Raw genomic sequence first — 56294 nt, 5'->3', positions numbered from 1 at the left:
ACGCGCATCCCCTGTCGGCCCAGATCGTGGTCTTCGGCAGCACCAGGAGCTTGCGCGAGTAGGTCACCTCGCAACCCTTGACCGGGAAGGTGTAGGTGAACCGGGACAGCTCGGGCGGCGGGATCCGTACCGGCGCCTCCACCCTGGGCGAGGTGTCCGCCGCCGCCATGGCGATGGCGGCGTCCGCCGCCGGGGATGCCGGAGGCAGCGTGCTCACCCCGGCCACTCCGGTGGGCGCGCCGCAGGCGGCGGCCAGACAGGCGGCGCCCGCGAGGGCGACCAGTGCCGCGGTTCTCCCCGATCGCATGGTCTCCACCAGGTCGATATTACCGAACCCTTCCTTTGTACGGGGACTGTCGCATTCATCACGACTGGTTCGGGAAAGTCCTTTCCTTCTCGTTATCGGAATGTTCGCTCGTTCCGCGCCGTCTCGGACACCCAGCCGAGGTGTCGGGGACACCCCATAGACTCGCAGCGTGGCAGGGCGGATCAGGGACGAGGACATCGCGCTCGTACGGGAGCGGTCGCCGATCGCCGACGTGGTCGGCGAGCACATCCAGTTACGCAACGCGGGCGGGGGCAACCTGAAGGGGCTGTGCCCCTTCCACGACGAGAAGTCGCCCTCGTTCAACGTCACCCCGGCCCGGGGGTACTACTACTGCTTCGGCTGTGCCGAGGGCGGCGACGTCATCACGTTCGTCCGCAAGATCGAGAGCCTGACGTTCACCGAGGCGGTCGAGCGGCTGGCCCAGCGCGCCGGGATCCAGCTCAGGTACGAGCAGGGCGGCTATGTGCCCGGCCGCGAGCAGGGGGAGCGGCTGCGCCTGATCGAGGCGCACCGGGCCGCCGCCGAGTTCTACGCCGCCAGGCTCGCCGCACCCGACGCGGCTCCCGGGCGGCGTTTCCTGTCGGAGCGGGGCTTCGAGCGGGTCGACGCCGAGCATTTCGGGGTCGGCTACGCGCCGGCCGAGTGGGAGGCGCTCACCCGGCATCTGGTGGCTCGTGGGTTCACCCCGCAGGAGCTGATCAAGGGTGGGCTCGCGCGGGAGGGCCGCCGGGGTCCGGTCGACCGGTTCCGCGGTCGTCTCGTCTGGCCGATCCGTGACATCACCGGCGACGTGATCGGATTCGGTGCGCGCAAGCTGCTCGACTCCGACGACGGCCCCAAATATCTCAACACGCCAGAAAGCCCGATCTATCACAAGAGCTCGGTGCTGTACGGCGTCGACCTGGCCAAGCGGGAGATCGCCCGGCGTTCCCAGGCGGTCATCGTCGAGGGCTACACCGACGTGATGGCCTGCCATCTGGCCGGGGTGCCCACGGCGGTCGCCACCTGCGGCACCTCGTTCGGCGAGGAGCACATCAAGGTCCTGCGGCGGCTGCTGCTGGACCAGGCCGAGTTCCGCGGTGAGGTGATCTTCACGTTCGACGGCGACTCGGCCGGGCAGAAGGCCGCCCTGCGGGCGTTCCAGGACGAGCAGAAGTTCGTCACGCAGACGTTCGTCGCCGTCCAGCCCGACGGCCTCGACCCATGCGATCTGCGGGTCGAGCAGGGCGACGCCGCGGTGCGCGATCTCATCGCCCGCCGGGAGCCGCTGTTCGCCTTCGCGATCCGCAGCGTGCTCGCGCAGTACGACCTGAACACCAACGAGGGGCGACTGGGCGCGTTGGACGCGGCCGCTCCGATCGTGGCGTCCATCAAGGACCCGGGCCTGCGGAAGACCTACGTGGTCGACCTCGACCGCTGGCTCGGGTTCATGGACGAGCGCTTCGTCATCCAGCGCATTCAGCAGGTGGCCGGCCGTACGGCGGAACGCACCGCCGGACGGTACGCCGGACGATCCTCGGGCGGCACGGCCGGGCAGACGGCCGCGCAGGCGCGGGGGGGTCCGGAGGCCGGGATGCGGGAACCGGACGTTCGGCTGGAGGTCGAGGCGCTCAAGCTCGCCGTGCAGCGGCCGGCCCTCCTCGGTCCCGAGTTCGACGCGCTCGGGCCGGACACCTTCACGCTGCCCGAGCACGTCGCGCTGCACGGGCTCATCATCGCCGCCGGGGGGACCGTCGCCGGCGGGCCGGGCGGCCGGGAGTGGGTCGATCATCTCCTCGCCCACGCCGCGTCCGGCTCCGGAGCCGAGGCCGACCTGGCCGCGCTGGTCACCCGGTTCGCGGTCGAGGCGCTGCGGGCCGACGTGAGCGTCGAGGAGCGGTACGGCGCCGCCGTGCTGGCGAAGCTCCAGGAGATCGCGGTCGGCCGGGCGGTCACCCAGGTGAAGTCGCGGCTGCAGCGGCTCAACCCCGTCGAGGAGCAGCAGGAGTACAACCGCCTCTTCGGGGAACTCGTCGCCCTCGAACAGCAGCGACGGGTGTTGCGAGACCGTGCCGCTGGGGCGTGAGCGGCCAAGCCGGAATTAGTGACCATTTCCAGATCTCTTCGCCGTCAAACGTATTTTTGATCTCGATTCGATATTGTTGACGGCCTTACCTTGAGTGACAAAAATAGGCCTGCCATTTTCCTGTGCCTATACCGCACACTGTGTTGCGTGGGTGCATCGGTGTTGCCAAGCAGGCCGCCATCGGTAGAGCAGGTGGCGGACCTCGTCGCGAAGGGAAGGGAACGCGGAAGCGTCACGGTTGACGACGTGGCCGCCGCGCTCGACCGATCCGAGCTGCCTGCCGACGCGTTGGAACGCGTCGTGCGCATGCTCGCTGAGAACGGGGTTGAGGTCCTCGAACCACAGGGGGACGAGGAGCCCAGCAGGCCCGATGAGGAGGACGTCGGGAAGCGGGCGCCGACCAGCGACCTGGTGCGGATCTACCTCCGGGAGATCGGCCGGGTTCCGCTGCTCACGGCCGAGGACGAGGTGGAGCTCGCCAAGGCCATCGAGGCCGGGCTGTTCGCCGAGGACAGGCTGTGCGCGACCCCGGCCGCCCGGTTCCTCCGCCCGGAGCTGGAGGACCTGGTGTGGGAGGGCATCCGCGCCAAGCGGCGGCTCATCGAGGCCAACCTCCGGCTTGTGGTTTCGATCGCCAAACGTTACGTGGGGCGCGGAATGCTGTTCCTGGATCTGATCCAGGAAGGCAACCTCGGTCTCATCAGAGCGGTCGAGAAATTCGACTACACCAAGGGTTACAAGTTCTCGACATATGCCACCTGGTGGATTCGCCAGGCGATCACCCGGGCCATCGCGGATCAGGCGCGGACGATCCGGATTCCGGTCCACATGGTCGAGACGATCAATAAATTGGTCCGGGTGCAGCGTCAGCTCCACCAGGATCTCGGCCGCGAGCCGGCGCCGGAGGAGATCGCCGCTGAGATGGACATGCCCATCGACCGCGTGGTGGAGATCCAGCGCATCGCGCAGGAGCCCGTGTCGCTGCAGTCGCCGATCGGCGAGGAGGACTCCGACCTGGGCGACTTCATCGAGGACGCCGACGCGGTCGTGCCGATGGAGGCGGCGGCCTTCATCATGCTCCAGGACCAACTCGACGACATCCTGGCCACGCTGTCCGAGCGGGAGCAGCGGATCATCCAGCTGCGGTTCGGTCTGGCCGACGGCCATCCCCGGACACTGGAGGAGGTCGGCAGGGAGTTCGGCGTGACGCGCGAGCGCATCCGGCAGATCGAGTCGAAGACCCTGGCCAAGCTGCGTCACCCCACCCGGGCGCAGATGCTCCGCGACTACCTGGACTGACGAGCTCGAACAGACGATCCGGACCGGCCACCGGGAACGACGCCGGAGTGCGGCACGGGCCAGGCCCCCGTTAGCCTGGTCCGGTGCCCTCCATGTTCGGTTTCCGCCGTCTTCCGCGCGAGGTTCGTACGGCCCTGGCCCTCGAATCGGGCGAACGGGTCGTCAGCCATGCCCGGGCGGCCGGCGACGGCCACGTCGTGGCCACCACCCACGCACTGCACCTGCCGGGAGGCCTGCGCCTGCCCTGGCATCTCATGGACCGGGCGGTCTGGGACGAAGAAGGTCTGACGGTCACGATGACCGATGGGGCGGTGCACACGGTGCGGCTGCCCGAGCCGGGCCTGCTGCCCGAGACGATCCGCGAACGGGTGACCGCGACGATCGTGGCGAGCCGCCGCGTTCCCCTCGAGCCGGGCGGGGGAGTGCGTCTCGTCGCCCGCCGGGTCCCCGGGTACGACACGCCGCGCTGGGAGTTCATCTTCGACCCCGGCCTGGACCCGGAGGATCCCGGACTGCGCGCGCTGGCCGAACAGGCCCTGGAGGAAATGCGGCGCAGCCTCGGGGTCTGATCGCCGGTGGGGGCGCCGGGGGATGCCGGGTGGTCTGACGGGTGAGGTCGTCAGCGGGGTCAGGTGGTCCGGTCGGCTCCGGTCGTGCGTCCGGCCGCGGTGTCGGGCCAGCCCGTCGCCACGCCCACCCGCTCGGTCTCCCATGGCTCCTGCCTCCGCAGGAACGGCACCCGGTCCATCAACTTCGATGCCTGGGCCCCCACCAATCCGGCCGCCTCCTGCACGGTCGGGCTGTCCGCCACCCGCTGCGCCAGGCGCTTGATCTGTTCGTAGCGCTCCCGGCCGGCCCGGGTGCCCAGTACGTAACCGATGGCCAGCCCGGCGGCGAACATCACCTTGTACCGCATCCTCCACCTCCGCGCTCGTGTGCCGCCCTTCTACCCCGAGGACTCGCGACTATCCAACAGCAATCAATGTGACAGGCACCCCCCCGAGTGCGCTAATCTAGTTCTGCGCCGCACGGGAAGGCCGAAAGGCCCGAACGGACAGGTCTTCAGACCAGTCGACGCAGCGCACAGCAGTCCCGTGTAGCTCAACCGGCAGAGCAGCCGGCTGTTAACCGGCAGGTTATAGGTTCGAGTCCTATCGCGGGAGCGAGCGACCCCCGCCCACTGGGCGGGGGTCTTCGCGTTTCCGGCCGAAGTTCACGGTCACCACGCCGACCGGGCCAAGGGATCGGAGCGGGAGGGAACGACCGGAGGCTCCCGGTCAGGCGAGGCGGCGGGCGCCGGCGGCCGGAGTCGCGGTGAAGAACGTCGGCGGTGCCCAGTCGCGCTCCTCGTAGGCCTGCCGTACCCGATCCCGGACCTGGTCGACGCGGCCCTCGGCGACGAGCGCGACGGCGGACCCGCCGAAGCCGCCGCCGGTCATCCTGGCCCCCCTGGCGCCACCCCTGATCGCCGACTCCACGGCCACGTCGAGCTCCGGGCAGGACACCTCGAACTGGTCGCGCAGCGACAGATGCGAGGCGTTCAGCAGTGCGCCGATCTCCGGTACGGCTCCCGCACGCAGCAGCCCGACCACCGCCTCGACCCGGTGGTTCTCGGTCACGACGTGCTGGGTCCGGGCGCGTTCCGCCCCGGTCAGCTCGGCGAGCGCGGCGGCGAGGTCGGTGACGTCCCGCAGCGCGGCCACACCGAGGCGCTTGGCGGCGTTCTCGCACTCCTGGCGGCGCCGGGCGTACCGGCCGTCGGCCAGCTCGTGGTGCACCCCGGTGTTGATGATCAGCAGCCGGAGGCCGTGCGCCGCCAGGTCGAGCGGGATCGGCCGGCTCGCCAGCGACCGGCAGTCGAGGAACAGCGCGTGGCCCTCCCGGCCGAGTGCCGACGCCGCCTGATCCATGATCCCGCAGGGCATGCCGACGAAGACGTTCTCAGCCCGCTGCCCGATCCCGGCCAGTTCCATGCGGCCCGTGTCCGACTCCGCCACGCCCAGGCCGTACAGGTCGTCCAGGGCGAGTGCGGTGGCGACCTCGAGTGCGGCGCTGGACGACAGCCCGGCCCCGCGCGGGACATCTCCGTCGATCATGATGTCGGCGCCGCCGATCGGGAGGCCGTCGCCGCGCATGATCCGGAACACCCCGGCCGGGTAGCGGGCCCAGCCGCTGGCCCGATCGAGGCCACCATCGAGATCGCGGAGGACCAGCGGATCCCCGGGGGCCTGCCGGGACGAGAGCCGTACGACACCGTCCTCACGCGGGCGGGCCGCCAGCGTGACGCCCCAGGGCACCGCGAACGGCAGGACGAAGCCGTCGTTGTAGTCGGTGTGCTCGCCGATCAGGTTGACCCTGCCGGGCGCGTGCCAGATTCCGGTGGGTTCATCGCCATAGGCATCCCGAAAGGCATCAGCAACGCGCATAATCGCACACTCCCCACCAACTTCGACCGTCCCGCGTAGGTTAGCGGTTATCGGTCGTCGTCGCCCGCTCGTTCGGGACGCAGTGGGTCATCTTGAGTCCCCTGACGTCGCGCGGGCCGTTCTTGCCGAGGTTGGCGAGCCGCAGCCGGTCCTCCTCCGTCAGGTTCTGGCCGGGGAGCGGGTCGAGGCGCCCGACGTCGCCCGGCGTGATGCCCACGCCCTCGCCGACGCGCAGCCCGAGGTCGTCCTCGATCAGGAGCAGATGCCAGACCATGCGCTCGGCGACCGGACGGACGCACTCGGACAGCGCGGTGGTCAGGTTCTCCACCAGGTCGTCGCGCTCCCACTCCTCCATGAGCCGGTAACGCTGGCCCGGCTGCTTGTAGTCGTTGGTGCGTGGGATGCGGCTGCGAGTGAGCCGCCCGGAGATCACCGGGCCGTACTCGCCGGGCATGGAACTCGCCGCCTCCCGCAGTCCGCCCGTGATCGAGGGCTCGTAGTTGACGTGCGGGTTCTCCCCGGCCCGGTCCACGTGATAGGCCATCGGCGCGTCCCGTTGGTTCGTGCGGACCTTCGCGTTCCTGGCCTGGTTGACCGGGAGCTGCAGATAGTTCGGCCCGACGCGATAGCGCTGGGTGTCGCTGTAGGAGAAGGTCCGCCCGACCAGCATCTTGTCCTCGGAGAAGTCCAGGCCGTCGACGAGCACCCCGGTGCCGAAAGAGATCTGCTCGTTCTCCGCGAAGTTGTCGCTCACGGTCCGGTTGAGCACCAGCCGCCCGACGGGCAGGGCGGGGAAGTCGTTCTCCGGCCAGACCTTGGTGTCGTCCAGCGGGTCGAAGTCCAGCTCGGGGTGCTCGTCGTCGCTCATCACCTGCACGAGCAGTTCCCACTCCGGGAAGTCGCCCCGCGTGATCGCCTCGTACAGGTCCCGGGTGGCGTGCCCCAGGTCGTGCGCCTGCACCCGGGCGGCGTCCTCGGCGGTCATGCTCCGCACGCCCTGCCTGGGCATCCAGTGGTACTTCACCAGGCGGGTCTCGCCGCGCTCGTTGACCCACCGGTACGTGTTGACGCCGAAGCCCTGCATGTGCCGGTAGTCGGCCGGGATGCCGCGCGGGCCGAACAGGTTGACGATCATGTGCAGGCTCTCGGGCATCTGCGAGACGAAGTCGAAGATCCGGCCGGCCTCCTGACGGAAGGTGACGGGATCGGGCTTGAACGCATGGATCAGGTCGGGAAACTTGATGGCATCACGGATGAAGAACACCGCGAGGTTGTTTCCCACGAGATCCCAGTTGCCGTCCTCCGTGTAGAACTTCACCGCGAATCCGCGGGGGTCGCGGGCGCTCTCGGAGGAGTCGCGTCCGCCGATCACCGTGGAGAACCGGACGGCGACGTCGGTCCGCCCGCCGGTCTCCCGCAGGAGCGCGGCGCGGGTGAAGGCGGAGATCGGCTCGTCCCCCCACGTGCCGTACGTCTCGAAGAACCCGAACGAGGTCGTGCCGCGCGCGTGCACGACCCGTTCGGGGACACGCTCCCGGTCGAAGTGGCTCATCTTCTCCAGGAACTGGTAGTTCTCCAATGTCGCGGGACCACGGGGTCCGACCGTGCGCTGGTTCTGATTGTCGTAGACCGGGTGCCCCTGGCGGTTCGTCAGCACCGGACGCTCGTCCCCAGATCGTGCCCCCTCGCTTGACGTCATCAGGACCGGTTCCTCTCATGCTTATGGGTGATTAGTCCGTTTCATCCCTCCTATCCGTTTTCTGATCGGCTATTCAGCTCAGGCGTCCGGCTTCCGAAGCGCTTCGCTGATCATTTGCGCGGCTCGCCGCGGTAGGTGCCGAACGACCAGTGGTTGCCCTCGGGGTCGCGGACCACGAACTCGCGGGAGCCGTAGCCCTTGTCCTCCGGCTCGCTGACGACCAGCGCCCCCGCGGCGGTCGCCCTGGCGAAGAGGCCGGCGGGGTCGTCGGTGACGACGTACGCGCCGAAGGTGCCGGGCCGCAGCGCCCACTTGTCGTCCGCGGCATCGCGGACGGAGCCGAGCATGATGCCGCCGCCGGGCGGCCAGGAGAGCTGGGCGTGCTCCACCCGGTCGCCGTCGCCGTAGACCGCGGTCTCCTCGAAACCGAACGCGTCGACGAGGAAGCGGATCAGCGCCCGGGCGTCGCGGGCCCGCAGGGTCGGCCAGACCTGGGGAGGCGGCGTGGTGTCCGGTGTGGCGCCGTGCGTGGTGTCCGGTGTGGTGCCGTGCGTGGTGCCTGTGGTCTCGGTCATGGGTCCGAGTCTGCCGCCGGTTCCCCCGCCGCGGCTTGGACGTTTCGGAACTTCCCCGTTCGTAGCGCTCCAGCCCGTGACCGGTCAGTGCGGCTGCCCGAACTCCTCGGCCAGCCACTGGCTCGGCGGACACCCTGCGAAAGCGCCGAACTCGCGCGCCAGGTGGGCCTGATCGTAGTAGCCGCAGGCCGCCGCGATCTCGGCCAGGGTGTGCTGGTCGTCGCTCTCCGCCGAGCGCCGCATCATCCACCGCGCGCGGTCGAAGCGCACCACCCGGGCCGCCTCCTTCGGGCCGAGGCCGATCTCCGTGCGGAACCGCTGGCTCAGATGCCTGGTGCTCCAGCCCACCTGCTCGGCCAGATCGGCCACGCTCGTGTCGCCGTCGGCGGCGAGCAGCAGACGCCAGGCGTGTGCGACCTCCGGTGCGGGAGAGCCGGGCCGTACGGTGGCGGCGAGGACTCCGCCGAGGACGCGGTCGAGCACCGTGAACCGCTCGGCCCACCCGCCGGTCTCCAGGAGCCGCTCACGGAGCTCCGCCGCCAGCCGGCCGAGCACGTCGGCGCCGTCCAGATCCAGGCCGGAAAGCTCGCCGGCGGGCAGGCCGAGCAGCGCCCGCGCGCCCAGCGGCGTCAAGGCGATCTGAACGCCGGACTGCCGCCCGTCGTGTGTGATCAACGCCGGTGTCGTGTGCAGCCCGCCGACCAGCGTGTCGTACGTCCCGGACGGGGTTCGTGGGTCCGGGTGCGCGGTGATCACGAGCGGGTCGTGCAGCGTAATGATCATGGTCAGGTACGGCGAGGGCAGGCCGCGATGCCGCCGAGGCGGCACGCCCGCCTCGCGGTAGCCGCTGTACCAGGCGATCAGTGGTCGCAGTGCGGATGCCGGTCGCCGCCGGACGAACTCCACGACGGCTTCCTCGCGACCTGTCCGGTTTCGGCCCATCCGACCTTGACCCGCCTCCTGCTCCGGCATGCGCTCAGTGTCGCCGAGCCGCCCTGCCCTCGCGAGTCTTGACAAAACTTGTCCCTCAGATGGAGTGGCCGACCGAACACCGGAGAGTCCCAATGAGGGCAGGGAGTAATGCGCCTTGAGCTATGACGAAACTCACTCCGGCGAGGAGATAATGATCATGGATGTCGTGACAGAGCAGGGCACCAGGCTGCCGCTCATCGGCGACCCCGCTCCGGACTTCGAGGCCGAGAGCACGCAGGGGCCGGTCCGGCTCGGCGACTACGCCGGGCGCTGGCTGGTGCTCTTCAGCCATCCCGCGGACTTCACCCCCGTGTGCACCACCGAGTTCGCCGCCTTCGCCGATCTCACCGAGGAGTTCGCCGACCGGAACGTGTCCCTGCTGGGCAACTCGATCGACTCGGTGCACAGCCATCTCGCGTGGATCCGCAACATCAAGGACAAACTCGGCATCGACATCGCCTTCCCGATCATCGCGGACATCGACACCCGCGTCTCCCGGGCGTACGGCATGCTCCACCCGAACACCTCGAAGACGGCGGCCGTCCGCGCGGTGTTCGTGATCGACCCGGAGTCGGTGGTCCGTGCCATCCTCTACTACCCGATGAACGCGGGCCGGATGGTCCCGGAGATCCTCAGGCTCGTCGACGCACTGCAGACCGCGGACCGGGACGGCGTCGCCTGCCCGGCCAACTGGCGGCCGGGCGACGACGTGCTCCTCGCGGCGCCGCGGACCCAGTCCGAGGTGGATGCCCGCATCGCCGACGACAGCGTCGACCTCACCGACTGGTATCTCGCCAGAGTTCCCGGCCGCCGCCGATGAGCCCGCCGGGCGGCTCCGGTCACCCAGCCGCGGGAGCCGGATGACGCGTGGTTGTGAGGGCCTGAGCGGGGATCTCGGTGAGGGCCTGGCCGAGAGCCTGGTCGAGGTCGGCGATCAGGTCCTCGGGGTCCTCCAGTCCGATGGAGAGCCTGACCAGGCCGGGGGACGGCCGGGCCTCCTGGACGACGGGCCGGTGCGTCAGCGCGGCGGGGTGCTGGATCAGTGAGTCGACCCCGCCCAGGGACACCGCGTGGGTGAACAGGCGGACCGCCGAGGTGAGGCGCCTGGCCTGATCGAGGCCGCCGCTGAGGTCGACCGAGATCATCGCCCCGGTTCCCTTCATCTGCCGGCCGAGCAGCCCCCGAGAATCGCCCGAGATTCCCGGATAGTGGATCCGGGAGACGCTGGGGTGGGTGCTCAGCCAGGCGGCGACGCGCTGGGCGTTCGCCTGCTGCGTCCGTATTCGGATCGGGAGCGTGGCGAGCCCGCGGTGCAGGAGGTAGGCGCCGAACGGGTGGAGCAGGGCGCCGGTGATGGCGCGGACCCGGCGCAGTGCGGCCGCCCACTCCCGATCGCCGGCGATGACGCCGGCGATGACGTCGCCGTGCCCGCCGAGGTACTTGGTCGCGCTGTGCAGGACCATCGAGGCGCCGAAGTCGGCGGGGTTCTGCAGGATCGGGGTGGCGAACGTGTTGTCCACGAGGACGGGAACGCCTTCGGAGGCCTCGACGACGGCGCGGATGTCGGCCAGTTCGAGGGTCGGATTGGCGGGCGTCTCCAGGATGACCAGCGCCGTGTCCGGGCGGAGCGCCGCGGCGACGCCTTCGGCCGTACAGAACGTCGCCTCGGCGCCGAGGACGCCCGAGGCCAGCAGGTGATCGGTCCCGCCGTAGAGGGGCCGGACCGCCACGATGTGGCGGCGGCCCATCTCCCGGCCCGTCTCCCGGGTCGTCGCGAGGATCGCCGCGGTCATCGCCGCCATCCCCGATGAGAAGGCCACCGCGGCCTCGGTGTGCTCCAGCCGCGCCAGCGCCGACTCGAACCGCGCCACGGTCGGGTTCCACAGGCGCCCGTAGACGGCGCCGCCCTCCGCGTACGGCATGCCTCCGCCGGCCATCGCCTCGTAGGAAAGGCCGCCGGCCTCGATGTCCGGCAGCGGGTTGGTGGACGACAGATCGATCGGAAGCGCGTGGACGCCGAGTTCCACGAGATCCTCACGGCCCGCGTGAACCGCGATGGAGTCGAGCCGCAGATGAGGTGAAATCATGCTCGAACAATGGGTGGATCCACCGTGGTTTTCAATGCTTCTTGTGAAAACCGGGGCAGATGGCCAAAATTAGTGAAGATCAAGCGACGAGGAGGCGTATGTCCGATCGGCGGCCGAAGAAACCGCAGCCCGCTCCGGTGGCGCTCGACGGCACCGATCTGGCCATCCTCGCCGCACTGGTAGAGGACGGGCGGATGACCAACGCCGCGCTCGCCACCCGGGCGGGAGTCGCCGAGTCCACGTGTGCGTACCGGGTGCGCGCGCTGATGCGCTCGGGCGTCGTCGAAAGCGTCAGGGCCCGGCTCGATCTCGGTGCGCTCGGTCGCCCCATCCAGGCGATCATCAAGGTCCGCCTGGGCAGCCACAACCGTGATCACGTACGCAGCCTGTACGACAAGCTGGTCATGGTGCCGGGTGTGCTGTCCGTCCTCCACGTGGGCGGCGACGACGACTTCCTCCTGCACGTGGCCGTGCCGACCCCCGAGAGCCTCCGCGATCTCATCCTGGAGCACGTGACCATCTACCCGGTGGTGCGCCGGACCGAGACCCAACTGGTCTTCGAGGTCCGCGAAGGCCGCGGCGTACTCCCCTGATGAATGCCGGCGAGGCGCACGGCCCGCCGCCCGCTGAGCCCCGGCATGGACATGGCGCATAATCGATGTATGGGGGCAGTCTCGCCTGACGGGGCTGGCGAGCGCGATCGCGACATCGACCAGGCGACTCTCGCGATGGTGTTCAGCCAGTCTCCCGTCAGTCTGTACATCCACGACCTCGACCTGCGACTGGTGAAGTACAACACCGCCGGGCGCGAGTTGCGCGGCGTGCCGCCCGCCGAGTTGCTGGGGCAGCCCATGAGTGAGCTGGCGCCCGGGTTCGACTTCCCCACGATCGAACAGATCATGAAGCGCGTGCGGGACACGGGCGAGCCGGTTTTCGAACAGGAGATGAGAGGCTTTCCGCGCAGCGATCCCGGCACCGAGCATGTCGTGTCGATGTCCGCGTTCCGGCTGCACGACGCCGCCGGACGGCCGCTGGGCGTGGCCGTCTCACTCGTCGACGTGACGGACCGGGCCCGGGCCCGCGCCCGGCTCGAGCTGATCCACCGGGCCAACGAGCGGGTCGGCACCACCCTGGACATCGCGCACACCGCCGAGGAACTGGCCGAGGTCGTGGTGCCGGAGCTGGCCGACGTCGTGACGATCGACGTGCTGGACTCCGCGCTGAGAGGTGAGGCGCCGTCGCTCCGGATGGTGGACGAGAGGCTTCCCCTGCGGCGGATGGCCTTCCGGGCGGCACGTGAGACGGAGCGAAGTCTCACCCCGATCGGTGAGGTCGGCCGCTTTCCGGCCGGCACGCCCCACGCGCAGAGTCTGATCGACCTGCGGCCGCGACTCATCCGCCGCCTCGATGACGACACAGGCTGGCCGGCCGACGATCCCGCTCGAGCCGAGTTGATCCACGGTGGCGGAGTCCATTCGGCGATGATGGTGCCGCTGGCCGCCAGGGGAGCCGCCCTGGGCCTGGTGTCCTTCTACCGGTGGCGAAGAGAAGGCCCCTTCGATGACGACGATCTGGCCCTCGCCGCGGGGCTCGCCGACAGAGGTGCGGTGTGCATGGAGAACGCCCGGCGCTACCTGCGGGAACACACCATCGCCAGCGTCCTGCAGCGCAGCCTGCTCCCGTCGCACCCGGTCACCCTCAGCGGGATGGAGGTGGTCCACGGTTACCGCTCCGCGGGAGCGGGCGGCGACTGGTTCGACGTGATCCCGCTGTCCGGGGCGCGCGTCGGCCTGGTGGTGGGGGACGTCGCCGGGCGCGGCATCCACGCGGCCGCGACCATGGGCCGCCTGCGCACCGCGATCCGCACCCTGGCGGCCCTGGACCTGGCGCCGGACGAGACGCTCGCCCGCCTGGACGACCTGGTCCTCAGCCTGGAGAACGAGGACGCCGGGTCCATGGACCCAACCGAAAAACCCCCGACGAGCGCGACCTGTATTTACGCGGTGTACGACCCGATCTCCCGGCACTGTTGGTTCGCCCGGGCGGGTCACCCGCCACCCGTGCTCGTTCATCCCGCCGGCGGCGCGGAGATCCTCGACATTCCGGCCGGGCCGCCCCTGGGGGTGGGGGGTCCGCCGTTCGAATCCGCCGAGCTGGATCTTCTCGACGGCAGCGTGCTGGCCCTGTACACCAAGGGCCTCCTCACGGGAAGGCCCGGCGGTGCGGACGCCGCCCTCACGCAGCTCCAGCGGGTGCTCACCCCCGCGGACCGTCCCCTGGACGAAAGATGCGGCGACGTTCTGCACACCCTGCTGCCCGCCCGCCCCAGCGACGACGCCGTCCTGCTCCTGGCCCGCACCCGCACCCTGGCAGCCGACCGCGTCGCCACCTGGACCCTGCCCTGCGATCCCGCGATCGTCGCCACCGCGCGCACCATGACCGCTCGTCAGCTGGCCGCCTGGAACCTCGACGACCTGACGTTCAACACCGAGTTGGTCGTCAGCGAACTGGTGACCAACGCCATCCGCTACGCCACGGGGCCGATCGGCCTGCGGCTGATCCGCGACACCGCGCTCAGCTGCGAGGTCTCCGACTGCAGCAGCACGGCCCCCCACCTGCGCCACGCCCGCACGATGGACGAGCGCGGGCGTGGCCTGTTCCTCGTGGCCCAGACCACCCAGCGGTGGGGCACCCGCTATACCCCGGACGGCAAGACCGTCTGGGCGGAGATCTCGGAGGCGGCCGCTTAACGCACCCGCTCAGGCGCGCGTGAACAGCGGCACCAGCACCTCGTCCACGATCTCGACGATCAGGATCTCGGGGATGGGCGGGCCGTGGAACAGGAAGTGCTGGCGCACCAGCGCCTGACCCACGTCGAGGCGGCGCGGGGTCACGGCCTCAGGGCGCACCTCGCCGCGTTCGACCGCACGCCGGATGATCTCCCCGGCCATCTTCCTGCCCGTGCCCTGGGAGTGGGCGCGGAATGTGGCGGCCCGTGACTCGTCGCCCAGCGCCTCGCAGAGCAGGCCCCGCATCGCCTCTCCCGCGGGCCCGGACAGCATCCGCGCCGTGCGTTCGAGCAGCGCGAGCAGGTCCCCGCGCAGCGATCCGGTGTCCGGGGCGGACGCGGGGTCGGGCAGCGTGTGGTAAACGGCGTCCATCACCAGCTCGATCCGCGAGGGCCAGCGCCGGTAGAGCGACGCCTTGCTGGCCTTGGCCCGCTCGGCCACGCGTTCCATGGTCAGGCCGGAGTAGCCGATCTCGGCCAGCTCCTCCAGCGTGGCCTCGTAGATGGCGACGTTGAGCACCTCGCCCCGGCGCCTGGGCAGCTTGCGATGATCGGTGGCCATGAATCGCATCCTAGATAGCGGTGTTGACCGTGCCGGTGTCACCGTTGACCACGACCATCTGGCCGTCGTGCAGGGTCGATGTGCCGGTGCCCGTGCCCATCACGGCCGGAATGCCGTACTCTCTGGCCACGATGGCCGCGTGCGAGCCCGCGCCGCCGGTGTCCACGACCACGGCGGCCGCGCGCTGGAAAAGCGGCGTCCACGAGGGATTCGTATAGGGACAGACGAGCACGTCGCCGGGGTTCAGCCGGCCGAACTCCACGGGTTCGCGCACCACCCGCACCCGGCCCGTCGCGGTGCCGCCGCTCGCGGGCGTGCCGGCGACCAGCGCGTCGCCCGCCGCCCGGGAGGGGAACAGCCGGCCGAGGTCGATGAGGCGTACTCCCGACAGCTCCTCGCGCTTGGCGGACCGAGCCCGTACGGCGTCTCGCAGCGCCTCGGCGTACGGTCCCGCGTCCGGTCCCGGAAGCCGCTCCAGCTCCTCCAGGCGCAGGTGGAAGACGTCCTCGGGCCGGGCGAGCACGCCGGTGCCGGTGAGCCTGCCTCCGATCTCCAGCAGCGACCTGCGCAGGACCGGCAGCGGCATGGTGAACGTGAAGTGGCTGTCCTCGCGGAACGCGATGCCCGCCCGGGCGGCCTCCACCCAGCGCCGCACCCTGGACCGCGCTGGGCGGGAGCGCAGCAGCGGATGGCCGAGCAACCGGTCGAGCGCGTCCACCACGCCGGGCCGCGGCTCGGATGCCTCGGACGACTGGTACGGCTCGGATGACTGGTACGGCTCTGGCGGTTCGGCGGCGAGCACGCGGATCAGCCCGAGCACGGTGTCGGGCGCGTCCACCCAGGTCGGCGGGGTGACGAGGAGGGGACTTGAGGTTTCGCGATGCCCGTACTCCGCGAGGAACTGAGCCAGTTTCGCGGCGAAGGCGGGGTGCGGCGGGTCGGCGTCGAGTGCTCCGGTCCACCGCGCCTCCCCGGCCAGCTCCTCCAGTGCGTGGTTGGCGTCGCCGGTGCGGGTGCGGGCCCCGGCCAGCAGGTCGCCGAAGAGGCCGCGGCGGCCCAGCAGCGTGGTGACGACGAGCAGTCGCAGGATCGCCAGCCCGCTGCCGGGCAGGTAGTCGATGCGCAGGCCGGCCACCGGCCGTACCAGATCGAGCGCCCGCCTGGGCACGCGGATCAGCTCCGTCCAGGGCAGCGTGCCGAGGTCGAGCGCCGCAGTCTTCCGGCATTCGCGTAGGAGGTCGCGGTAGCGCGGGTCGTCTGTCCAGTGGGCCGGGTCGTACCGCCTGGCCTTGACGACGGCGCGGAGCGGCGTGGCGAGCAGGCGGAGGCTCGGGCGAGGGGAGGGCGGCACGAGCCGGTAGACGACGCCGTCCTCCTCTTCGAGGAAGCCGTCGAACGCGTGCCGGATGCCGTACTCATTCGTCACCTCGGCCATCAGACCGGCCGGGCCGCAGGGGATCCAGGTGCTCATGTCGATCGGATAGGGGCGCTCGGGCAGGTACTCCAGGAGCACGCCGCCGAGGCGGCGTCGGAGCGGGCCGAGCCGCCCGAGCGGGGGCGGCGGCAGCGCGGTCATGGGACGGGCCTGCAGGACGTGCACCCGTCCGCCCGCGTACGCCCACTCCATGTCCTGGGGGCGGCCGAAGTGCCGGGCGGCCCGGCGACCCAACTCGACCAGTTCTCGCAGCACCGCGGCGGACATCGGTTCGGCGCGGAGCGGTTCGGCGGGGGAGCCCGCGGCGGTCTCGTGGACGACGCCGCCGCCCGCCACCGCGCGCACGACCACCTCACGGCGGCCCGGCGTGAACCGGACGACCGCACCCGACCCGTCGAGCACGTAGTGGTCGGGGGTGACCAGCCCGGAGACGACCGCCTCACCGAGCCCGCTGCCGGCGTCGACGACGAACTCGTCGCGCGCGCCCGTGACCGGGTTCGCGGTGAACATGACGCCCGCCATGTCCGGATCCACCATGCGCTGGACGACCACGGCGATGCGCACCTCGGCGGGGTCGAGGCCGAGCCGCGCACGGTAGGCGACCGCGCGCTCGCCCCACAGTGAGGCCCAGCAGCGGCGCACCGCGTGGAGCAGCGCCTCCTCGCCGACCACGTTGAGGAAGGTGTCCTGCTGCCCGGCGAACGCGGCGCCCGGCAGGTCCTCGGCGGTCGCGCTCGATCGCACCGCGACCGGGCCGCCGCCGAGCCGCGCGTACGCGTCCACGACGGCATCGCGCAGTTCGCCGGGCCACTCGACCCGCTCGAAGTGGGCGCGCGTCACCTGGCCGGCCGCGACCAGTTCGTACGACAGGGTCGTGATGACGAAGCCGTCGGGCACCGGGAAGCCGTTTCTTACCAGCTCTCCCAGGTTGGCGCCCTTCCCTCCGGCCGAAGGCAGGTCCTCGCGGCCGAAGGCGGACAGGGGTGCGACCAGTTTCACGGTCCCTCCTCGACGTGCGCGGGCACCTGCCTCGTGGAGGCCATTAGAGAACCAGGTGTTCTCTAAGAAGAGTAAGATCCAACCTTGAGAAACGCAACGTTCTCTCTTTCGACACCGGGTCCGGGCCGTCGGCATGGGGCGATCACGACTCGCCCGCCGGTGGTCCCTACGGCCGGTGCGCTCCGCTTCCCGAATGCGCCGCTTCCTCGCAGCCGAGCCGGGCGAGGGAGTCGGCGCGTTCGTTCTCCGGGTGCCCGCTGTGCCCGCGGACCCAGAGCCATTCGACCTGATGCCGCTGAGCCGCCGACTCCAGGCGTTGCCACAGGTCGGCGTTCTTGACCGGTTCCCTGCCCGCCGTCAGCCACCCGTTGCGCTTCCACTTGGCGAGCCAACTGGTGATGCCGTTGCGCACGTACTGACTGTCGGTGTGCAACCGGACCACGCATGGCCTGGTCAGCGTCTCCAACGCCATGATCGCGGCCATGAGCTCCATCCGGTTGTTCGTCGTGGCGGCCTCGCCACCGCGGAGCTCCCGCTCATGTTTGCCGTACCGGAGGATCGCGCCCCAGCCCCCGGGCCCGGGATTGCCACGGCAGGCGCCATCGGTGTACACGTCCACCACCCGATCACTGGCCACCGGCCCACACTATCGCCGCGCCAGGTGAATCAGCTCAGCCGTGCTCTGATCCACGCGAGGAAGGAACGCCTTCGGCGGGGCCGATGGAGCTGACCTTCGGGCCGACCCGCGCGGAGGCGATGAACGTAACGTCACGCGGGCTCGGCCGGTCCCGGGCGCAGCCTGGCCATCTCCTCGGCGATGGCCGGCAGCGTCCAGTGGGCGTTGAGCCCGCTCGGGTTGGGCAGGACGTGGACGGCGACGCCGCCGATCATCTCCTCCTGCAGGCCGATCGCGGCCCGGGGACGGCCGAAGGCGAGGCGATAGGCGGTCACTCCGGCGAAGGCCACTGTACGCGGCCCGATCTCGTTCACGAGATCTCTCATCCGCGCGGCGCCCGCCCGGAACTCCTCGGGCGACAGTTCGTCGGCCCGTGCGGTCGCCCGTGCGACGAGGTTGGTGATGCCGAGGCCGTACGACGGCAGCAGATGCTGCTCGTACGGCGCGAGCCGGCGCGGAACGAGACCGGACAGGTGCAGCGCCGGCCAGAACCGGTTGCCCGGCCGGGCGAAGTGGTGACCGGTGACGGCGGAGGAGAGACCGGGATTGATCCCGCAGAAGAGCACGTCCAGGCCGGGACCGATCACGTCGTCGATCGTCGCGTTCCTGGCCGCCTCCACGTCGGCCTTCGTCGGGCGCATGGCGCGATGCTACGGGCTGCGGGCCAGTGCTCCGGCCTTCACTTCAGGCTGGGGGTGAAGGCCCGCGCGGGAGGGCCGTCAAGGCCCGAGCGTGCTCTAACCCCGCACCCCCCGCCCTCGTCCCACCGGGGCCAAAACGACGACGGCCCGGTTCTCGCGAACGGTGATGCGCTCCGGCTGGTCGACACAGAATTCGGCCGGGGGACACAGGGTCCCCAGATCTTCGGTGGCCGGCGACACCTCGGAGCCCGACACGCTAGAGGACATTACTGCCGACCGTCGAGCAGACCCCGAATGGCGTCCTTGCTGCGGAGACCTTCTCCACGGGCGATGGAAGCACGGGACTCGACGACGGCCTGGACGGCGTCGCTGTTGGAGAGCACTTCAATGGTCTCGCGAAGACGGACGACCAAGTCAGGCTGATCGGCCGGAACGACCGCGGCCAAGCGCTTCTCCTCCAACGGGATCTCGCGTGAGGCTTCGCTCATGTCCCAATCGTAGGCTGCATCCTCGCGGACGGCAGTGACGTGAGAATCCATGCTGCGGAGACGTCCGTGGACGCATCTCGAGAGGTCGCGCCTGCGCTCGCCGTGATGCTTTTCACCAGGCGGCGTTCGGAGAGTCACCCTCGCGCGAGTGCTCACCGGCCTCGATCGGCACCGACGTGGTCGAACCATCGACGAGATCTACTCGGAAGCTTCGCCATCGGTGTACGTAGAGCAGGTACCGGCCGGTTCCATCCAGGGTGAACCGGAGGCTCAGCGACGCGTCAGGCGGCAACGTCACCTGGGCGAGAACCCGCGGTTCCTCCCCACCGGCGACCGGGATGCGCAGTATGGCATGACCGGCCGAGTAGATCAGGGCACTGCCGTCGGGGGTGTAGGCCACCGACCCCAGGGGTGGCAGGCCGCTGCTCGGTTTGACGAGGCGGGTGTCGGCCAGCAGATCGAATCCCCGTCGGCGGAGGTCGAGTACGCCGATGCCCCGACCCTGGACCACCAGTGCGATCTGTTGGCCGTCCGGAGACCAGGCCAGATCGCTCACCATGGATGACGCTTGCGTGCTCCAGTCGCGGCGCTGTCCGGTGGTGAGATCGACGATGGAGATCTTCTCTCCACCCATGGTCGGGGTGGCGTAGGCGAGTCTGGTGGCGTCCGGACTCAGGGCAAGAGCGTATCCAGGGCCCACCGCGTCGCTCTCCAGTCCGGGGACGAGTGCCGGACCGCTCGGCGACCCGTCCTCGGCGAGGTTGACGCGGAAGAACCGGATGGGAGAGTTCGGCCCGGTCCATCCGGAGAGGACAAAGGTGCGGTTGTCGGGTGCCGCGGCCAGAAGGTGCCAGGAGGAGCGCACTCCCGGCGGCAGCGGGATGGCGGCCAGGAACGCTCCGGTGGTGGCGTCGTGTACGGCGGGCCGTACCGGAGTGAAGATCGCCGTCTTGGATCTAGTCGGAAAGCGCGCGAGTGGGACCCTCGCGGTGACGAAGAATCGGGGCGGACCGACCACCGGCAGGGGCGAAGAGGTCGCCATGGGCAATGCCAAGGACGTCGCCACGGGCAGCGGCGAGGGGACGGCTGAGGAGTCCGTCGGCTGCCCGACTGTGGCGGGCAGAGATGGAGACGCTGTCGGTGAGGACGTCGCGACAGCCGTAGAGGTCGCCCGGCTGAGCGAGACCCGCTCGGCGGCGTGATCCCCGCCGTCGCCGCAGGCGCCTACCGATGCGAGCACGAGTAGGCCTGCTGTGGTGACGCGCGTGCGTGACAACATACGTTGATCATCTTGTGGCCCTCGATACGGCGTCAAGGTCCCGGAACCGCATACACAGCGGGGCACGGCTCGTCCGCTCAACCGACCTTCCCTCGGGGACGGTGCCCTCACCGCCGTCCCCGAGGGGGCGAGCACTTATCCGACGTCAGGCTGGAGCTGGCGGGTGATGGAGGGGTCGGTGATGGCGGTGTCGTTCGCCAGCAGGAATGCCTTGCTGAGGATGAGCGCCAACCGGCCGTCCTCCTCGAACGGAAGGAACAGCCCGGCGTGGGGGTCGCGTGCGGAGACGATGCACAGGTAGGCGTCGTTGGGTTCCATCAGGATGTTCGCCGAGCCCAGGTGGATCTTGTAGGTGCGGATATCCCCCCGGACCACCAGGAAACGGTCGGTTATGGTGCACCGGTCGGCGATGGCCGTACGCCCGATCAACCGGGACAGCGCGTCCCTGCGCACCTCGGCGGAGGGCGGCAGCGCCGCGAACGAGCCGGTCTGCCAGTAGTCCCGCAGCCGGTCTGGCCCCTGGTCGGCCCACCGGGGATCGGCCGTGATCGAGGAGACGGCCACGAACAGGTCGATGTCCCGCATGGCCTCGCTGAACACCAGCGCCGGCACCTCCGTCAGCGTGGCCCGGTGCCAACTTCCCTCGGTCAGCCGGTCGAAGTGGACCTGGCCGGTCTCCGCGTAGCCGTCCTCGTAGTCGTACAGATGGTGGTCCAGGGTCGCCCGCCACTGTCCGCCCGCCAGCACCCGCCGGGCGTCCCCGTTGTCGTAGCCGCCGTCCCACGGGCCCATGAAGTTGGACTGCCAGCCCCGGTCTTTGAACAGCGCACGGAGCCTGCGATAGTCCACCACGTGGTCGACGAACCGGTTGGAGTGGTCGCCGGTCTCCTCCTCGGCGGGGGTGAGCAGGTACACCTCGCGGAAGGCCTGCTTGAACGGCTGGCGCAGTTCCTTGTCCTGCACCACCTCCCGCCAGGCGCGCACCTCCTCCACCGACGCGCGGGCCGGATGCCACAGCCGCACCGGCACGTCCGGCAGGGTCAGCCCCAGCTCGGCGCGCCACACGCCGGGCGAGACCTCGAACTCCCAGATCAGCCGATCCGTGACCGGGTGCCCCTCCAACTGCCGGTACGGCGGAGCCGTCTCGCTGGTATATCCGGCCTCCAGCGCCCTGCTCAGGGTGGTCTGCCGCTGCTGGGCCTGCTTGGCCAGCTCGCGCAGCCGCTTGACCTCCTCGGGATGCTCACGCCTGACCGCAGCCGGGACCCCCTTCAGCTTCCTGTCCCCGTGCCACCACGACAGCTCGACCCCGCCGTCCGTCGAGATCACCGCCGTGTGCTCGCCGACGGCCTGCCGTACCCGCCCGTCGGGCAGCCGGAACGCCACCTCCAGCCGGTCGGCCAGGGCGGGCTCGATGCGCTTGAACATGCGATCCAGTTGCTTGGGCACCGCGGCGTGCCGGACGGCCCGGCGGGCGGCGCGCAGCGCGGAGATCACCTCGGGAGTCGGATACTCCTCCGCCGCTCGGGCGATCTCGAACAGCAGTGCCTGGGAGGGCAGGGTCTTGGCCTGGGTGGGCGCCACCGCGATCCCGCGCACCAGCGAGTCCAGCAACTCGGGCAGCCAGGGCTCGTCCCGCAGGAGCGCGAGCCGTACGGCCCGGCCGAGGGTCGCCTTCTCTCCGGCTTCGAACGCCTTCTCTGCTTTGTACGGGATCTCGCCTGCGTGGATCGCCGCCACGCGGGCCTCGGCCGTCTCCAGAGCCGCCCGGGCGAAATCCAGGTAGCCGGGCAGGCCATTGAGCCATTCGGGCACGCCGGAAGGCAGTGGGGCGACGTAGTCCGGCCGGTGCCGCACCGCCTCGGCGAACAGCGCCCGCAGCTCCACGTCCCAGCCGAGCAGCACGTCCATCTCGGCGACCGCGATCGGCCCGTACTGCTCGGCGAGCCGGGCGCGCACTTCGGTGTCCATGCCCGCCAGCCCCGCCGCCACCAACAACACGGAGAATGATTCGTAGAGTCTCTCGCCCCGCAGCAGGAATCCGACCAGCTCACGGGCCGGCGCGACCAGTCGACGCCTGGCCTGCTCGTCGATCGCGTACTGGGCCGATAGCGGGCTGCCGTCGCCGACCCGGATCGGCCCGCCGCCCAGCCCGACCAGACCGACGCTCAGTTGCGAGGCGTCGGGCCAGTACGAGGGGTCGTTCGCGGAGCCGGTGATCAGATCGCGCAAGCGCTGCGCGAGGGGCGAGATGAGGCTGTCGGGCACACTCATCTCAGCCTCCGACCAGCGGGATCAACTTGACGAAGGAGATGACGGGGTCGGCGATCAAGTCGATCTCGGTGTCCAGGTCCTCGATCTGCCGGTCGCCCACCAGCAGCAGGAAGCCGTTGCGGGCGAACGCGGCCTCGGCGGCGTCGGCCTGCCTCTCCCAGTCCAGCCTGCGCGCGGTTCGCATCCGGTAGCCGTTCAGCTCGGCCTCGGCCTCGGCGTCGGTCGGTTGGACCAGTCCGCGGAAGTGGTGGGAATGGGAAGGGGAGGCGTTGTAGCGGGCCACCTCCTCGCGTACGCGCAGCCGTACCAGCTCCCGGGCCGAGATCCGCTCGGGCAGGTCGGGCAGGGAGAACTCCTCCAGCGCCCGGCCGGTCGCGGTCTCATCGCGAAACGTCACTGATGCCATCGAAAATCCCGTCGTCCAACGTCAGGCTATGGCGCAATCTGTAGCAGCGGCGAACGACAAAACGTCGGTGCCGGCAGGCCGCTGTGACAGCCGAGGGGCTGTGTCAGGGGGCGTACGAAACGAAAGTCACGGCGGTCCAAGGTGAGAGATGGCCTGGACCCCGGCGCCGTACGGAGATTGCCTGATGTCGAACGACGGATCTTTCCCTCTTGACGGGTTACGACCAGAACTCGAACGGTTCGTCGATCTCCTCGCCTGCCAGGAAGGCGGTCAACAGCGCCGGCAGACTGCGGGGATAGAACTGCTCCCGAGTGCCCAGGACCTCGGCGATGGGCCACCAGCGGAAGTCGAAGTAGTCCTCCTTCTCGTAGTCGAGCCGTCCGGACTCGTCGATGGGCGGGCCAGGAACGCTCAGCCGCACCTCGACCACGACCTCGTTCTGTAGGCGGCGGATGTTCCTGTGGCGGTAGGTCGCCCTGCGACGCCACGTCGGGCGGCCTATCTGGCCGGGGTGGGCGACGATGCCGGTCTCCTCGCGCAACTCTCTGATGGCGGTGTCGAGATAGGTCTCACCCTCATCGATGCCCCCGCCCGGGAGCTCCCACCAGGTGCCCAGTTCCGGCGCCGTACAGTCGCGGGTGTGGAAGAGCAGGATGTCATTCGCACTGTCACGCACGACGAGCCGGACGGCGCGGCGTTCCACGATCGGCAGGTCCTGGGGAAGCTCCAGCATCATCCAATCCTCATCGAGGTCGACAACTGAGACGTTCCACGCTCGTCACGTTGGATCATCCCGGGTCACCAGGTGGGAGCTTGCTGATCAAGCGTGTGCGGGTGTTGTCTCAGATCGGATCCCAGGGGACTGAGTCGTACAGGGTCAGCACCTGGCGGGTGATTTCGGGGTCGACGGGGATTTCGATGTCGTCGACGCGGCCTACGGGGGAGATCCCACGGGAATTGGTGACGAAGACCGCGGCGAAGGAGGGCAGGTCGGTGCGGCGGATTGTGCGCTGTCGGGCGGACAGGCCGGCCCGGTCGAGGAGTCGCATGGTGATGCCGGGGAGGGCGGGCGCGTCCGGCCAGACGAAGGCGGTGCCGTCGTGACAGAGGATGTTGGCGATGCCCGCCTCGGCGACGTGGTCGAACGTGGTGAGGAGCAGGGCGTCGTCGAAACCGTCGTCGACCGCGAGGTGACCGTAGTGGAGCTGGCCGAACGTCCCGGTGTGCTTGATGTGCGGGACGGGGCGCTGGTAAACGACGGATTTGAGGCCTTGAGGCCTGGTCGCGGCATCGGCGGGTGGCCGGGCGGTGACCATGACGGAGACGGTGGTGTCGCGAAAGACGGTGACCCGGATGGTGGCGTCGACGTCGTCGGCGAGGATGTGCCGGATGTAGCCGCGGACCCGATCGGGGTCGAGAGGTTCGTGGAAAAGTTCCCTGTTGGCGGCGTCCAGGCGGGACAGGTGCAGGTCGAGGCCGCGAACCGATCTGCCGCGGACCTGCATGACGGTGACGTGACCATAGTTGATCAGCGCGGGGGCCAACAGCTTGTCGATCTCGGGAGGACGCCCGTCGATCTCGGTGCGCGGCAACACGATCTTACCGTACTTGATCGGGCTTTGGCTCGCGTCAGTTGCCCGGCCCCGTGACGGGCGGCAAGCGCCGGCGGTATGCGCATCGAGCGCTGCTTCACTGGAGTCCTTCGTTCCTGCTTGCAGCTCTTCTCCGGGCTGAGGGATCGCCGATGGCCTGGATGACCAGAACGGATCATGGTAGGTACTCTCGGCATGGAGTTCTTCTGCTATCACCGTGATCGGCCTGGCTCCGCAGCGCTGCGCGACGAGTTGCGGGAAGAGCACTGGTCCTACATGGACCGGTACGCGGCGGAGATGATCGCCCGTGGCCCGACCTTCGAGCGCGGCAGCGACACGGCCACCGGCAGTGTGCACATCGTCGACCTACCAGACCTCGCTACCGCGCGTGCGTTCGTCTTCGAAGAGCCCAACTATCAGGCCGGTGTGTACCGGGACGTCGTGTTGCGCCGGTGGCGCAACGCACTGGGGCGCACCATGTGGGATTTCCCCGGCGGCCGAGACGGCGGCAACCGATATCTGGTGCTGGGCCTCGGCTCCGGGCAGGCCGCCGACCTTGTCCCGCAGTCCGACCCGGGCGAGCTGATCGCGTACGGGCCGCTGCTGTCCGACGACGGCGCCATCTGGCTGGGTACGGCACTGCTGGTTCGGGCGCCGGACCCGGATGCGGCACGCGCCGTTCTGACCCTGGACCGGTACGCCGCGATGGAGGTCCACGATTGGGAGTTCGGCGGGCGGCGGTAATGAGCACTTGGCCGTCGCCGAGGTGGTGCCAGATGAGGCTGTAACCGAATGAACCGAATGAACCGATGGGACCTCGGGAGAGATCTCGGGGTCCTTCGGTGTACGGGGCGGAATCGTTCCGCGAGACGTCGTGAGCATTCCGCGTATGTTCCGCGACCACTGGCGTACGGCTGCTTTCTGCGACTCTCGGTCGTATGTCCGCATAAGCATGATCGACCGCGAAACCGCAGGTCATGCGGGGTATGGCTGATCAAACGTGGTAGGGCGGGTGGGACTTGAACCCACGACCCACGGATTATGAGTCCGATGCTCTGACCGGCTGAGCTACCGCCCCGCAATGGTGCAGTCTCTCACAACTCGGGGGGTGCGCAGACCCGCGTCCCCGGAGAATTCGAAGGTTTCTGGGCCGCGCCGTACCCTCATCCGGACCTCGGCGGCGGCTCGGAGCGCAACGACCTGGAAGATCTCCAGGACGGCCGTGTCCTGGTCTGTCCCAGGGAGTCCCGGCCGGGGGAGAGGCGGACACGTCAGGCGATCACCAAGGCGGGCACGCCGGTCCGGCCCCAAGGTCGATCCGGCGTGAGAGCGAGGGACGACGCAGGGAGATCGACGCCCAGAACAGGTTCGGCGGCAAGCCCGCGACAGGGCAAATTGGGCTTTATGTCCTAAATGCCCGGGTACGGCATGGCCGGGTGGCTCTGCGTGCGATCGGGGGATTGCTGTGGAGATACGACTGGTGGTGGTCGCCGCTTCCCTGGCCCTCCTGACGACCATCCGGGCGTGTGACACGGTGCTTCCATACTCGGGGACCGGACTGGGCGCGGTCGGCAGAATCGGTGACGGCTTCACGGTCGGTCTGCTGCTCCCTGACGGGCGGGGGGAACGGTACGACACCTATGACCGGCCGGCCATCACGCGGGCGGTCGCCGCGCTCTGCCCGAAATGCGAGGTCGTCTCCGCCAACGCCGGCGGCGACCAGGGCATCCAGAATCGGCAACTGTCCGAGATGCTCGCCGAAGACGTACGCGTGCTCATCCTGGTCGCGGTACGGCCCGAGGCCACCGCGTCGGCGGTCGCGGGGGCGAAGCTCCTCCGTGCCAAGGTCATCGCCTACGACCGGCTGGCGAACGGGCCGGTGGACGCCTACACGGGATTTTCCGGACCCGAGGCCGACAGGAGGCGGGGAGCGGCCGCGCGACTGGACATCACGCGGGAGGCGGGCAGCGCCGCCCGGCTCGCCGTCGACCTCGCCTGCGGCAAGGCCGTGTACGGCACGACCACCGTCGCCAACGGGACCACGGCGTCGATCCCCGCCGTCATGATCCGGCCCGCCGCGCGCTTACCCGGCGCGGTGAGTGAGGCGGGAGCCGACGGGTAGGCGGGAGGGAGCAGCGGAAAATCGATGAACGGAGAGCGGTCATGGCCGACATCCCGAACCCGATCCAACTGCAGAAGCACCTCAAGGGCGTGGACTACCCGGCCGGCAAGTCCGACCTGATCCAGACGGCCCGCGACCACGGCGCCGACGACCTTGTGATCAATGCTCTGGAGAGGCTGCCGGACCGGCAGTACGACGGTCCGAACGCCGTCAGCAAGGCGGTCGCCCAGGAGCGTTAGCACTCCGTTCGATGCCGGGACCCAGGACCGGTCCGGACCCCCGTCCCGCTCGGGCCGGTCCGTCGCTTCGAATACGCTTTGTCCAGTGACTGCTATGGCGATCGGGGTGTACGTCGCGGCGAGCGACGCCAGGAGCAACAAGGGCGCGATCGCCCTCGGCATGGTCGAGCTGCTGACCCGTCAGGTGGAGACCGTGGGGGTGTTCCGGCCCCTCGTCCGGGTGGGCCGGGAGGACGGCCTGGTCAACACCGTGCGTGCGAGGTTCGGCATCGGCCTGCCGTACGAGATGTGCGTGGGCGTCACCTACGAGGACCTGCACGCCGACGAGGAACGGGCGACCGGGGAGATCCTGGCCCGCTACCGCGCGCTGGCCGGCCGCTGTGGCGCCGTCGTCGTGATCGGGACCGACTACACCGACGTCGGCGCGCCCACCGAGTTCGTGTTCAACGCCGAGCTGGCGGCCGATCTGGGCACGCCGGTGGTCAACGTGGTGACCGGGCTGCACCGGATGCCGGACGACATCGTCGCCGCGGTCGAGATGTCCAGGAAGGAGCTCGCCGAGCGGCACGCGACCGAGCTGGCCACCGTCGTCACCCGGGTCACGCCCGACCTGGTGGACGAGGTCGCCGCCCGCGTCAGCGCGTACGTCCTGCCGGAGGAGCCGCGGTTGTCGGCGCCCACGGTGAGCGACCTGGCCGCCGCCTGCGACGGCGAACTATTCATGGGGGACGAGCAGCAGCTCGGCCGGGAGGTCGGCGCCCTCATGGTCGGGGCGATGTCGCTGCCGAACATCCTCGACCGGCTCTCCGACGGCGTCGCCGTCATCGTCCCGGCCGACCGCGCGGCCGCGCTGGTGCCCGGACTGATGGCCGCGCACCGGGCGCCGACGTTCCCCGCCCTGTCCGCGATCATCCTGAACGGCGGGCTGGAGCTGCCCGAGCCGGTGACCCGGCTGTTCGACGGCATGGACATCCGGCTGCCCGTGATCGCCACTGAGGGCGGCACGTTCGAGACGGCCAAGGCGCTGTCGGAGGCCGAGGGCATGTTCACCCCCGACGCCAAGGGCAAGATCGACACCGCGCTTGGGCTGTTCGCCGACCACGTCGACACCGCCGCGCTGCTGCGCAGCCTGCGGATCACCAAGGCCGCCGCGGTGACGCCGCTGATGTTCGAGTACGACCTGCTGGAGCGGGCCAGGGCCCAGCGCCGCCACATCGTGCTGCCCGAGGGCGCCGAGCCGCGCATCCTCCGCGCGGCCGACAGCCTGCTGCGGCGCGGCGTGGCCGAGCTGACCCTGCTCGGCGACGAGCGGGAGATCCGGGCCGCGGCCGCCCAGATGGGCCTGGCCGTCGACGACGCGCACGTGGTCAGCCCGTTCGACGAGGAGCTGCGCGAACAGTTCGCCGAGGAGTACGCCCGGCTGCGGGCGCACAAGGGCATGTCGCTCGCGCAGGCCCGCGACGCCGTCACCGACGTGTCCTACTTCGGCACGCTGATGGTCCATCTCGGGCTGGCCGACGGCATGGTCTCGGGCGCCGCCCACACGACGGCCCACACCATCCGCCCGTCGTTCGAGATCATCAAGACGACGCCCGGTGTGGGGATCGTGTCCAGCGTCTTCTTCATGTGCCTGGCCGACCGGGTCCTCGTGTACGGCGACTGCGCGGTCGTCCCCGATCCCACGGCCGAGCAGCTGGCCGACATCGGGATCTCCTCGGCGGAGACCGCCGCCAGGTTCGGCGTCGAACCCCGCGTCGCCATGCTGTCGTACTCCACGGGCGAGTCCGGGACGGGCCCGGAGGTCGACAAGGTGCGCCGGGCCACCGCGCTGATCCGCGAGCTGCGGCCGGACCTGCCGGTGGCGGGGCCGATCCAGTACGACGCGGCGGCCGAGCCGAGCGTGGCCGAGGCGAAGATGCCGGGCAGCCCGGTCGCCGGGCGGGCGACCGTGTTCGTGGTGCCCGACCTGAACACCGGCAACAACCTCTACAAGGCCGTGCAGCGCAGCGCCGGCGCGGTGGCCATCGGGCCGGTGCTGCAGGGCCTGCGCAAGCCGGTCAACGACCTGTCCCGCGGTGCGACCGTGGACGATATCGTCGACACCGTGGCGATCACCGCCATTCAGGCGCAGGCGCACAATCCGGGTCGGGAGGAGACGCCGTGATCGACCAGGTCCTCGTCCTCAACAGCGGCTCGTCCTCGATCAAATACCGCCTGATCGACATGGCGTCACGCCGGGAGACCGCCCGCGGTCTCGCCGAACGGATCGGCGAGGAGACCAGCGTTCTCACGCACGGCGGCGTCCGGGTGGAGCGGCGGCTCGCCGACCACGAGGAGGGCCTGCGTGCCGTGCTCGCCGCCTTCACCGAGCACGGGCCGTCGCTGGACCGCGTGACAGCGGTGGGCCACCGGGTGGTGCACGGCGGCAGCCGGTTCGTCCAGCCCACCCTCATCGACGACGAGGTCGAGCGGGCGATCGAGGAGCTCGCCCCGCTGGCTCCGCTGCACAACCTGCCCAACCTGGAGGGCATCCGGGTGGCTCGCCGCGCGTTCCCCGCCCTGCCGCACGTCGCGGTCTTCGACACCGCGTTCCACGGCACGCTCCCGCCGCACGCCTACACCTACGCGGTGCCGCGCGAGTGGACCGAGAAGCTCGGCGTGCGCCGGTACGGCTTCCACGGCACCTCCACCGCCTATGTGTCACGGCGGGCCGCCGAGCTGCTCGGCAGGCCGTACGACAAGGTCGACTCGATCGTGCTGCACCTCGGCAACGGCGCGAGCGCGACCGCCGTGCGCGGCGGGCGCAGCGTGGACACCTCCATGGGCATCACCCCGCTGGCGGGCCTCGTCATGGGCACCCGGTCGGGCGACGTCGACCCCGCGCTCCCGGCGTACCTGAACCGGGTGGCCGGCATGAGCCTGGCCGACGTCGACGACGCGCTGAACCGGGACAGCGGGCTGCTCGGCATGTGCGGCGCCAACGACCTGCGTGAGGTGTGGAAGCTCGCCGACTCCGGCGCGCCCGACGCCCGGCTGGCGATGGAGGTGTACGGCCACCGCCTGCGCGGCTACATCGGGGCGTACTACGCCGTGCTCGGCCGGGTGGACGCGCTCGTGTTCACCGCAGGCGTGGGCGAGCACGACGCCAGGACACGGGATCTCGCGGTGTCCGGGCTGTCCCGGCTCGGCATCGAGATCGATCCGGCGCGGAACGCCGCGGCGGAGACCGGCCCCCGGATGATCTCACCCGAGGGGGCCGAGGTCGCCGTGCTCGTGATCCCCACCGACGAGGAGATGGAGATCGCCGATCAGGTGGTCGCCTGCGTCGAGTCACGGTCCCGCTGATCGTCGGTCGGCACGGTTATCCTGGGCGCTGAATGGTGGTGATTTGAATGGTGGTGGCCGAGGACGGCCAGGCGGGGGCCGGGGAGTCCGCGCCACCCGGATGGCGTGACCGCGTGCGGGCGCGGCGAGGAGGTCACCTCGCCCTGCGGGTCGTGATCGGGGTGATCGGCTGCGTCATGATCGTGGGTGGTCTGATCATGGTGCCGTTCCCCGGGCCCGGCTGGCTCGTGGTGTTCGCCGGCCTGGCGGTGCTGGCCACCGAGTTCCCGTGGGCCTCCAGGCTGCTGGAGCTCGCCAAACGCGCGGTCCTGGCCGCCACCGACTGGCTCAGACGGCAGAACTGGTTCGTCCGCGTCGTCGCGAGCCTGCTGACCCTCGCCTGCGCCGCCGCCATCGTGTGGGTGACGCTCAAACTGACCATGGGGATCGATCTCGTCCAGATGGCCCGCGCCTTCGTGCCGTGAAGCCGTGAAGCCGGGGCCGGCGAGGTCAGAGGTAGAGACCGGTGCCGTGTTCGGTCTGCTGGGTGGCCACCGCGTGCAGGTCGCGTTCGCGCAGCACCAGATAGAGCTGGCCCTGCACCTCCACCTCGTACTGGTCCTCGGGGTTGAACAGGACCTTGTCCCCGGTCTTCACGGATCGCGCGTTGACGCCGGCTCCGCAGACTTCGCCCCAGACCAGCCGGTTGGCCATCTTGACGGTCGCCGGGATGACGATGCCCCCGCTGCTGCGGCGTTCCTCGGTATCCCGCTCGACCCTGATCATGACGCGGTCGTGGAGCATCTGGATCTCGAATTTCGGGTCGGCCACGCTGGCAGTCTACGCGCTCAGGAGCGGCCCATTGCCAGGTCGTAACCGGTGCCCGAGCGGCGGTAGACCCGTCCGGTGCCCCACTTGAGCACCTCGAACCGGACGTGGACGGTGTTGGAACGGACGCCGGTGAGGTCGGCCATCATCTTCTCCGACAGGTCGACGATGGCCGGGATGTCGTGCTGTGCGACGGCCCACTCGGCCGGGCCGAAGTCCTCGACGAAGCCGATGACGCTCTTGCCCCGGTAGGTGATCTTCACCTTGGTGCCGAGGGGCCAGTAGGGGCTGGCGATGGTCCGGTACCGCATCGGCTTGCCCGACGCGGTCGCGCCGTCCCAGAAAGACGTCGCTGTGGCCGTACCGGAGGGAAGCTCAGGCTCGGGCGTCGGAGAGGCAGCCGGGGTGGGGGAGGTCTCCGGGGTGGCCGAGGCGGAGGGCGACGGGGATTGCGCCGCTGAGGGCTGCGCGGGCGGCCGCGCGAGGCTCGGAGTGGAGGAGGGGAGGATCTGGTCGGGGGCGGGGCGCCGGACGGGCGTGCCGGCCGCCGCATGGGCGGTGGCGGCGGTGCCGGTGGCCAGCAGGACACCGGTGACGGTCAGGGTGATCGCTTGACGGATTTGCTTGCGCATGTGTTCCTTTCGCCCCGTCAGACCCATGGGGGAGGGCATGCCGCGGCACACCCGGGGGCCTGGGAGAGGAAGGGGAAGGGTTCCCTTTACGCGTCTATGGCGACAGCGTTGCTTTTCGGGGCAGTTGATTCGGAAATAACGGATGTTTCGCATGAGTATAGGGAAAGAAACGGCAAAAGGGACAAGTGACCGCAAACCGCCGGTAGATCTTCCTTGACCCACAACATGGGCGTGATCTTGCAGTTGCTCACACGAATGAGGGTTCGCCCGCGGCGGGGGGCGGCAGAAGGCGTCAGAGGGCGGTGGCGACGGAGGCGATCTCGTGGAGGGGGAACTCCAGGTAGTCGCCGGCCTCCTCGCACCAGGCGTCGAGGACGCCGCTGCGCAGCTCGCCGTGGCTGATGGTCGCGGTGACGCCGTCGGACAGTGTGATGAGGGCACGGACGTCACGGTCCACCACACAGCCCAGGAGCGACTGCTGGGCCGCCGGCAGCCTGGTGGCCATCCGTCCGATGACGGCCCAGGTCTGCCGCCCAGGGCCGGTGGCGCCCGCGTCGGCGAGCAGACGCCTGGCGTGCTCGCGCGGGTCGGGGGACGGCTCGGCCAGCAGTACGTCCGGAACGCCGGAAACGGCAGGTCGCTCCAGCTCGGCGACCCGCCCGCCCGGCAGCAGAACGAGCCGCCCGCCCTCACCGGGCTCGTCGCCCGCCGACACCGGGGCGTACCCGGCCTTGCGCAGCGCGGCGAGCGTCGTCCCGGCCGAGGCGGAGCCGGCCAGCACGGTCGGAGCCAGGAGCCGCAGCCCGAGCCCGGCCAGCCTCCGGTGCGCGACGATCTCGGCCAGCAGGGCGGGATCGGAGCCCTGGATGATGCAGCCGACCGAGGAGACCGTCACCTCGCCGTGCCGGCGGCCGACGTCCCGGATCAGGTACGCCAGCGGCTGCGGGAGGGCGCCGACCTCGGCGAGTGCGGTGAGCAGGTCGTCGGCGGTCTCCCCGGCGTCCAGGGCCCGTCGTACGCTCGCCGGGCTGAACCGCCAGACCGAGGCGGCCCCGCGGGACTCGCGGTCGGCGGCGCGGTCGAGGAGGGCGGCGAGCTCGACCGACGGCGGCCCGGTCACGACGGCGGTCAGGTCGGCGCCGAACAGCGCGGTGCGGCGGGCGGCGGCGAGCGCGGTGACGGAGCGCTCGACCAGGGCCGGGTCGTGCTCGACCTCGGGCACGCCCGCGCGGCCCTCGTCTCCGGCGACGGAGGCCAGCGCGGCCAGCGCCCGGCCGAGGCCGGTGAGCGCCCGTCCGGCGGCGAGGCCGAGGAGCCGGGCCTCGTCGAGGACCGCGGGGGCGCAGTCGGCCAGTAGTTCCCGGTCGAGCATCGGCGCCCGCCAGTGGACGGACTGTACGAGCTCGCGCAGAGTGGCGAAGCTCCGGCCCTCGGGAATCCCCGCGAGCACGCCGAACACCGCCCGCCGGATCCGCGCGATCGTCTCACCGGAGGGGTCGTCGCCCAGAACGGTCGGGTGGCGGTCCTCCACACGGCGCAGCGACGACCGCTCCATGCGCCACCACGCGGCCACCAGGACGCGTAACCGGGCGGGGGCGTCCTCCAGGCGCCAGGCGTCGAACCGGTCGGTCGCGACCAGGCAGCCGGGCGCCGTGCCCGTGGGGGCCGCACCGACGGGGAGCGGGCCGCCGCCGTGCGCGGCATGCTCCTCCAATGCGATCAGCCGGGCGACCGCCGAGACCTCCAGGAGCAGCCGGGTCTCGTCCTCCGAGCAGCCGGTCTCCCTGGCCAGCCGTTTGATCTCTCGCACCCCGACGCCGCCGTTCTTCAGCAGCGGCAGCGGGGTCTTGCCGACGTTCTCCAGCACCGCGGTGGCCCGGTCGAGCAGGTGCGGCGCGGCCAGGCTCATCGCGTGCTCGACCTCGTCGGGAGCGGTCTCGACCGTGGCGAGATCGGGTGGGTACGGCGTGAACGGGCCGTGGTAGTCGGGACCCCGCAGCGCCAGCGACACCTCCCGCGGCATCTCAGCGAGATCCCACCGTCCGCGGAACAGCAGTCCGTGGTCGAGCGCCCACTTCTCCGGAGTTCCCGGCGTGATGAACCGGTCGCCGGACACGGTGCGGATCGGACCGTCCCAGGCGAAGCCGTCCAGCAGCTCCATCGAGCCGTACGGCGCCTGGCGGAGCAGCGCGCCGAGGCGCTCGCTGTCGCTCAGCAGCGCGGTGACCCTGGCCGCCATCTGGCGTTTGCTCCCCTGCACCGGCAGCCGGAGGTTGCGGCAGATGCGGCGCAGTCCGTCCGGGCTGAGCCGCCAGGAGTCGAGGTAGGCCCCGAGTGGCTCGCCGACGCCGCACGGCGTGGTCCACCAGCGGGCCACCGCCGGGGTGAGGTTGATCCGGCCGTCCGGACCGGGCCAGGCGACGGCGTGATCGTAAAGGTGGTCGAGCCACGGGATCACCTCGGAGGTGCGCACGCCGAGGAAACGGGCGAGGTCGTCCTCGCCCGGGCGATCGCCGACCACCAGGCACGCCTGCAGCAGTTCGAGGGGTGGCAGGGGAAGGCCGCGCATGACCTCCATGACGGCGAAGTCGTCGGTCAGGCGGACGGCCAGGGCGTCCAGGCGGCGGGGCCAGGGCGCGGCGATGGCGTCCTGGCGGTTGGCCAGGACGCGGGCGAGTCTGTCTTCGTCGAGAGCCGACAGCCAGCCGACCAGCTGATCGTCCATACCGGACTCCGGGGAAATGCCGCTCGGGCGTTACGGTCCGATCTCAGCACATCCGGGCCCGCCGTGGGTGGAGTTCGCGGCAGATTGCCCGTCGGAGAGTCAGCTGGCGGACAGCACGGCCCAGACGGCCTTGCCCCGCGGGGCCAGGGCGGACCAGCCCCAGCGCACGCTCAGCGACTCGACGATGTGGAGTCCGAGGCCGCCCGGCTCGAACGGCGCCGGGTCGCGCATGACCGGTACGGCCGCGCCGGGATCGGTGATCGCGCAGGTGACCAGGTGGCCGTGCCGGATCAGGGACAGCCGGATGACCTCCCGGTCCCGGCGGTCTCCCGGTCCGAGGAGCGTCAGGCCGTGCCGCAGCGCGTTGGTGGTGAGCTCCGAGACCACCAGCTCCATCGCGTCGAGGAGCTCGGTCAGGTGCCACCCGGACAGGGTCCCCGCGGCGAAGCTGCGGGCCGAGTGCACCGACTCCGCCAGGGGCGGCAGGACGAAGGTGGCGCTGCCGCCGATGCGTGTGCCGGTGCGGCCAGGCATGGGTTCCAGCAGGTCGCGCGCGTTCTCCGGCCACCAGCCGATCGGCGGGCACCAGTCGCGCGCCGACCACTGAATCTGGCCACGAGTGGGGTTCGTGGACTGCACGGGATCATGATGCTGGACACTTCGTGCAACTGCAAGGGCGAATGCACGTGCAAGCGTGGTGTGCAAGCGCTACGGTTACCCCCAAACACCGCTGGGACGAAGGGGGCGATCTTTGACAGACTGTGAACAAGCCCACTAAGCGGAGGAAAAACACGTGTCGATAGATCCGCCCGGATCGGCTTCCACCGTTCGGCGCATCATGCTCGGCGCCAGCCTTCGGCGGCTGCGTGAGGAGCGGGGACTCGCCCGCGATGAGGCGGGATTCCACATCCGCGCCTCAGAGTCCAAGATCAGCCGAATGGAGCTCGGCCGGGTCGGTTTCAAGACGCGTGACGTCGAAGACCTGCTCACGCTGTACGGCGTCGTCGACGACGACGAACGGCGTGGCCTGCTGGAGATGGTCCGCGAGGCGAACACGCCCGGGTGGTGGCACAAGTACGGCGAGGTCCTGCCGAACTGGTTCGTCACCTACGTCGGACTGGAGGAGGCCGCCGGCGTTATCCGCACCTACGAGGTGCAGTTCGTGCCCGGCCTGCTGCAGACGGCGGCGTACGCCCGCTCGGTGATCCAGCTCGGGTATCCGGACGCTCCGGATGCCGTAATCGAACAACGTGTGCATCTACGCATGCAGCGCCAGGAGCGGCTGACGCACAGGGACGGGCCCAGGTTGTGGGCCGTCATCGACGAGGCCGCGCTGAAGCGACCGATCGGAGGGAGGGCGACCATGCGCGAGCAGATCCAGCACCTGCTCGAGGTGGCCACGCTGCCCAACATCACTCTTCAGGTGATGCCCTTCCGCTTCGGGATGCACGCGGCCGAGGGTGGCGCTTTCACGATCCTCCGTTTCCCGGAGCCCGACCTTTCCGACGTGGTCTACGTCGAGCAGCTCTGGGGCGCCCTCTATCTGGACAAGCGTGAGGACGTCGATCCCTACCTGACGGCCATGGAGCAGCTGTGCGTGGAGAGCACCACGCCCGGGGCCACCGCCGAGATCCTCGGCGAACTTCTCAGAGAGATGTGAATGCAGACATATAACGGGATGCCCGCAAACGACCTCACCGGGGTCACGTGGCGGAAGAGCGCCCACAGCAACTCGACCGGTAACTGCGTTGAGCTCGCCGAGCTCCCGGGCGGCGGCGTCGCCGTGCGGAACTCGCGATATCCCGAGGGCCCGGCGCTGATCTACACCAGGGATGAGATCCGCGCGCTCGTGCTCGGCGTCAAGGACGGCGAGTTCGACGGCTTACTCGTCTGATCGCCACCCGCGTGACCGCGATGGAGGCCCCGATGGGGGCCCGATGGAGGACGCGGTGGAACCGGTGCCGGTGGGACTGGTCGGAGCCGGTCCGTGGGCCGGCACGGTCCACGCCCCGATGCTCGCGGCCGGGCCGTACACGAGGCTCGCCGGCGTGTGGGCCCGCAGGCCGCAGGCCGCGGTCGAGCTGGCCGGCAGCGGGCGGGCGGGCAGCGCCCTGCTGCTCGGCTCCGACCTGGGCGACGGCGTCTTCCCCGAGGTCGCCAGGCAGTTCGCCGACACGGTGCGCCGCGGCGGCGGGCACCCGCTGGACGCCCGCCACGGCCTGCGCCTGCAGGAGGTCATCGAGGAGGCGGAGCGACAGCTCCGCTGAGCCGCAGCCAGGAGCCGGGAAACGGGCTGGGACGGTGCTTGATCCGGCGGCTTGATACGGTACGTCCGACGCGTGCCGTGCAGCGAAGTCCGGTGAGAGTCCGGCGCTGTCCCGCAACTGTGGATCCCCGCCCCCGGGGACGAGCCAGGTCGCCTGTACGGCCCGCCGACGTCGTCAACCCTCGAGGAAAAGGGTGATCCGTCGTTTTCACGGGTCTCTCGATTCCCGGCTCTCCCCTGGAGGACTCTCTCGTGAGGCCTGTACGCGCGGCCGTCGCGGGCGTGCTGCTGGGTGTCGTCGGTCTGACCGGTTGCGGTCAGACGAGCGACACGGCCGCCCCCTCGTCCGCAGCCACCGCCCCCGCCGCATCGGCCGCCGCCGGCGCCTTCCCCGTCACCGTCGAGGCCGGCAACGGCACGGTGACCATCGCCAAGCGGCCCGAGCGCATCGTCTCGCTCTCCCCGACCGCCACCGAGATCCTGTACGCCATCGGCGCCGGCGGCCAGGTCACCGCGGTCGACGACCAGTCGAACCACCCGCCGGAGGCGCCCAAGACGTCGCTGTCCGGCTTCAAGCCGAACGTCGAGGCGATCGTGGCCGCCAAGCCCGACCTGGTCGTGCTCGCCAACGACCTGAACGGCGTCGTTGCCGGGCTGGGCAAGGTCGGCGTGCCGGTGCTCCTGGAGCCGGCCGCGAACCGGCTGGAGGACGCCTACGATCAGATCGCCGACCTCGGCGCGGCCACCGGCAACCCCGACAAGGCCGCGGAGGTCGTGCAGGGGATGAGCAGGCGGATGGACGAACTGATCGCCGCCGCGCCCAAGGGCAAGGGGCTGACCTACTACCACGAGCTGGACACCACGCCCTACTCGGTCACGTCCACGACGTTCCTCGGCCAGATCTACGGCATGTTCGGGCTGAAGAACATCGCCGACGAGGCCCCCGACGCCGCCGGCGGCTACCCCAAGCTGTCGGCCGAGTTCATCGCCAAGGCCGACCCCGACGTCATCTTCCTCGGCGACACCAAGTGCTGCGGCCAGAGCGCGGCGACCCTCGCCGAGCGGCCCGGCTGGTCCGGTCTGTCCGCGATCAAGAACGGCCGCGTCGTCGAACTCGACGACGACATCGCCTCCCGCTGGGGCCCCCGGGTGGTCGACCTCGCCCAGGCCGTGAGCGAGGCCGTGCAGAAGGCCGGTGACGGCTCGGCGACCGAGTGACGAGACCGTGACGCTCCTTCGGTCGCGGGGCCTCGCCCTGCTCGTCGCGGCGGCCGTGCTCGCCGTCTGCCTGGCCCTCGGCCTGCTGACGGGGGCCGCCGGGATCTCGCCGCGCGGCATCGCGCTGGCGCTGCTCGACCGGCTCCCGTTCGTCTCCGTCGACCCGGGGCTCACCCCCGCCGAGCAGGGGATCCTCTTCCAGCTCCGGGTCCCGCGGGTGCTGATCGCCGCCATGGTCGGCGGACTGCTCGCGATCGCCGGCGCCGGATATCAGGGGGTGTTCCGCAACCCCCTGGCCGATCCGTACCTGCTGGGCGCCGCCGCGGGGGCCGGGCTCACCGTGACGCTGGTCGTGGTGTTCCTCGGCGGCCGGGTGGGGGTGATCGCCGTGCCGGTGGCCGCTTTCAGCGGCGCGATCGGCGGGGTGCTGCTGGCGTACGCCCTGGGCCGCTCGGCCGGCCGCGGCGGCGGAGGTGTCGGAGGGGGCGCCGGAGGGGGCGCCGCCACACTCGTCCTGGCCGGGGTCGCGGTCACCTCGTTCCTCACCGCGATCCAGACGTTCGTGCAGCAGCTCAAGGTGGAGGAGCTGCAGCGGATCTACGCGTGGATCCTCGGCGACGTCGGCGGCGGCTGGGAGGACGTATGGATGATCGCGCCATATGCCCTGGTCTCGACGGTCGTGCTGCTGCTGCACGGGCGGCTGCTCGACGTGCTGTCGGTGGGCGAGGAGGAGGCGGTGAGCCTCGGTCTGCACGCGGCGCGCGCCCGCATGATCGTGCTGCTCGCCGCCTCGCTCGCCACCGCGTCGGCCGTGGCGGTCGGCGGGCTCATCGCGTTCGTCGGGATCGTCGTGCCGCACGTGGTGCGCCGGCTCGCCGGGTGGTCGTACCGGATCGTGCTGCCGGTGTCGTTCGTCGGGGGCGCGGCGTTCCTGGTGCTCGCCGATCTCATCGCGCGCAGCGTCCTCGCCCCGGCCGAGCTGCCCATCGGCGTGGTCACCGCGTTCGTCGGCGCGCCGTTCTTCGTCATGGTCCTCCGCATGAGCAGGGCCGTGAACACATGAGCGGCGGGATCGAGGGGTCGGGCGGGATCGAGGTGCGCGGCCTCGGCGTGATGCTCGGCGAGCGGGAGGTGCTCGCCGACGTCGGGCTGTCGGTCGGCTGCGGCGAGTGGCTGACCATCATCGGGCCGAACGGCGCCGGCAAGTCGACCCTGCTCAGAGCCATGGCGGGACTGATCGCCTGCACGGGAGAGGTGCTCGTGGACGGCGTCCGCGCGCGTCGCCTGCGCCCCCGCCCCCGGGCCCGCCTGATCGCCTACGCGCCGCAGAACCCGCTCCTCCCCCCGGACATGAGCGTGTACGACTACGCGCTGCTGGGCCGTACGCCGTACATCCCCTATCTGGGCCGGGAGAGCGCCCGCGACCGCGAGGTGACGGAGTCGGTGCTGGAGCGGCTCGACCTGACCGGTTTCGCGTCCCGGCGGCTCGGCCACCTGTCGGGCGGCGAACGGCAGCGGGTCGTGCTGGCCCGCGCGCTGACCCAGCAGGCCCCGGTGCTGCTGCTCGACGAGCCGACCACCGCTCTCGACCTCGGCCACCAGCAGCAGGTGCTCGAGCTCGTCGACCGGCTGCGTCTGGCCGACAGGCTGACCGTCGTGACGACGCTGCACGACCTGAACCTGGCCGGGCAGTACGCCGACACGCTGGTCCTGCTCGCCCCCGGCCGTGCCGTCGCCTCCGGGCCGCCCAAACAGGTGCTGACCGAGCCGCTGCTCGCCCGGCACTTCGGGGCGCACGTCCGGGTCGAGCCCGGCGCGGACGGCCGGCCGCTGGTGCACCTGACCCGGCCGGAGGAACGGTGACCGCCCCGGCCCGGGCCTCGGGGCCGGCTCAGGGATCGCTGTCGCTGACCTTCCGCATGGAGGACGGCATGCGGATGGGCACGATCCTGTGGCGGTTCGGGCCCGGCTGGCGCATGATCTCCTCGGCGATGCTCGGCGGCGGGATCGGGCCCCGGGAGTGGGTGCTGAACGCCCAGGTCGGCAAGGACTACGCGCGGATGGACCCGGTGGAGCATCTGATCGAGATGGGGCCGGAAGGCTCCGGCGTCGGGATGCTGACCGCCGCGATGGTCGAGCACCGCACGTGGGCCGCCGACGGGGGAGTGGAGGCCCTGGCCACCGTCGGCCTGGGCACCCCCACCTGGGCCGCCGCGTCGTCGGATGCCGCGACGGATGCCGCGACGTATGCCGCATCGGACGCGATCGCCGTACGGCCGGGAACGATCAACATCATCGTCGCCGTCCCGGTGGCGCTGTGCGACGCGGCTCTGGTCAACGCGGTCATGACGGTCACGGAGGCCAAGACCCAGGCACTGATCGAGGTGGGATTCCCCTGCACCGGCACCGCCTCGGACGCCGTGTGCGTGGCCGTGCGGGAGGAGGGCCCGCAGGAGCTGTTCGGCGGCCCCCGCTCGGAGTGGGGAGCGCGGATCGCCCGCGCCGTACATCACGCGGTCGCCGACGGCGCGCACGACTGGCGCCGCCGTGCCGCCGCCAGGTCGCCGGTCGTGCCGCACTGACAGCGACGGCCGGGGCCCGTCAGTTGGTGAAGGCGACCGTGTTGACCATGTGATCGATGAGCTGCGGGTCGCAGCGCGCGCAGAAGAAGGTGATCAGCACCGCCCTCTCGTCCTGGCCCTGCCGTACGAGATAGGCGGTGAAGTCGAGGCGGCGGCCGCTCTGCGCCGGGTCGCCGAGCACTCCGTCCAGCCTGAAGCCCGGTTGGCCGCCCACGGTCGTCGGCATCGGAGCACCGGTGTAGCCGACCGTTCCCGGGAGCGACGACTCCAGGCTCTGCTGGAGCTCCATCGGGGAGTCGGAGGTGCTGAGCGTGTTGCTCACCTGAGCGAAGACGCCGACCGCGCGGTCCGGCTGGTTCGTGATCACCGGGTCGACCTTCGACCAGTCGGTGTTGCCGGGCACGGCGAACAGCGCGTCGAACTCGTCGACGGCCGGTGAGGCGATCATCCACTGGTCGGCGTTGGTCCTGGCCTGTCCCCAGGTCGACGGGTAGGCCATGGTGAACGGCGCGGCCGTGCTCCCCGGATAGGTGTTCCAGGTGGCGGCGGTGTCGCCGCCCTTGGTGAGGATCAGGGCGGCCGCCACCGCGACCGACAGCAGCACGGCCAGGCCGCCGATCAGCGGTCCGAGCGGGAGCCTACGCCGGCCGCCACCGGCCGCCGCCCGCCGTCCCGGGGAGACCGGCGGCTGCGACGCATGGGACGGATGGGAGGGATATGGGAGATGGGTCGGGTGAGAGGGGTGGGATGCCGGCCCCGGCGCCACCGGCGGGTACGACTGCACGGAGCCGGCCGGAGACGGCAGGGTTGGCGAGTAGGACTGCGGGTGAGACGGGGAGTGCGTGAGCGGATGCGACTGTACGGGCGGCTGGGCCTGGTACGGCTCCGGCGGCTGCGGCGATCGCCACTGCGGGGAGGGTTGCGCGCCCGCTGCGCCCGCTGCGCCCGCTGCGCCGGCCGCCTGCTGTTCGCCGCCGCTGATGGCGTCGCGGAGTGCGGAGACGAACTCCCGGCAGGTCGGATACCGCTCGGCCGGGTCTTTCGCCAGGGCCCGCGCCAGCACCGGGTTGACCGTGTGCGGCAGGTCGGGACGGTACGGCGTGAGCGGTGGCGGGTCATGGGAGACGTGGGCGTACAGCAGCGCCAACTCGGTGTCGCGCTGGAACGGCGGCTGCCCGGCGAGCGCCTCGTAGACCACGCAGGCGAACGCGTAGAGGTCGCTGCGGCCGTCCACCGCGAGCCCGCGGATCTGCTCCGGGGCGACGTAACGGGGAGTCCCCATGAAATGCCCGTGGCTGGTCAGCCCCGCCTCGGCCGACGAGCTCTTGGTCAGCCCGAAGTCGGTCAGGTAGACGTGGTCGGCCTGGGTCACCAGGATGTTGGCGGGCTTCACGTCGCGGTGCACCAGCCCGCCGGCGTGCGCGGCGTCCAGCGCGGCGGCGATCTGGGTGAACAGCGTGTTGGCCCGGGCCACCGGCAGCGGACCGCTCGCCTGGGCGAGCTTGCGCAGGTCGCTGCCTTCGACGTAGCGCATGGCGATGAACAGCAGGTCGTCGCGCTCGCCCGCCTCGTAGACCGGGATGATGTTGGGGTGGTCGAGGCTCGCCACCAGCCGTGACTCCCGTACGAACCGCTCACGGAAGCGCCCGTCGTGCGACAACTGCGGCGCGAGGATCTTCAGGGCCACCGCCCGGCCCAGCCGCTGGTCCCGCGCGCGGTAGACGGTGGCCATGCCGCCTCGCCCGACGACCGCCTCGATCAGGTAGTCGCCGAGCTGACGGCCGGTCAGCGGCGGCATCGGGGGAGTGTCCGTCATGTCATGAATCCACTGGGTTGCCGCAGAAGCCGCAGAAACGGTGCCCCTGGCCCAGCCGCATGCCGCACTGGGTGCAGAAGCTCATCTGCGGTTGCCCGGAAGGCCCGGAGATGACCGGAGGTCTGGAGGGGACAGAAGCCACGGAGGGGACAGAGGGCTGGGAGGGGACAGAGGGCGCGGAGGGGACAGAGGGCTGGGACGGAACCGAGGGCTGGGAGGTCCCACCCGGCGGTGAGGGGTCGGCGCTCGCGACGTTCCCGGCCGGGCCGGGCTGGCCGATGACCTGCGTGACCGCGTGCGTGGGCCATGACTCCGCCGTCTGCGGCGGCGTTTCGGAGGCCTGTGCCGCGGCCGCTCGCCTGCGCCGCACCAGCGGCACGGCCACACCGGCGAGCACCGCCAGGACCGCCAGGCCGCCGGCCAACGGAATCAGCGGGGACGTGGCGGACGTCTCCTCGGCCGGCACGGCGGTGGGCTTGGCCGCGGCGCCGCCCTTGTCCTCGCCGGTGCCCGCCTTCGCTCTGGCCTCCTTCAGGTGGTCGATCGCGACGGCGTGGTCGGAGCGCAGGTTCAGCACCTGCTGCAGCACCGGGATCGCGTTGGCGAACTGCTTGTTGTGGTAGGAGGCGAGGGCGGTCTCATAGACGTTGTCGACCGGCCCGCGGCGCGGGGTCACACCGGCCGTCACCAGCGCGGTGCGGATCTCCTCGACCGGGGTGACCGTCGTCGGGACGTCGCCGCCGCCGGCGAGCAGCCCGATCACCTCGCTCTTGCCGTCGTCGATGAGCGCGGCGCCCGCGGCCCCGTTCTTCAGCAGGGTGGCGACCTTGTCCTTCTCCTTCTCCTTGAAGGTCCGGCTGCCCGGGGGATCCAGATGCGCCGTGTCCAGCTTGGGCGGCAGCTTCGCCGATGGTCTGCCGGTGAGCGTCATCACGTCGGTCGACTCGACGGCGCCGCCGAGGGCGGTCCCGAGCGGCACGGTGGGCAGGGTCGCCTTCTCGCCGCCCTTGGTGACCTTGAGCACCGCGGGAGCGGTCGGGGCCGCGCCCGTCGTCAGGATCTGCGCGGGCAGGCCGCCGGGCGCGGGGGGATCAAGGTACGGGAAGACCGCCACGTTCGTGGTGACCTGGGCGATGCAGGTCGAGTCGGTCTTCTGCGGCGGATAACAGGCCTGGAGCCTGCGGTTGAGGTCGGGGTCGTCGAGCGTGTGCCGTTGGAAGTCCGCCGGGATCTTCACCTTGAAATACTCGGCGAACACCCGATTGGCGGCGTAGACCCTGGGATCGCGGTCGGTCCGCACCACCTGGGTGGCGGTGACGACGACGCCGTCGGGGGTGACGGTGAAGCCGCTGCCCTTGGCCAGTTCGGTGTCGTACTCTCTGACGATCTGCTTGATGATGCTCCGGTCGTCGAGCAGCGTGACCGACACGTGCGAGGACGACTCCACCCGCACGGCTCCGGGCGTCACGCGGTCGGTGGATCCGCTCGGGTGGGGATGCATCGGCAGGGGCGCCACCAGGGGTGCCGCGAGCAGGGGCGCCGCGATCGCGCTATGGGCCACCGGCACCGCGAGAAGTTTGTACAGGCGGGGCATCCCGGCCTCCTATGCCTGGTGGGAACAGACCAAGGGTCTCAACGGCGGCGGTGCCGGACAAGGTCTGGAGCCGTGCCGACACTATGTTGATACAGCCCATTGATCTCCATGGCGCTTGCCGCACGCTTGCAGTCGGATTGCGCCATGCCGCCGTCCATGCGCGCTCGCCCGGAAAGCGATTAATGTTCGGTTCATGCTGCCTTCCCGCCTTCCCCGGACCGACCTGCTGATCGGCTTCGCCATCATGGCTCTGGGCACACTGGAGGCGTTCACCGTGGCGACCGCGCCGCCGATCTCCCAGGGGGCGACGATGAGTGAGGTCACGAAGTGACGATCCGCGTCGTCCTGGCCGACGACCAGGTGATGGTCCGGGCGGGCCTGCGCATGGTGGTCGAGAGCGAGCCCGGCATGGAGGTCGTCGGCGAGGCGGGCGACGGCGTCGAGGCGGTGGCGGTGGCGCAGCGGCTCCGGCCGGACATCGTGCTCATGGACATCTCGATGCCCCGGATGGACGGGCTCAGCGCGGCCAGGCGGCTGCTCGACACGCCGCACCCTCCCAAAATCATCATGCTCACCACGTTCGACACCGACGAGAACCTGTACGCCGCGCTGCGCGCCGGCACCAGCGGCTTCCTGCTGAAGGTGTCGCCCCCCGAGCAGCTCGTGGCGGCCATCCGGGTCGTCGCGGCCGGCGACGGGCTGCTCGACCCGGCCGTCACGACCCGGGTGATCGCCTCTTTCGCCGGGCGGCGCGAGCCGGTGCGCCCGCCACAGCTGTCGGAGCTCACCCCGCGTGAGCTCGAGGTCCTGCGGATGCTCGCCCGTGGTCTCACCAACGCCGAGATCGCCAAGGCGCTCTTCGTCGGCGAGGCCACGGTGAAGACCCATGTCGCCCGCGTGCTCATGAAGCTGAACCTGCGTGACCGGGCTCAGGCGGTCGTGTTCGCGTACGAGTCGGGCGTGGTCGCCCCCGGATCGGCGGACGGGTAGCCCTTCGGATAGTGCGCGGCCCACTCGGCGTCGCTCATCCGCAGCACCCGCAGCCCGAGGTAGCCGAGCACCAGGAGGTTGCCGCCGCTCCAGAGCAGGCTGAGCGGGCCATAGTCCATGACGTTCGGGAGGATCCAGACCAGCAGTCCCGTCACGGGGACCCACCAGCGGACGAATCCGGCGCGGGTCAGGGCGATCAGGAACAGGAACAGGCCGATCGGTCCGAGGAACACCCACGGGAGCTGGAACCCGAATATTACCCCGGGCAGGTCGAACACCTCGTCGAACAGCTTCTCCGCCTGGTCCGGCGGGTAGTGCCGGCCGAACCACCACTGCACCGGGTCGCCCATCAGCAGTGCCGAGAGGTTGAGGAAACCCAGCACGGCGAACGCGCCTCCGATGTGGCCCAGCACGGCGCCGCGGCGGCGGGTCAGGTGCGTCAGGCCGATCACGGCCAGCGGCAGGAGCAACCAGCTCCAGTGGTAGAGGGCGGACTGGAGTTGCGCCAGCGCCGGATTGTCGCCATAACTGACCACCTCGCGGTCATCGCCCCACGTCCCCGGATCCACCAGGTTCGCGACGAGCTGGAGGACCGGCGAGGCGATGAGCGTCGCTGCGATGACCGAGCGCCGGAAGGCCACCGAGTCGGACGGCTTGAACATCGATCTTTCCCTTTCGGGTCGTCTCTTGTACGGCCGGGGACCATAGGTGACGGCCCGGATGCGGCACATCCGCCGTCAGAGTGATCCGACGTCATCCGTACGACTGACTTATCGCTGAAGCCCGGTCTTTGTGTATATTTTTTGGAAGATGGCTCACTAAACGGGAGATGTTTTATGAAGGCCTTCCCGGCGGTCCTGTTCGACGAGGCGCACAGCGAGGCATGGACGATCCGGCGTGAGATCGCCGAGGTCATCAATCCGGCGCATCCCGACGACAGCGGCTACGTGAAGGCCGCCGAGGTCCTGCGACGGCTCGGCCACACCGTCCGTCCCCACATCGAGGGCCCCGTCACACCCGGCCTGCTCGACACGTGCGACGTCTTCGTGATCGCGCATCCCTCCGGGGAGCGCTGGGAGCGCACCACGGGCGCCGGGAGCCCGGTCTTCACCGTCGATGAGATCGACGCCGTCGAGGCATACGTCGCCGCCGGCGGCGGGCTGGTCGTGCTCGCCGAGTGCGAGCAGGACAAGTACGGCAGCAACCTCGCCGACCTGCTCGGCCGGTTCGGCGTCGCCGTCGAGCACGCGACCGTCCAGGACCCCGCGAACTGCCACAACAGGGTCGCCACCTGGGTCCTCGGCACGCCGCCATCGGACGGAGCAGACGCGGGCGTGGACGGGCAGGACCTGCTGGCGCGGGCGGGCCGGGCCTGCTTCTACCGCTCGGGAACGCTCGCCGCCCTCCCCGAGGGCGCCACCGTCCTGTTCCGGACCTCACCCACCGCCGACCCCGCCGGCCGCCCGCTGGCGGCAGCCGTACGGCACGGCCGCGGCCGCGTCGTGGTGCTGGCCGACTCCGACCTGTTCGGCGACGACTCGATCGGCGACCACGACCACGTCCAGCTGTGGGCCAACCTCGTCACCTGGGCCGCTCGGATGCCCGAGGACGGGCGCTCCCGTACGGCGCCGCGGGCAGAGGTGGCGGCGGAGTTCGCCCGGCTGAAGGCCGCCGTAGAGGAGTTGCGCCCGCTGCAGGCGAAGGACGGCTCCATCAGCGGCGACCGGGACCGCGCGGCCGGGCTGATCTCCCGGATCTGCGACCACGTGACCACGCTCGCCCCGGCCTTCCCTCACGACCGCGACTACCTCGACGCGGTGGTGGCCGACTTCCGCATGTGGGTGTCGGACGGGCTGGGCGTGCCGGACTTTCTCGACTCGCTGAATGCCTTCCACCCCGACACCCAGCGGGTCGACGGGCTGGAGCACCTGGTCGTCTTCCCGATGTACACCCAGAACGGCAACAGCGACCGCAATGTCGAGGCTGTCTGGATCCGGGTGGTCTGGCCCGACTGGCTGGCCGAGTTGGAACGCGGCGGCTACGACAACCCGATGTTCGTGCCGATCGTGTTCGAGGGCTTCACCTCGGGCTACGACACGAACTCCGCCGTGCTGTTCCCGGAGACCGTCGCGGTACGGCAGGCCCCGTCGAGCTTCACCTGGGGTGCCATCTTCTGTGATCGGGAGGCCGCGAGGTTCCGCGCGGTCAGCGCCGCCGCCGCCAGGACGCTCAAGCTGGCGCTGCCGCCGGACGCCGCCCGTCTGCTCGCCTCGCAGGACCTCGCCCAGGACACCTTCGTCCTGTGGGACCTCGTACACGACCGGACCCACAGCCACGGCGACCTGCCGTTCGACCCGTTCATGATCAAGCAGCGGATGCCGTACTGGCTGTACGCGCTGGAGGAGCTGCGCTGCGACCTGACCGCGTTCGGCGAGGCGGTGAAGCTGGAGGCGGCGGGCGTGCCGCACGCGCGCTACGTGCAGTACGCGATCCTCTTCGACCGGCTGTTCCGCTTCCCGATCACCGGTGAGCGGGTCCGCAACTACGACGGCCTCGGCGGCCAGCTCCTGTTCGCCTACCTGCACCGGAGCGACATCGTCCGCTGGACCGACAACCGGCTCACCATCGACTGGGCCCGCGTGGCCGACGGCGTCGCCGACCTGCGCGGCGAGGTGGACAAGCTCTACCGCGACGGCATCGACCGGCCCAAGGCGGCGCACTGGCTCGCCGCCCACCAGCTCGTCGCGACGTACGTCGAGCCGCACCCCACGTCGGTGTGGCGGCAGGGGGGGCGCGCGCTGCCGGCCGAGCAGAAGGCCATGGTGGACGCCGTGCTGCCCGATGAGTTCCCACTGAGCATGTTCTACGAGGCGCTGCGCCGTAAGCTCACGGAGGTGGTGGAGTCCACGAGAGGCATCCGGGCGTGAGCAACCGGGCCGGCCGGAAGGGATGAGCGTGATGAGCAGGGTGATTTTGGTCGCGGGAGCAGGCGGCCCGACCGGACAGGCCGTGGTGCGGCGGCTGGCCGAACGCGGCGACACCGTGATCGCGGTCGACCGGTCCGGCGTCGAGGGGTGCCTGAACGTGGACCTGCTGGATGCGGCGGCCGTGGCCGAGCTGGCCGAGCGGATCAGAGCCGAGCACGGGCGGGTGGACGGCGTCGTCCACCTCGTCGGCGGCTGGCGCGGCTCGAAGACCTTCGCCGAGACCTCGCTCGCGGACTGGGACGTGCTGCACGACCTGCTGATCCGGACTCTGCAGAACGTGTCGCTCGCGTTCGAGCCGCTGCTGAAAGCCGGCGACGACGGCCGGTTCGTCATCGTCTCGGCCCGGGCGGCGCAGCGGCCGACGCAGAGCAACGCCGTCTACGCGACGGCCAAGGCGGCGGCCGAGGCCTGGACCCTGTCGCTCGCCGACGCGCTGCGTGGTACGGCCTCCGCCGCCGTGATCCTGGTGGTGACCGCGCTGGTGCACGACGCGATGCGGGCCGCCGCTCCCGACAAGCAGTTCAAGAACTTCACCGACGTGCGGGATCTCGCGGCGGCCGTCGCCGGCCTGTGGGACGAGGACGCCGCCGCCCTCAACGGCCGCAGGATCGACCTCGCGCCGATGCCGAAGGACGGAGATTTCTCGTGACAACGGATGCCGTTCGGCGGCACGACCCGGCGGCCAGGACGTTCGCCAGCGACAACTACGCCGGCGTGCACCCGGAGGTGCTGGAGGCGATCGCCCTCGCCAACGGCGGCCATCAGGTCCCCTACGGCGACGACGTCTACACCGATGCGCTGCGGGACCTCTTCGGCCGGCACTTCGGCGAGCAGGCCGAGGTGTTCCCGGTGTTCAACGGCACCGCCGCCAACGTCGTCTCGCTGCGCTCGATGTGCGCCCCATGGGAGGCGGTGATCTGCCCGCAGAGCGCCCACATCAACACCGACGAGGGCGGCGCCCCCGAGGTGACCGGCGGCCTGAAGCTGCTCCCGGTGTCCACCCCGGACGGGAAGCTCACGCCCGAGCTGGTCGACCGCCAGGCGTGGGGCTTCGGCGACGTGCACCGGGCGCAGCCGCGCGTGGTGTCGATCTCCAACGCGACCGAGCTCGGCACGCTCTACCCGCCCGCCGAGATCAAGGCCGTCTGCGATCACGCCCACGAGCTGGGGCTGCTCGTCCACCTCGACGGCTCGCGGATCACGAACGCGGCCGCCGCCCTGGACCTCCCGCTCCGGGCGCTCACCACCGACGTCGGGGTGGACGTGCTGTCGTTCGGCGGCACCAAGATCGGGCTGCTGCTGGGCGAGGTCGTCGTCGTGCTCAATCCCGCGGCCGCGCGCGGCCTGCCGTACCTGCGCAAGACGTACATGCAGCTCGCCTCGAAGATGCGGTTCGTCTCCGTGCAGTTCGAGGCGCTGCTCCAAGGGGACCTGTGGCTGCGCAGCGCCCGCCAGGCCAACGCGATGGCCAGACGGCTCGCCGACGCCGTACGGGATATGCCGGGGGTGACGCTGCCGCGCCCGGTGGAGGCCAACGGGGTCTTCGCGATCCTGCCCGCCGACGTCGCCGACCGGCTGCGCAAGCGGTTCCGGTTCTACAACTGGGACGAGCAGATCGGCGGCGGGATGGTGGAGGTGCGGTGGATGTGCGCCTTCGACACCACCGAGGCCGACGTCGACGCCTTCGCCGCCGCCCTGGCCGAGGAGCTCACCGCCTGATGACCACCTGGGTTCCGATCACTTTCCGAGGATGGAGGGCAGGGGCTGGGCGCCCCGGTTGGTGAGCAGTTCCCGCATCTGCCTGATCTCCGCCAGCTGTCCGTTGACGATGTGCTGGGCCAGGGCGCGCACCTCGGCCCGGCCGGATAGCTTCAGCAGGCCCTCGGCCATGTCCACCCCGCCCTCGTGATGGCGGATCATGAGCTGGAGGAACAGAACCTCCGCGTCCTTGCCCGGCGCCGCCGACCTCAGCCGTTTCATCTCCTCGTCGGAGGCCATCCCCGGCATGGACCCGGTCGTGGCGGCGCCGGCTCCGCCGTGGCCGCCGTGCCCGGCCATCCACGTCATCGGCGGCAGGAGGGACGCCTGGTCGAGGCCCCACTGCTGGAGCCAGCCCATGAAAATCCCACGCTGGGTGCTCTGCGTGGTGATGATGTCGTAGGCGAGCGTCCTGAGCTGGTCGTCCGTGCTCTTGTCCCGCACGATGAACGACATCTCCACCGCCTGGGCGTGATGTACGCCCATGTCCCGGGCGAAGCCCGCCTCAGGGGAGGCGTCGCCCGGGGCCTGCGACCTGGTGAGGAACAGCAGCACCGCGGCCACCGCGACGACGACGGCGATCACCCCGAGGATCGGCGTGGTCCTCCTGGGCCGTGAGACGGTGTCGGGCGGCAGGCCCGTATCGGTGGTCATCGCCGACAGGCTACTCCACGCGCTCGCCGGTGAGGCCCGGAGCCGTCTGGTCACATGGGTCTCACGCTTGCGCGGGGTTTATCCCTATACCCACTATTCTCCATACCTCATAGGGGGATAATCCGTGATCGCTGGCTGGAGGATGGATGTCGAAGGAGAAGACGCAGGCGAGACGTGAGCACCTCGCCCGCATGCGCGCCCAGCAGAAGCGCAAGGAGCGGCGCGCGGCCCTCCTGATGTGGGGCGTCGGCGGCCTCGTCATCGTCGTGCTGGTCGGTCTGGTCGCCTTCTATGTGATCAATGACAGGTCGGGCAAGTCGCTCGACGCGGTCGCGAGTTACGACTACAAGGGTGGTGCCCACACCTCGAAGAAGGTCTCCTACAAGCAGACGCCGCCGGTGGGTGGCGAGCACAACCCGTACTGGCAGAACTGCGGCATCTATGACAAGCCGATCCACAGCGAGCACGCGGTCCATGCGATGGAGCACGGCGCGGTGTGGGTCACCTATCAGCCCGACCTGCCGAAGGCGGAGGTGGACAAGCTGAAGACGCTGGCCTCCGCCGACTACATGCTGCTCAGCCCGTACCCCGGTCTGCCCGCCAAGGTCGTGGCCAGCTCGTGGAACCACCAGTTGAAGCTCGACGGCGCCGACGATCCGCGTCTGCCCGTGTACATCAAGAAGTACAAGCAGAACCCGAACTACACCCCCGAGTTCGGCGCGTCCTGCAGCGGCGCCGTGGACACCACCGAAGACCAGCCGCTGCCGCCGCAGCCGACCGCGGACCCGCACGAGTCGGCCGCCCCCCAGGCGTCGTCGAACCCGTCGCCCACCGCCTCCTGACGATCAGCCAACCCCATCCCCCCGGGGGGTGCGGGGGTGGGGTTGGGGTGGATGTCGTTTTGCTTACTGATTACGCACCCTTGGTGTACCTCGGTAGGCTCTGCGGACGATGGCAGGGATCGAGGACGGGATGCGAAACGAGCGCCAGGAGGAGCCCGGGCCAGGCCTAGCCCCGGAAGCGCACGTGGGCGCGGAGGCGGGCGGGGCCCCGGAGACAGACGGAGAGCGGCCCGATGACGGCGTTCAGGAGCCGGCGGCGCCCACGCAGGCACAGGGGCCGCAGGAGCCGCAGGCCGCCCGGGGGACGACACTCGCCCTCATCGTCGCGCTCGGCCTGGTCGTCGTGATGACCGGTGCTCTGGGCGCGGTGGCGGTCGTGATGACCCGTAACCCGGACGCGGCGCCCCTGTCGCAGGTGTCGCTGCGTCAACTGGCGACGCCCGTGCATTTCGCCCCCGTGGTCGGGGTCAGGGCCGCGCCCTGCACCGGGACCGACGGGGTCCCCGACGCCCAGGGCACCATGTGCTACCAGCTCGATCCCGGCGTGACGGTGACCACCGTGCAGAAGATCGAGGAGGTGCCGGAGAACGACGGCAGCTACTCCCTGCGGCTCGTCCTGTCCCCGGCCAACCTGGACCAGATCGCCGACCTCACCCGGGAGACCGTCAAGCAGCAACTCGCGGTCGTCGCGGGCGAGAAGGTGGTCGCGGCCCCCCGGGTCGCTCAGGAGATCGACCAGGACAGCCTGGCCATCGCCGGTTTCACCAAGGAGCAGGCCGACGCGCTGCTCACCCTGCTGACCGGTTCCGCCGCCCCCCAGCAGCCCCAGCCCGATCAGCCCACCCAGCCCGCGTTCACCCAGCCGCAGACCGATCCCGCGATCCAGCCCGCCGATCAGTCGACCCGGCCGGCGTTCACCCAGGCTCCCATAGAGTCCGACGGCCAACTGCCGACGGCCGGTGGAACCACCCAACCGGTGGGCACCCAGGTGGCGAGCACAGGCGGGCAGACGCACCCCAGGTTCGCGAGCTGCCGGGAAGCCACCGCCAGCGGCTATGGGCCGTACACGAAGGGTGTGCACCCCGAGTACTACTGGTACAAGGACGTGGACGGCAACGGCGTCGCCTGTGATCCCCGCGACATCACCTGAGATCAGGAGATCGAGGCGGGCGTGAGCGCGATGTCCTCGGGGCGGATCGGGACGCGGGTGAGCGGCAGGCCCGTCGCGGCCCGCACCGCCGCCGCCACCGCCGGGGTCGACGACAGCGTGGGCGGCTCCCCGGCGCCGCGCAGCCCGTACGGCGCATGCGGATCGGGGTTCTCCAGGATCGACAGCCGCATGGGCGGCATGTCGAGAATGGTGGGGATCAGGTAGTCGGTGAACGAGGGGTTCAGCACCCGCCCGTCGCGCACCTGGATCTCCTCCATCAGCGCCAGGCCGAGCCCCTGGGCGGAGCCACCGTGGATCTGCCCCTCCAGGGCCAGGGGGTTGAGGATCTTGCCGACGTCCTGGACGGCGGCCAGCTCGACGACCTTGACCAGGCCGAGCTCGACGTCCACGTCGACGACGGCCCGGTGGACGCACAGCGCGAGCTGGGTGTGCGTGTCGCCCTGGCCGGTGACCGGGTCCATGGGCACCGTCGGCCGATGTCGGTACTCCCGCGTCTCCTCGATCGGACCGAACCGCTCGAGCAGCTCGTCGAGTGACAGCCCGGGGTGCTCGGCCCGCATCGCGTCCAGGCGCTGCCGTACGGCCTCGCAGGCGGTCTTGACCGCGCCGCCGGTGACGTACGACTGCCGGGACGCCGAGGAGGAGCCGGCCGACCCGACGGTGGTGTCGGCCGGGGCGACGGTCACCCGGTCGACGCCCAGTTCGGTGCGGGCGATCTGGGCCTGGACCGTGACCAGGCCCTGGCCGACCTCGGCGGCGGCCGTATGTACGAGCACGTGCGGCTCGCCGGCCAGTGACTCGAGCCTGACCTGGGCCGTCGAGTAGTCGTCGAAGCCCTCGGAGAAGCAGATGTTCTTGAGGCCGACGGCGTAGCCGACGCCCCGGCGCACCCCCTCGCCGTGTGTCGTCTGCGAGACGCCGCCCGGCAGCAGCCGCAGGTCCGCTTGGACGGCGACCGGCTCGGGAAGCGGCATGGCCGCGATCTCGGCGAGCATCTCGGCGAGCGGCGCCGGTGTGTCGATCAGCTGGCCGGTGGCGATCCTGGAGCCCTGCGAGACCGCGTTACGCGTCCGGATCTCGACGGGCGACAGCCCGCATGCCTCCGCCAGCCGGTCCATCTGCGACTCATAGGCGTAGCACGCCTGGACCGCACCGAACCCGCGCATCGCCCCGCACGGCGGGTTGTTCGTGTAGACGCCGTAGGCGTCGATCTCGATGTCGGCCACCTCGTACGGCCCGACGCCGAGAGAGGCGGCGTTGCCGACGACGGCGGGCGTGGACGAGCGGTACGCGCCGCCGTCCAGCACGATCTCGGCCTTGACGTAGACCAGCCGGCCGTCGAGCGTCGCGCCGTGCTCGTAGCGCATCCGCGCCGGGTGGCGGTGGACGTGCCCGAGGAACGACTCCTCGCGGCCGTACACCATCTTGACCGGCCTGCCGGTGCGCAGCGCGAGCATCGAGGCGTGGATCTGCATCGACAGGTCCTCGCGGGCGCCGAACGCACCGCCGACCCCGGCGAGCGACAGCCGCACCTTGCCGGGCGGCAGGCCGAGACACGGCGCGATCTGGTCCCGGTCGACGTGCAGCCACTGGGTGGCGATGTACAGGTCCACTCCGCCGTCCTCGGCTGGTACGGCGAGGCCCGACTCGGGGCCGAGGAAGGCCTGGTCCTGCATGCCCACCTCGTATTCGCCGGTGACGACGACCTCGGCCCCGGTGGCGGCCGCGCCGACGTCTCCCACCCTGACCGGCTGGTGCCGTACGAGATTGCCGTTCGGGTGTACGGCGGGGCAGTCCGGGTCGAAGGCGGCGCGCATCGGATCGACCACCGCCTCGCGCGGCTCGTACTCGACCACGATCGCGGCGGCGGCCCGCCGGGCGGTTTCGGGGTGGTCGGCGGCCACCAGCGCCACCGGCTCTCCCTGGTAGCGGACCTCGTCGACGGCGAGGACCGGCTGATCCCGGTGCTCCAGACCGTAAGATTTCTCGCCGGGCACGTTCCGGTGGGTCAGCGCGGCGAACACACCGGGCATGGCCAGGGCGGGACCGATGTCGACCGATCGGATCCACGCCGACGGGTGCGGGCTGCGCAGCGTCGCCCCCCACAGCATGCCGTCCAGCCACAGATCCGAGGCGTAGGCGAACTCGCCGGTCACCTTGAGCGTCCCGTCCGGCCGCAGAACGCTCTCGCCGACGCCCGAGCGGCGCCCGGTCTCAATGGTCATGTCCGCAGTACACCAACGCGAATCGGCCGGGCCTATCGACGTACGCCATGGAATCGTGGCGACGGGCGGCATCGACGCTTGTAGCTTTCTCCAAATATTCGGTTTCGCCGAATACGCTGTGCCGTGTGCTGCTGAGGGATCTGCTCGCCGTCGCGGAGCTCCGCCTCGGCCTCCTCACGGGGGACGATTCGCTGGACCGTGAGATCAGCGACGTCCTCGTCACCGACCTGCCCGACCCGACGCGCTACCTGGTAGGCGGCGAGCTCGTACTGACCGGTCTCATGTGGCGGCGGCAGACCGCGGACTCCAAGCGGTTCGTGGCCGCCCTGGCCGATGCCGGAGTGGCCGCCCTCGGCGCCGGCGACGCCTGGCTCGGCATGATCCCCGACGACCTCGTGGCCGCCTGCCGCGACCGGGGCCTGCCGCTGCTGGAGGTGCCGATCGAGGTGTCGTTCGGCGCGATCACCGACCTGGTGGGCCGGCGGCTGGCCGGGATCCGGGCCGGAGACCTGCGCGGCGAGCTCGGCCGCCGCCGGCGGATCGTCGCCGCCGTGGCCGAGGGGGTGGGACTGGAGGAGCTGTTCTCGCTGATCGAGAGCGAGCTGGGCGTCACCGCGGCCGTGGTCTCGGCGGTCGGCTCGATGATCGCGGGCGACCTCCCCGAGGACCTGGCCGTACGGCTGGCCCGCGCCTATCTGGGCGCGGTCCGCCTGCCGGCGGTCGTGCGGGACGGCGAGGCGTTCACGCTGTTCGCGGTGGACCGGTCGCACCGGGCCGCGGGGTGGGCGCTGGTGTGCCGCGGCGAGGTCGACGCCGAGATCGGCTTCGAGCTGGCGTCGTGCGTGGCGATGGCCCGCACCCGCGTCGAGGAGGGCCGCCGGGTCGAGCGGCGGCTGGCCGAGGAGCTCGTCGCGCTCGCGTGGGCCGGAGGCGAGCCGGCCGAGCTGTCCGCCCGGCTGCGGACCTGCGGCATCGATGTGGCCGAGCCGTACGCTGTGGTGACGGCCACGGCGGCGGCCCGGCAGGGGACCGTGCGGCAGGGGACCGTGCGGCAGGGGACCGTGCGGCAGGCCGTGACGGCCGGTGGCCCGGATCCGGCCCTGCTCGGGGGCCGGGTGGTGGAGGAAATCCTGGACCGGCGGGTGGTCGCGGCGGTTCGCACCGAGTCCGGTGCGTCGTCCGGTGAGTCGTCTGGGGAGTCGTTCGGGGAGGCCGTCGCGCTGGTCCCGTTAGGAGAAGGCACGGCGGGTCAGTTGGCGGCGCGGCTGCGGGAGCGTACGGAACTGCTGGCAGCGCAGCTGCCCGACATCGCGGCGGCCGTCGGAGTGAGCAGTGCGCTGACCGGAGCCCAGGCGATCCGCGGCGGGTTGGAGGAGGCCGGGCATGCCAGGCGGATGGCCGAGGCACGCGGCGGGGGAGTGGCCACCAGCGACGAGATCTACACACATGCGCTGCTGCTGGCGACCGTGCCGGGCGACATCCGCCGCTCGTTCGCCGAACGGCTGCTGGGCCCGCTGGTCGACTACGACAGGCGTCACGGCGCCGAGATGGTGCGGACGCTCGAGGTGTTCCTGGAGTGCGCGGGATCCTGGAACGGCTGCGCCGAGCGGCTGCACGTGCACGTCAACACGGTCCGCTATCGGGTACGCCGGATCGAGGAGCTCACCGGCAAGGACCTGTCATCGATGGCCGACCGGATCGACCTCTTCCTGGCCCTGAGCGCCAGCCGC

General features: G+C 70.7%; 54 protein-coding genes and 2 tRNA genes (1 of these 56 running past the window's edge). 29 read left to right on the top strand and 27 right to left on the bottom strand.

Going from position 1 to position 56294, the window contains the following annotated elements; genetic code table 11:
• Nucleotides 1-307, bottom strand: the start of a protein-coding gene (locus tag Mth01_RS16900) for a M23 family metallopeptidase (RefSeq protein ID WP_204016863.1). It extends 527 nt beyond the left edge of the window; the window shows 307 of its 834 coding nt (coding positions 1-307); its start codon is at nt 305-307; its stop codon lies off the left edge, out of view.
• A 169-nt stretch (nt 308-476) separates the two neighbouring features.
• Here Mth01_RS16900 and dnaG point away from each other — a divergent pair, with 169 nt between their 5' ends.
• From dnaG to Mth01_RS16885, 3 genes are all read left to right on the top strand, one after another.
• Nucleotides 477-2393, top strand: coding sequence for a DNA primase (gene dnaG / locus Mth01_RS16895; protein WP_204016818.1), 1917 nt, complete (start codon nt 477-479; stop codon nt 2391-2393).
• A 159-nt stretch (nt 2394-2552) separates the two neighbouring features.
• The gene (gene rpoD, locus Mth01_RS16890) at nt 2553-3692 is read left to right on the top strand and encodes an RNA polymerase sigma factor RpoD (RefSeq protein WP_204016862.1); all 1140 of its coding nucleotides are present in this window, start codon (nt 2553-2555) and stop codon (nt 3690-3692) included.
• A 92-nt stretch (nt 3693-3784) separates the two neighbouring features.
• The gene (locus tag Mth01_RS16885; protein WP_204016861.1) at nt 3785-4261 is read left to right on the top strand and encodes a hypothetical protein; all 477 of its coding nucleotides are present in this window, start codon (nt 3785-3787) and stop codon (nt 4259-4261) included.
• Between the two features lie 59 nt (nt 4262-4320).
• Here the strand turns inward: Mth01_RS16885 and Mth01_RS29775 are convergent, their stop codons facing one another.
• Entirely contained in the window at nt 4321-4608 is a 288-nt protein-coding gene (locus Mth01_RS29775; protein ID WP_239089743.1) for a YtxH domain-containing protein, read from the bottom strand.
• A gap of 174 nt (nt 4609-4782) precedes the next feature.
• Between Mth01_RS29775 and Mth01_RS16875 the strand changes: the two genes are divergently transcribed.
• Nucleotides 4783-4855, top strand: a tRNA-Asn gene (locus Mth01_RS16875).
• 114 nt (nt 4856-4969) lie between these two features.
• Here Mth01_RS16875 and galK read toward each other — a convergent pair.
• The 4 genes from galK to Mth01_RS16855 form a co-directional block, all read right to left on the bottom strand.
• Nucleotides 4970-6118, bottom strand: coding sequence for a galactokinase (gene galK, locus Mth01_RS16870; protein WP_204016817.1), 1149 nt, complete (start codon nt 6116-6118; stop codon nt 4970-4972).
• A 40-nt stretch (nt 6119-6158) separates the two neighbouring features.
• Nucleotides 6159-7817 (bottom strand): catalase, encoded by a 1659-nt coding sequence (locus Mth01_RS16865; RefSeq protein ID WP_204016816.1) that lies wholly within the window; start codon nt 7815-7817, stop codon nt 6159-6161.
• Between the two features lie 110 nt (nt 7818-7927).
• Nucleotides 7928-8392 carry a VOC family protein gene (locus Mth01_RS16860; protein ID WP_204016815.1) on the bottom strand — a complete coding sequence of 155 codons (465 nt, stop codon included), beginning with the start codon at nt 8390-8392 and terminating at the stop codon, nt 7928-7930.
• Between the two features lie 84 nt (nt 8393-8476).
• Nucleotides 8477-9298: a helix-turn-helix domain-containing protein gene (locus tag Mth01_RS16855; RefSeq protein WP_204016814.1), complete on the bottom strand. Its 822-nt coding sequence runs from the start codon at nt 9296-9298 to the stop codon at nt 8477-8479.
• 223 nt (nt 9299-9521) lie between these two features.
• On the opposite strand from Mth01_RS16855, the gene Mth01_RS16850 reads away from it, so the two are divergent.
• Nucleotides 9522-10184: a peroxiredoxin gene (locus tag Mth01_RS16850; RefSeq protein WP_204016813.1), complete on the top strand. Its 663-nt coding sequence runs from the start codon at nt 9522-9524 to the stop codon at nt 10182-10184.
• A 19-nt stretch (nt 10185-10203) separates the two neighbouring features.
• Here the strand turns inward: Mth01_RS16850 and Mth01_RS16845 are convergent, their stop codons facing one another.
• Nucleotides 10204-11451, bottom strand: coding sequence for a trans-sulfuration enzyme family protein (locus Mth01_RS16845; RefSeq protein ID WP_204016812.1), 1248 nt, complete (start codon nt 11449-11451; stop codon nt 10204-10206).
• Nucleotides 11452-11549: 98 nt separating this feature from the next.
• Between Mth01_RS16845 and Mth01_RS16840 the strand changes: the two genes are divergently transcribed.
• Nucleotides 11550-12044, top strand: coding sequence for an Lrp/AsnC family transcriptional regulator (locus Mth01_RS16840; protein WP_204016811.1), 495 nt, complete (start codon nt 11550-11552; stop codon nt 12042-12044).
• A 69-nt stretch (nt 12045-12113) separates the two neighbouring features.
• Nucleotides 12114-14201 (top strand): SpoIIE family protein phosphatase, encoded by a 2088-nt coding sequence (locus Mth01_RS16835; protein ID WP_204016810.1) that lies wholly within the window; start codon nt 12114-12116, stop codon nt 14199-14201.
• A 9-nt stretch (nt 14202-14210) separates the two neighbouring features.
• Here the strand turns inward: Mth01_RS16835 and Mth01_RS16830 are convergent, their stop codons facing one another.
• From Mth01_RS16830 to Mth01_RS16805, 6 genes are all read right to left on the bottom strand, one after another.
• A complete protein-coding gene (locus Mth01_RS16830; protein ID WP_204016809.1) occupies nt 14211-14810 on the bottom strand; it encodes a TetR/AcrR family transcriptional regulator in 600 nt (199 codons plus the stop codon).
• Nucleotide 14811: 1 nt separating this feature from the next.
• Entirely contained in the window at nt 14812-17235 is a 2424-nt protein-coding gene (locus tag Mth01_RS16825; RefSeq protein ID WP_239089742.1) for a PEP/pyruvate-binding domain-containing protein, read from the bottom strand.
• Nucleotides 17236-17401: 166 nt separating this feature from the next.
• Nucleotides 17402-17872 (bottom strand): ribonuclease HI, encoded by a 471-nt coding sequence (gene rnhA / locus Mth01_RS16820; RefSeq protein WP_239089741.1) that lies wholly within the window; start codon nt 17870-17872, stop codon nt 17402-17404.
• A 131-nt stretch (nt 17873-18003) separates the two neighbouring features.
• The gene (gene mug, locus Mth01_RS16815) at nt 18004-18552 is read right to left on the bottom strand and encodes a G/U mismatch-specific DNA glycosylase (protein WP_204016807.1); all 549 of its coding nucleotides are present in this window, start codon (nt 18550-18552) and stop codon (nt 18004-18006) included.
• Between the two features lie 266 nt (nt 18553-18818).
• A complete protein-coding gene (locus Mth01_RS16810) occupies nt 18819-19040 on the bottom strand; it encodes a hypothetical protein (RefSeq protein WP_204016806.1) in 222 nt (73 codons plus the stop codon).
• A 112-nt stretch (nt 19041-19152) separates the two neighbouring features.
• On the bottom strand, nt 19153-20082 hold the full coding sequence (locus tag Mth01_RS16805; RefSeq protein WP_204016805.1) for a WD40 repeat domain-containing protein: 930 nt from the start codon (nt 20080-20082) through the stop codon (nt 19153-19155).
• Here Mth01_RS16805 and Mth01_RS16800 point away from each other — a divergent pair.
• Nucleotides 20081-20242, top strand: a complete 162-nt coding sequence (locus tag Mth01_RS16800) for a hypothetical protein (RefSeq protein WP_204016804.1) — start codon at nt 20081-20083, stop codon at nt 20240-20242. The two genes, Mth01_RS16805 and Mth01_RS16800, sit on opposite strands and share 2 nt — an antisense overlap.
• A gap of 212 nt (nt 20243-20454) precedes the next feature.
• Here the strand turns inward: Mth01_RS16800 and Mth01_RS16795 are convergent, their stop codons facing one another.
• From Mth01_RS16795 to Mth01_RS16780, 4 genes are all read right to left on the bottom strand, one after another.
• Nucleotides 20455-22593 carry a DUF4132 domain-containing protein gene (locus tag Mth01_RS16795; protein WP_204016803.1) on the bottom strand — a complete coding sequence of 713 codons (2139 nt, stop codon included), beginning with the start codon at nt 22591-22593 and terminating at the stop codon, nt 20455-20457.
• Between the two features lies 1 nt (nt 22594).
• The gene (locus Mth01_RS16790) at nt 22595-22999 is read right to left on the bottom strand and encodes a hypothetical protein (RefSeq protein WP_204016802.1); all 405 of its coding nucleotides are present in this window, start codon (nt 22997-22999) and stop codon (nt 22595-22597) included.
• A gap of 217 nt (nt 23000-23216) precedes the next feature.
• Nucleotides 23217-23732: an NUDIX hydrolase gene (locus tag Mth01_RS16785; RefSeq protein WP_204016801.1), complete on the bottom strand. Its 516-nt coding sequence runs from the start codon at nt 23730-23732 to the stop codon at nt 23217-23219.
• A gap of 109 nt (nt 23733-23841) precedes the next feature.
• Nucleotides 23842-24594 carry an aminotransferase class IV gene (locus Mth01_RS16780; protein WP_204016800.1) on the bottom strand — a complete coding sequence of 251 codons (753 nt, stop codon included), beginning with the start codon at nt 24592-24594 and terminating at the stop codon, nt 23842-23844.
• Nucleotides 24595-24768: 174 nt separating this feature from the next.
• Here Mth01_RS16780 and Mth01_RS16775 point away from each other — a divergent pair, with 174 nt between their 5' ends.
• On the top strand, nt 24769-25335 hold the full coding sequence (locus Mth01_RS16775) for a YciI family protein (RefSeq protein WP_239089740.1): 567 nt from the start codon (nt 24769-24771) through the stop codon (nt 25333-25335).
• 257 nt (nt 25336-25592) lie between these two features.
• On the opposite strand, the gene Mth01_RS16770 is transcribed toward Mth01_RS16775, so the two are convergent.
• Nucleotides 25593-25669, bottom strand: a tRNA-Ile gene (locus tag Mth01_RS16770).
• A gap of 387 nt (nt 25670-26056) precedes the next feature.
• On the opposite strand from Mth01_RS16770, the gene Mth01_RS16765 reads away from it, so the two are divergent.
• The 5 genes from Mth01_RS16765 (at nt 26057) to Mth01_RS16745 (ending at nt 30761) form a co-directional block, all read left to right on the top strand.
• A complete protein-coding gene (locus Mth01_RS16765; protein WP_204016799.1) occupies nt 26057-26713 on the top strand; it encodes a substrate-binding domain-containing protein in 657 nt (218 codons plus the stop codon).
• Nucleotides 26714-26754: 41 nt separating this feature from the next.
• The gene (locus tag Mth01_RS16760; protein WP_204016798.1) at nt 26755-26952 is read left to right on the top strand and encodes a DUF2795 domain-containing protein; all 198 of its coding nucleotides are present in this window, start codon (nt 26755-26757) and stop codon (nt 26950-26952) included.
• Between the two features lie 94 nt (nt 26953-27046).
• Nucleotides 27047-29116 (top strand): phosphate acetyltransferase, encoded by a 2070-nt coding sequence (gene pta, locus Mth01_RS16755; RefSeq protein ID WP_204016858.1) that lies wholly within the window; start codon nt 27047-27049, stop codon nt 29114-29116.
• Complete coding sequence (locus tag Mth01_RS16750) at nt 29113-30297, top strand: acetate/propionate family kinase (RefSeq protein ID WP_239089739.1); 1185 nt, start codon at nt 29113-29115, stop codon at nt 30295-30297. The genes pta and Mth01_RS16750 overlap by 4 nt, the downstream gene beginning before the upstream one ends.
• A gap of 47 nt (nt 30298-30344) precedes the next feature.
• Nucleotides 30345-30761 carry a TIGR02611 family protein gene (locus Mth01_RS16745; protein ID WP_204016797.1) on the top strand — a complete coding sequence of 139 codons (417 nt, stop codon included), beginning with the start codon at nt 30345-30347 and terminating at the stop codon, nt 30759-30761.
• 25 nt (nt 30762-30786) lie between these two features.
• Here Mth01_RS16745 and Mth01_RS16740 read toward each other — a convergent pair whose 3' ends face one another.
• From Mth01_RS16740 to Mth01_RS16725, 4 genes are all read right to left on the bottom strand, one after another.
• Nucleotides 30787-31080, bottom strand: a complete 294-nt coding sequence (locus Mth01_RS16740; protein ID WP_204016856.1) for a GroES family chaperonin — start codon at nt 31078-31080, stop codon at nt 30787-30789.
• 44 nt (nt 31081-31124) lie between these two features.
• The gene (locus Mth01_RS16735) at nt 31125-31736 is read right to left on the bottom strand and encodes an RlpA-like double-psi beta-barrel domain-containing protein (RefSeq protein WP_204016796.1); all 612 of its coding nucleotides are present in this window, start codon (nt 31734-31736) and stop codon (nt 31125-31127) included.
• Between the two features lie 292 nt (nt 31737-32028).
• Complete coding sequence (locus Mth01_RS16730; protein WP_204016795.1) at nt 32029-34461, bottom strand: helicase-associated domain-containing protein; 2433 nt, start codon at nt 34459-34461, stop codon at nt 32029-32031.
• A gap of 99 nt (nt 34462-34560) precedes the next feature.
• Nucleotides 34561-35100 carry an ATP-binding protein gene (locus Mth01_RS16725; protein ID WP_239089737.1) on the bottom strand — a complete coding sequence of 180 codons (540 nt, stop codon included), beginning with the start codon at nt 35098-35100 and terminating at the stop codon, nt 34561-34563.
• Between the two features lie 199 nt (nt 35101-35299).
• Here Mth01_RS16725 and Mth01_RS16720 point away from each other — a divergent pair, with 199 nt between their 5' ends.
• From Mth01_RS16720 to Mth01_RS16690, 7 genes are all read left to right on the top strand, one after another.
• Nucleotides 35300-36121, top strand: coding sequence for a helix-turn-helix domain-containing protein (locus Mth01_RS16720; RefSeq protein WP_204016854.1), 822 nt, complete (start codon nt 35300-35302; stop codon nt 36119-36121).
• Entirely contained in the window at nt 36122-36355 is a 234-nt protein-coding gene (locus tag Mth01_RS16715) for a DUF397 domain-containing protein (RefSeq protein ID WP_204016794.1), read from the top strand.
• A 43-nt stretch (nt 36356-36398) separates the two neighbouring features.
• Entirely contained in the window at nt 36399-36728 is a 330-nt protein-coding gene (locus Mth01_RS16710) for a hypothetical protein (RefSeq protein WP_204016793.1), read from the top strand.
• Between the two features lie 251 nt (nt 36729-36979).
• Nucleotides 36980-37945 (top strand): ABC transporter substrate-binding protein, encoded by a 966-nt coding sequence (locus tag Mth01_RS16705; RefSeq protein ID WP_204016792.1) that lies wholly within the window; start codon nt 36980-36982, stop codon nt 37943-37945.
• A gap of 7 nt (nt 37946-37952) precedes the next feature.
• Nucleotides 37953-39008 (top strand): FecCD family ABC transporter permease, encoded by a 1056-nt coding sequence (locus tag Mth01_RS16700; RefSeq protein WP_204016791.1) that lies wholly within the window; start codon nt 37953-37955, stop codon nt 39006-39008.
• Nucleotides 39005-39808, top strand: coding sequence for an ABC transporter ATP-binding protein (locus Mth01_RS16695; RefSeq protein WP_204016790.1), 804 nt, complete (start codon nt 39005-39007; stop codon nt 39806-39808). Before Mth01_RS16700 ends, Mth01_RS16695 begins: the two co-directional genes overlap by 4 nt.
• Nucleotides 39809-39864: 56 nt before the next feature.
• Nucleotides 39865-40527: an adenosylcobinamide amidohydrolase gene (locus Mth01_RS16690; RefSeq protein WP_204016853.1), complete on the top strand. Its 663-nt coding sequence runs from the start codon at nt 39865-39867 to the stop codon at nt 40525-40527.
• A gap of 19 nt (nt 40528-40546) precedes the next feature.
• On the opposite strand, the gene Mth01_RS16685 is transcribed toward Mth01_RS16690, so the two are convergent.
• Together Mth01_RS16685 and Mth01_RS16680 are read right to left on the bottom strand one after the other, a co-directional pair.
• Nucleotides 40547-42343 (bottom strand): serine/threonine-protein kinase, encoded by a 1797-nt coding sequence (locus Mth01_RS16685; protein ID WP_239089735.1) that lies wholly within the window; start codon nt 42341-42343, stop codon nt 40547-40549.
• A gap of 1 nt (nt 42344) precedes the next feature.
• Nucleotides 42345-43937, bottom strand: coding sequence for a zinc ribbon domain-containing protein (locus tag Mth01_RS16680; RefSeq protein ID WP_204016789.1), 1593 nt, complete (start codon nt 43935-43937; stop codon nt 42345-42347).
• Between the two features lie 193 nt (nt 43938-44130).
• Here Mth01_RS16680 and Mth01_RS16675 point away from each other — a divergent pair, with 193 nt between their 5' ends.
• Nucleotides 44131-44268 (top strand): hypothetical protein, encoded by a 138-nt coding sequence (locus tag Mth01_RS16675; protein ID WP_204016788.1) that lies wholly within the window; start codon nt 44131-44133, stop codon nt 44266-44268.
• Nucleotides 44265-44927: a response regulator gene (locus Mth01_RS16670; protein ID WP_204016787.1), complete on the top strand. Its 663-nt coding sequence runs from the start codon at nt 44265-44267 to the stop codon at nt 44925-44927. The genes Mth01_RS16675 and Mth01_RS16670 overlap by 4 nt, the downstream gene beginning before the upstream one ends.
• Here Mth01_RS16670 and Mth01_RS16665 read toward each other — a convergent pair.
• Nucleotides 44867-45589: a hypothetical protein gene (locus Mth01_RS16665; protein ID WP_204016786.1), complete on the bottom strand. Its 723-nt coding sequence runs from the start codon at nt 45587-45589 to the stop codon at nt 44867-44869. The two genes, Mth01_RS16670 and Mth01_RS16665, sit on opposite strands and share 61 nt — an antisense overlap.
• Before the next feature lie 174 nt (nt 45590-45763).
• Here Mth01_RS16665 and Mth01_RS16660 point away from each other — a divergent pair, with 174 nt between their 5' ends.
• The 3 genes from Mth01_RS16660 to Mth01_RS16650 are packed head-to-tail and all read left to right on the top strand — an operon-like array spanning nt 45764 to nt 49633.
• On the top strand, nt 45764-47854 hold the full coding sequence (locus tag Mth01_RS16660) for a DUF6421 family protein (RefSeq protein ID WP_204016785.1): 2091 nt from the start codon (nt 45764-45766) through the stop codon (nt 47852-47854).
• Nucleotides 47855-47885: 31 nt separating this feature from the next.
• Complete coding sequence (locus Mth01_RS16655; RefSeq protein WP_204016784.1) at nt 47886-48563, top strand: SDR family NAD(P)-dependent oxidoreductase; 678 nt, start codon at nt 47886-47888, stop codon at nt 48561-48563.
• Entirely contained in the window at nt 48560-49633 is a 1074-nt protein-coding gene (locus Mth01_RS16650; RefSeq protein ID WP_204016783.1) for a threonine aldolase family protein, read from the top strand. Before Mth01_RS16655 ends, Mth01_RS16650 begins: the two co-directional genes overlap by 4 nt.
• A gap of 18 nt (nt 49634-49651) precedes the next feature.
• On the opposite strand, the gene Mth01_RS16645 is transcribed toward Mth01_RS16650, so the two are convergent.
• Entirely contained in the window at nt 49652-50326 is a 675-nt protein-coding gene (locus Mth01_RS16645; protein WP_204016782.1) for a DUF305 domain-containing protein, read from the bottom strand.
• Between the two features lie 146 nt (nt 50327-50472).
• On the opposite strand from Mth01_RS16645, the gene Mth01_RS16640 reads away from it, so the two are divergent.
• Together Mth01_RS16640 and Mth01_RS16635 are read left to right on the top strand one after the other, a co-directional pair.
• On the top strand, nt 50473-51168 hold the full coding sequence (locus tag Mth01_RS16640; protein ID WP_204016781.1) for a DUF3105 domain-containing protein: 696 nt from the start codon (nt 50473-50475) through the stop codon (nt 51166-51168).
• 109 nt (nt 51169-51277) lie between these two features.
• Nucleotides 51278-52318, top strand: coding sequence for an excalibur calcium-binding domain-containing protein (locus Mth01_RS16635; RefSeq protein WP_204016780.1), 1041 nt, complete (start codon nt 51278-51280; stop codon nt 52316-52318).
• A gap of 2 nt (nt 52319-52320) precedes the next feature.
• Here the strand turns inward: Mth01_RS16635 and Mth01_RS16630 are convergent, their stop codons facing one another.
• On the bottom strand, nt 52321-54564 hold the full coding sequence (locus Mth01_RS16630; RefSeq protein WP_204016779.1) for a molybdopterin cofactor-binding domain-containing protein: 2244 nt from the start codon (nt 54562-54564) through the stop codon (nt 52321-52323).
• Between the two features lie 125 nt (nt 54565-54689).
• Here Mth01_RS16630 and Mth01_RS16625 point away from each other — a divergent pair.
• Nucleotides 54690-56294 (top strand): PucR family transcriptional regulator (locus Mth01_RS16625; protein ID WP_204016778.1); only part of this gene is annotated, 1605 nt, incomplete at its 3' end.

It is taken from the genome of Sphaerimonospora thailandensis, assembly GCF_016863115.1.
Classification (GTDB): domain Bacteria; phylum Actinomycetota; class Actinomycetes; order Streptosporangiales; family Streptosporangiaceae; genus Sphaerimonospora; species Sphaerimonospora cavernae.
The sequence above is the reverse complement of the archived record's forward strand: the minus strand, read 5'-3'. Positions and strand labels throughout refer to the sequence as shown.

Bases quoted from the DNA above. Each gene is read 5' to 3' on its own strand.
- Mth01_RS16845 (WP_204016812.1), bottom strand. From the start codon at position 11,451: ATGATTTCACCTCATCTGCGGCTCGACTCCATCGCGGTTCACGCGGGC.
- Mth01_RS16805 (WP_204016805.1), bottom strand. From the start codon at position 20,082: ATGGCGACCTCTTCGCCCCTGCCGGTGGTCGGTCCGCCCCGATTCTTC.
- Mth01_RS16740 (WP_204016856.1), bottom strand. From the start codon at position 31,080: ATGCTCCACGACCGCGTCATGATCAGGGTCGAGCGGGATACCGAGGAA.
- galK (WP_204016817.1), bottom strand. From the start codon at position 6,118: ATGCGCGTTGCTGATGCCTTTCGGGATGCCTATGGCGATGAACCCACC.
- Mth01_RS16710 (WP_204016793.1), top strand. From the start codon at position 36,399: ATGGAGGACGCGGTGGAACCGGTGCCGGTGGGACTGGTCGGAGCCGGT.
- Mth01_RS16720 (WP_204016854.1), top strand. From the start codon at position 35,300: ATGCTCGGCGCCAGCCTTCGGCGGCTGCGTGAGGAGCGGGGACTCGCC.
- Mth01_RS16850 (WP_204016813.1), top strand. From the start codon at position 9,522: ATGGATGTCGTGACAGAGCAGGGCACCAGGCTGCCGCTCATCGGCGAC.
- Mth01_RS16795 (WP_204016803.1), bottom strand. From the start codon at position 22,593: ATGAGTGTGCCCGACAGCCTCATCTCGCCCCTCGCGCAGCGCTTGCGC.
- Mth01_RS16760 (WP_204016798.1), top strand. From the start codon at position 26,755: ATGGCCGACATCCCGAACCCGATCCAACTGCAGAAGCACCTCAAGGGC.
- Mth01_RS16810 (WP_204016806.1), bottom strand. From the start codon at position 19,040: ATGAGCGAAGCCTCACGCGAGATCCCGTTGGAGGAGAAGCGCTTGGCC.
- Mth01_RS29775 (WP_239089743.1), bottom strand. From the start codon at position 4,608: ATGCGGTACAAGGTGATGTTCGCCGCCGGGCTGGCCATCGGTTACGTA.
- Mth01_RS16640 (WP_204016781.1), top strand. From the start codon at position 50,473: ATGTCGAAGGAGAAGACGCAGGCGAGACGTGAGCACCTCGCCCGCATG.
- Mth01_RS16660 (WP_204016785.1), top strand. From the start codon at position 45,764: ATGAAGGCCTTCCCGGCGGTCCTGTTCGACGAGGCGCACAGCGAGGCA.
- Mth01_RS16655 (WP_204016784.1), top strand. From the start codon at position 47,886: ATGAGCAGGGTGATTTTGGTCGCGGGAGCAGGCGGCCCGACCGGACAG.
- Mth01_RS16840 (WP_204016811.1), top strand. From the start codon at position 11,550: ATGTCCGATCGGCGGCCGAAGAAACCGCAGCCCGCTCCGGTGGCGCTC.
- Mth01_RS16860 (WP_204016815.1), bottom strand. From the start codon at position 8,392: ATGACCGAGACCACAGGCACCACGCACGGCACCACACCGGACACCACG.
- Mth01_RS16695 (WP_204016790.1), top strand. From the start codon at position 39,005: ATGAGCGGCGGGATCGAGGGGTCGGGCGGGATCGAGGTGCGCGGCCTC.
- Mth01_RS16630 (WP_204016779.1), bottom strand. From the start codon at position 54,564: ATGACCATTGAGACCGGGCGCCGCTCGGGCGTCGGCGAGAGCGTTCTG.
- Mth01_RS16730 (WP_204016795.1), bottom strand. From the start codon at position 34,461: ATGGACGATCAGCTGGTCGGCTGGCTGTCGGCTCTCGACGAAGACAGA.
- Mth01_RS16775 (WP_239089740.1), top strand. From the start codon at position 24,769: ATGGTAGGTACTCTCGGCATGGAGTTCTTCTGCTATCACCGTGATCGG.
- Mth01_RS16885 (WP_204016861.1), top strand. From the start codon at position 3,785: ATGTTCGGTTTCCGCCGTCTTCCGCGCGAGGTTCGTACGGCCCTGGCC.
- Mth01_RS16735 (WP_204016796.1), bottom strand. From the start codon at position 31,736: ATGCGCAAGCAAATCCGTCAAGCGATCACCCTGACCGTCACCGGTGTC.
- Mth01_RS16835 (WP_204016810.1), top strand. From the start codon at position 12,114: ATGGGGGCAGTCTCGCCTGACGGGGCTGGCGAGCGCGATCGCGACATC.
- Mth01_RS16635 (WP_204016780.1), top strand. From the start codon at position 51,278: ATGGCAGGGATCGAGGACGGGATGCGAAACGAGCGCCAGGAGGAGCCC.
- Mth01_RS16715 (WP_204016794.1), top strand. From the start codon at position 36,122: ATGCAGACATATAACGGGATGCCCGCAAACGACCTCACCGGGGTCACG.
- Mth01_RS16685 (WP_239089735.1), bottom strand. From the start codon at position 42,343: ATGACGGACACTCCCCCGATGCCGCCGCTGACCGGCCGTCAGCTCGGC.
- Mth01_RS16785 (WP_204016801.1), bottom strand. From the start codon at position 23,732: ATGCTGGAGCTTCCCCAGGACCTGCCGATCGTGGAACGCCGCGCCGTC.
- Mth01_RS16665 (WP_204016786.1), bottom strand. From the start codon at position 45,589: ATGTTCAAGCCGTCCGACTCGGTGGCCTTCCGGCGCTCGGTCATCGCA.
- Mth01_RS16745 (WP_204016797.1), top strand. From the start codon at position 30,345: ATGGTGGTGGCCGAGGACGGCCAGGCGGGGGCCGGGGAGTCCGCGCCA.
- Mth01_RS16690 (WP_204016853.1), top strand. From the start codon at position 39,865: ATGGAGGACGGCATGCGGATGGGCACGATCCTGTGGCGGTTCGGGCCC.
- pta (WP_204016858.1), top strand. From the start codon at position 27,047: ATGGCGATCGGGGTGTACGTCGCGGCGAGCGACGCCAGGAGCAACAAG.
- Mth01_RS16800 (WP_204016804.1), top strand. From the start codon at position 20,081: ATGGGCAATGCCAAGGACGTCGCCACGGGCAGCGGCGAGGGGACGGCT.
- Mth01_RS16680 (WP_204016789.1), bottom strand. From the start codon at position 43,937: ATGCCCCGCCTGTACAAACTTCTCGCGGTGCCGGTGGCCCATAGCGCG.
- Mth01_RS16865 (WP_204016816.1), bottom strand. From the start codon at position 7,817: ATGACGTCAAGCGAGGGGGCACGATCTGGGGACGAGCGTCCGGTGCTG.
- Mth01_RS16790 (WP_204016802.1), bottom strand. From the start codon at position 22,999: ATGGCATCAGTGACGTTTCGCGATGAGACCGCGACCGGCCGGGCGCTG.
- mug (WP_204016807.1), bottom strand. From the start codon at position 18,552: ATGCGCCCGACGAAGGCCGACGTGGAGGCGGCCAGGAACGCGACGATC.
- Mth01_RS16675 (WP_204016788.1), top strand. From the start codon at position 44,131: ATGCTGCCTTCCCGCCTTCCCCGGACCGACCTGCTGATCGGCTTCGCC.
- Mth01_RS16830 (WP_204016809.1), bottom strand. From the start codon at position 14,810: ATGCGATTCATGGCCACCGATCATCGCAAGCTGCCCAGGCGCCGGGGC.
- Mth01_RS16645 (WP_204016782.1), bottom strand. From the start codon at position 50,326: ATGACCACCGATACGGGCCTGCCGCCCGACACCGTCTCACGGCCCAGG.